The 57,671-nt window shown below is 71.5% G+C and carries 44 protein-coding genes and 2 tRNA genes (2 of these 46 only partly in view); 23 read left to right on the top strand and 23 right to left on the bottom strand.

Annotated features, from left to right (window positions below; translation table 11 throughout):
* Window positions 1-849, bottom strand: partial view of a glycosyltransferase 87 family protein gene (locus tag AB0G04_RS32860; protein ID WP_360990755.1) — the 5' portion only. 390 nt of this gene lie to the left of the window's left edge; only the first 849 of its 1,239 coding nucleotides appear in the window; it begins with the start codon at window positions 847-849; its stop codon lies off the left edge, out of view.
* Between the two features lie 451 nt (window positions 850-1,300).
* On the bottom strand, window positions 1,301-3,007 hold the full coding sequence (locus AB0G04_RS32855) for a BTAD domain-containing putative transcriptional regulator (protein ID WP_360990752.1): 1,707 nt from the start codon (window positions 3,005-3,007) through the stop codon (window positions 1,301-1,303).
* Window positions 3,008-3,174: 167 nt separating this feature from the next.
* Between AB0G04_RS32855 and AB0G04_RS32850 the strand changes: the two genes are divergently transcribed.
* From AB0G04_RS32850 to AB0G04_RS32840, 3 genes are all read left to right on the top strand, one after another.
* Window positions 3,175-3,558: a RidA family protein gene (locus tag AB0G04_RS32850; protein WP_360990750.1), complete on the top strand. Its 384-nt coding sequence runs from the start codon at window positions 3,175-3,177 to the stop codon at window positions 3,556-3,558.
* 135 nt (window positions 3,559-3,693) lie between these two features.
* Entirely contained in the window at window positions 3,694-4,353 is a 660-nt protein-coding gene (locus tag AB0G04_RS32845; RefSeq protein WP_360990747.1) for a HEAT repeat domain-containing protein, read from the top strand.
* On the top strand, window positions 4,340-5,353 hold the full coding sequence (locus tag AB0G04_RS32840; protein WP_360990744.1) for a HEAT repeat domain-containing protein: 1,014 nt from the start codon (window positions 4,340-4,342) through the stop codon (window positions 5,351-5,353). The genes AB0G04_RS32845 and AB0G04_RS32840 overlap by 14 nt, the downstream gene beginning before the upstream one ends.
* A gap of 188 nt (window positions 5,354-5,541) precedes the next feature.
* On the opposite strand, the gene AB0G04_RS32835 is transcribed toward AB0G04_RS32840, so the two are convergent.
* Window positions 5,542-6,798, bottom strand: coding sequence for a multidrug effflux MFS transporter (locus AB0G04_RS32835; protein ID WP_360990814.1), 1,257 nt, complete (start codon window positions 6,796-6,798; stop codon window positions 5,542-5,544).
* A gap of 227 nt (window positions 6,799-7,025) precedes the next feature.
* On the opposite strand from AB0G04_RS32835, the gene AB0G04_RS32830 reads away from it, so the two are divergent.
* From AB0G04_RS32830 to AB0G04_RS32815, 4 genes are all read left to right on the top strand, one after another.
* A complete protein-coding gene (locus AB0G04_RS32830) occupies window positions 7,026-8,264 on the top strand; it encodes a glycosyltransferase family 39 protein (protein WP_360990741.1) in 1,239 nt (412 codons plus the stop codon).
* A gap of 179 nt (window positions 8,265-8,443) precedes the next feature.
* Window positions 8,444-9,757 carry a lipase family protein gene (locus AB0G04_RS32825; protein ID WP_360990738.1) on the top strand — a complete coding sequence of 438 codons (1,314 nt, stop codon included), beginning with the start codon at window positions 8,444-8,446 and terminating at the stop codon, window positions 9,755-9,757.
* Window positions 9,758-9,809: 52 nt separating this feature from the next.
* Window positions 9,810-9,939, top strand: a tRNA-OTHER gene (locus tag AB0G04_RS32820).
* 830 nt (window positions 9,940-10,769) lie between these two features.
* Window positions 10,770-14,642 (top strand): ThuA domain-containing protein, encoded by a 3,873-nt coding sequence (locus tag AB0G04_RS32815; protein ID WP_360990735.1) that lies wholly within the window; start codon window positions 10,770-10,772, stop codon window positions 14,640-14,642.
* A 77-nt stretch (window positions 14,643-14,719) separates the two neighbouring features.
* On the opposite strand, the gene AB0G04_RS32810 is transcribed toward AB0G04_RS32815, so the two are convergent.
* The 5 genes from AB0G04_RS32810 to AB0G04_RS32790 all read right to left on the bottom strand — a co-directional run bounded on the left by AB0G04_RS32810 (window position 14,720) and on the right by AB0G04_RS32790 (window position 22,046).
* Window positions 14,720-16,858 (bottom strand): glycosyl hydrolase, encoded by a 2,139-nt coding sequence (locus tag AB0G04_RS32810; RefSeq protein WP_360990733.1) that lies wholly within the window; start codon window positions 16,856-16,858, stop codon window positions 14,720-14,722.
* Window positions 16,855-17,637 carry an HlyD family secretion protein gene (locus tag AB0G04_RS32805; RefSeq protein ID WP_360990731.1) on the bottom strand — a complete coding sequence of 261 codons (783 nt, stop codon included), beginning with the start codon at window positions 17,635-17,637 and terminating at the stop codon, window positions 16,855-16,857. The genes AB0G04_RS32810 and AB0G04_RS32805 overlap by 4 nt, the downstream gene beginning before the upstream one ends.
* A gap of 64 nt (window positions 17,638-17,701) precedes the next feature.
* Entirely contained in the window at window positions 17,702-19,312 is a 1,611-nt protein-coding gene (locus AB0G04_RS32800; protein WP_360990729.1) for a glycosyltransferase family 2 protein, read from the bottom strand.
* 461 nt (window positions 19,313-19,773) lie between these two features.
* Window positions 19,774-20,661 (bottom strand): SDR family oxidoreductase, encoded by an 888-nt coding sequence (locus AB0G04_RS32795; protein WP_360990727.1) that lies wholly within the window; start codon window positions 20,659-20,661, stop codon window positions 19,774-19,776.
* Complete coding sequence (locus tag AB0G04_RS32790; RefSeq protein ID WP_360990724.1) at window positions 20,658-22,046, bottom strand: FAD-binding oxidoreductase; 1,389 nt, start codon at window positions 22,044-22,046, stop codon at window positions 20,658-20,660. The genes AB0G04_RS32795 and AB0G04_RS32790 overlap by 4 nt, the downstream gene beginning before the upstream one ends.
* A 66-nt stretch (window positions 22,047-22,112) precedes the next feature.
* Here AB0G04_RS32790 and AB0G04_RS32785 point away from each other — a divergent pair, with 66 nt between their 5' ends.
* Window positions 22,113-23,711, top strand: coding sequence for an alpha/beta fold hydrolase (locus tag AB0G04_RS32785; RefSeq protein ID WP_360990721.1), 1,599 nt, complete (start codon window positions 22,113-22,115; stop codon window positions 23,709-23,711).
* A gap of 58 nt (window positions 23,712-23,769) precedes the next feature.
* Window positions 23,770-24,912, top strand: coding sequence for a hypothetical protein (locus tag AB0G04_RS32780; RefSeq protein ID WP_360990719.1), 1,143 nt, complete (start codon window positions 23,770-23,772; stop codon window positions 24,910-24,912).
* A gap of 45 nt (window positions 24,913-24,957) precedes the next feature.
* Here AB0G04_RS32780 and AB0G04_RS32775 read toward each other — a convergent pair whose 3' ends face one another.
* Entirely contained in the window at window positions 24,958-25,953 is a 996-nt protein-coding gene (locus tag AB0G04_RS32775; protein WP_360990717.1) for an endonuclease/exonuclease/phosphatase family protein, read from the bottom strand.
* A gap of 168 nt (window positions 25,954-26,121) precedes the next feature.
* Here AB0G04_RS32775 and AB0G04_RS32770 point away from each other — a divergent pair.
* The 4 genes from AB0G04_RS32770 (at window position 26,122) to AB0G04_RS32755 (ending at window position 30,319) form a co-directional block, all read left to right on the top strand.
* Window positions 26,122-26,253: transfer RNA gene (locus tag AB0G04_RS32770), tRNA-OTHER, on the top strand.
* Between the two features lie 24 nt (window positions 26,254-26,277).
* Window positions 26,278-28,413, top strand: a complete 2,136-nt coding sequence (locus AB0G04_RS32765; protein ID WP_360990714.1) for a hypothetical protein — start codon at window positions 26,278-26,280, stop codon at window positions 28,411-28,413.
* Between the two features lie 93 nt (window positions 28,414-28,506).
* Window positions 28,507-28,716 carry a dodecin gene (locus tag AB0G04_RS32760; protein ID WP_360990711.1) on the top strand — a complete coding sequence of 70 codons (210 nt, stop codon included), beginning with the start codon at window positions 28,507-28,509 and terminating at the stop codon, window positions 28,714-28,716.
* Window positions 28,717-28,777: 61 nt separating this feature from the next.
* Entirely contained in the window at window positions 28,778-30,319 is a 1,542-nt protein-coding gene (locus AB0G04_RS32755) for a class I SAM-dependent methyltransferase (RefSeq protein ID WP_360990708.1), read from the top strand.
* Here the strand turns inward: AB0G04_RS32755 and AB0G04_RS32750 are convergent.
* From AB0G04_RS32750 to AB0G04_RS32725, 6 genes are all read right to left on the bottom strand, one after another.
* Window positions 30,316-31,722, bottom strand: a complete 1,407-nt coding sequence (locus AB0G04_RS32750; RefSeq protein ID WP_360990706.1) for a phenylacetate--CoA ligase family protein — start codon at window positions 31,720-31,722, stop codon at window positions 30,316-30,318. The two genes, AB0G04_RS32755 and AB0G04_RS32750, sit on opposite strands and share 4 nt — an antisense overlap.
* A 113-nt stretch (window positions 31,723-31,835) precedes the next feature.
* Window positions 31,836-34,313, bottom strand: coding sequence for an FtsX-like permease family protein (locus tag AB0G04_RS32745; RefSeq protein ID WP_360990704.1), 2,478 nt, complete (start codon window positions 34,311-34,313; stop codon window positions 31,836-31,838).
* A complete protein-coding gene (locus AB0G04_RS32740; RefSeq protein WP_360990701.1) occupies window positions 34,310-34,987 on the bottom strand; it encodes an ABC transporter ATP-binding protein in 678 nt (225 codons plus the stop codon). Before AB0G04_RS32740 ends, AB0G04_RS32745 begins: the two co-directional genes overlap by 4 nt.
* Entirely contained in the window at window positions 34,987-35,388 is a 402-nt protein-coding gene (locus AB0G04_RS32735) for a hypothetical protein (RefSeq protein WP_360990699.1), read from the bottom strand. The genes AB0G04_RS32740 and AB0G04_RS32735 overlap by 1 nt, the downstream gene beginning before the upstream one ends.
* Before the next feature lie 83 nt (window positions 35,389-35,471).
* Window positions 35,472-36,131 (bottom strand): response regulator transcription factor, encoded by a 660-nt coding sequence (locus AB0G04_RS32730; RefSeq protein WP_360990696.1) that lies wholly within the window; start codon window positions 36,129-36,131, stop codon window positions 35,472-35,474.
* The gene (locus AB0G04_RS32725) at window positions 36,128-37,297 is read right to left on the bottom strand and encodes a sensor histidine kinase (protein WP_360990693.1); all 1,170 of its coding nucleotides are present in this window, start codon (window positions 37,295-37,297) and stop codon (window positions 36,128-36,130) included. Before AB0G04_RS32725 ends, AB0G04_RS32730 begins: the two co-directional genes overlap by 4 nt.
* Window positions 37,298-37,547: 250 nt before the next feature.
* Between AB0G04_RS32725 and AB0G04_RS32720 the strand changes: the two genes are divergently transcribed.
* Window positions 37,548-38,030 (top strand): GNAT family N-acetyltransferase, encoded by a 483-nt coding sequence (locus tag AB0G04_RS32720; protein WP_360990690.1) that lies wholly within the window; start codon window positions 37,548-37,550, stop codon window positions 38,028-38,030.
* Between the two features lie 3 nt (window positions 38,031-38,033).
* Here the strand turns inward: AB0G04_RS32720 and AB0G04_RS32715 are convergent, their stop codons facing one another.
* Window positions 38,034-39,281, bottom strand: coding sequence for a low temperature requirement protein A (locus AB0G04_RS32715; protein ID WP_360990688.1), 1,248 nt, complete (start codon window positions 39,279-39,281; stop codon window positions 38,034-38,036).
* 36 nt (window positions 39,282-39,317) lie between these two features.
* Between AB0G04_RS32715 and AB0G04_RS32710 the strand changes: the two genes are divergently transcribed.
* From AB0G04_RS32710 to AB0G04_RS32700, 3 genes are all read left to right on the top strand, one after another.
* Window positions 39,318-40,193, top strand: a complete 876-nt coding sequence (locus AB0G04_RS32710) for an alpha/beta hydrolase (RefSeq protein ID WP_360990685.1) — start codon at window positions 39,318-39,320, stop codon at window positions 40,191-40,193.
* Entirely contained in the window at window positions 40,190-42,469 is a 2,280-nt protein-coding gene (locus AB0G04_RS32705) for an EAL domain-containing protein (RefSeq protein ID WP_360990682.1), read from the top strand. Before AB0G04_RS32710 ends, AB0G04_RS32705 begins: the two co-directional genes overlap by 4 nt.
* A gap of 141 nt (window positions 42,470-42,610) precedes the next feature.
* Window positions 42,611-43,405, top strand: coding sequence for a sigma 54 modulation/S30EA ribosomal C-terminal domain-containing protein (locus AB0G04_RS32700; protein ID WP_360990679.1), 795 nt, complete (start codon window positions 42,611-42,613; stop codon window positions 43,403-43,405).
* 31 nt (window positions 43,406-43,436) lie between these two features.
* Here AB0G04_RS32700 and AB0G04_RS32695 read toward each other — a convergent pair whose 3' ends face one another.
* Window positions 43,437-44,183, bottom strand: coding sequence for a L,D-transpeptidase family protein (locus AB0G04_RS32695; protein WP_360990676.1), 747 nt, complete (start codon window positions 44,181-44,183; stop codon window positions 43,437-43,439).
* A gap of 122 nt (window positions 44,184-44,305) precedes the next feature.
* Between AB0G04_RS32695 and AB0G04_RS32690 the strand changes: the two genes are divergently transcribed.
* Together AB0G04_RS32690 and AB0G04_RS32685 are read left to right on the top strand one after the other, a co-directional pair.
* A complete protein-coding gene (locus tag AB0G04_RS32690) occupies window positions 44,306-44,713 on the top strand; it encodes an SRPBCC family protein (RefSeq protein ID WP_360990673.1) in 408 nt (135 codons plus the stop codon).
* 7 nt (window positions 44,714-44,720) lie between these two features.
* Entirely contained in the window at window positions 44,721-45,161 is a 441-nt protein-coding gene (locus AB0G04_RS32685) for a hypothetical protein (protein ID WP_360990671.1), read from the top strand.
* A 39-nt stretch (window positions 45,162-45,200) separates the two neighbouring features.
* Here the strand turns inward: AB0G04_RS32685 and AB0G04_RS32680 are convergent, their stop codons facing one another.
* Both AB0G04_RS32680 and AB0G04_RS32675 read right to left on the bottom strand, forming a co-directional pair.
* A complete protein-coding gene (locus tag AB0G04_RS32680; RefSeq protein ID WP_360990668.1) occupies window positions 45,201-47,420 on the bottom strand; it encodes an EAL domain-containing protein in 2,220 nt (739 codons plus the stop codon).
* An 83-nt stretch (window positions 47,421-47,503) separates the two neighbouring features.
* Entirely contained in the window at window positions 47,504-49,789 is a 2,286-nt protein-coding gene (locus AB0G04_RS32675; RefSeq protein ID WP_360990665.1) for an EAL domain-containing protein, read from the bottom strand.
* Between the two features lie 176 nt (window positions 49,790-49,965).
* On the opposite strand from AB0G04_RS32675, the gene AB0G04_RS32670 reads away from it, so the two are divergent.
* The 4 genes from AB0G04_RS32670 (at window position 49,966) to AB0G04_RS32655 (ending at window position 54,317) form a co-directional block, all read left to right on the top strand.
* Window positions 49,966-50,904, top strand: a complete 939-nt coding sequence (locus AB0G04_RS32670) for a DUF1295 domain-containing protein (RefSeq protein ID WP_360990662.1) — start codon at window positions 49,966-49,968, stop codon at window positions 50,902-50,904.
* 113 nt (window positions 50,905-51,017) lie between these two features.
* Window positions 51,018-51,515 carry a SigE family RNA polymerase sigma factor gene (locus tag AB0G04_RS32665; protein ID WP_360990659.1) on the top strand — a complete coding sequence of 166 codons (498 nt, stop codon included), beginning with the start codon at window positions 51,018-51,020 and terminating at the stop codon, window positions 51,513-51,515.
* Window positions 51,512-52,324, top strand: a complete 813-nt coding sequence (locus AB0G04_RS32660) for a hypothetical protein (RefSeq protein ID WP_360990656.1) — start codon at window positions 51,512-51,514, stop codon at window positions 52,322-52,324. The genes AB0G04_RS32665 and AB0G04_RS32660 overlap by 4 nt, the downstream gene beginning before the upstream one ends.
* Before the next feature lie 283 nt (window positions 52,325-52,607).
* A complete protein-coding gene (locus tag AB0G04_RS32655) occupies window positions 52,608-54,317 on the top strand; it encodes a discoidin domain-containing protein (protein WP_360990654.1) in 1,710 nt (569 codons plus the stop codon).
* A 205-nt stretch (window positions 54,318-54,522) separates the two neighbouring features.
* On the opposite strand, the gene AB0G04_RS32650 is transcribed toward AB0G04_RS32655, so the two are convergent.
* The 4 genes in view from AB0G04_RS32650 to AB0G04_RS32635 are tightly spaced (at most 39 nt apart) and all read right to left on the bottom strand, a layout consistent with a single transcriptional unit that may run on beyond the window.
* Window positions 54,523-55,185: a class F sortase gene (locus tag AB0G04_RS32650; RefSeq protein WP_360990651.1), complete on the bottom strand. Its 663-nt coding sequence runs from the start codon at window positions 55,183-55,185 to the stop codon at window positions 54,523-54,525.
* Window positions 55,182-55,976: a hypothetical protein gene (locus AB0G04_RS32645; protein WP_360990649.1), complete on the bottom strand. Its 795-nt coding sequence runs from the start codon at window positions 55,974-55,976 to the stop codon at window positions 55,182-55,184. The genes AB0G04_RS32650 and AB0G04_RS32645 overlap by 4 nt, the downstream gene beginning before the upstream one ends.
* A 2-nt stretch (window positions 55,977-55,978) precedes the next feature.
* The gene (locus AB0G04_RS32640) at window positions 55,979-57,466 is read right to left on the bottom strand and encodes a serine/threonine-protein kinase (RefSeq protein ID WP_360990647.1); all 1,488 of its coding nucleotides are present in this window, start codon (window positions 57,464-57,466) and stop codon (window positions 55,979-55,981) included.
* Window positions 57,467-57,505: 39 nt separating this feature from the next.
* Window positions 57,506-57,671, bottom strand: the 3' portion of a protein-coding gene (locus tag AB0G04_RS32635; RefSeq protein ID WP_360990644.1) for an anti-sigma factor. Its footprint extends 569 nt past the window's final position; the window shows 166 of its 735 coding nt (coding positions 570-735); the start codon falls outside the window, past its right edge; it ends in the stop codon at window positions 57,506-57,508.

Raw genomic sequence — 57,671 nt, 5'->3', positions numbered from 1 at the left:
CGGCGCCGTGACGACGGCGGACACCAGCGCGGCGAGCAGAGCCGAACCGGTGAAGACGAGCGCCGGTCGCCGCCCGTCGCGGGCCAGCAGCATCATCACCAGCACCAGGACGGCCGGCAGGGCGGTCACCTTCATCGCACACGCCACCCCCAGCGCGGCACCGGCCAGACCCGGCCGTGAGCCGCGGGCCAGCAGGGCGGCACTGATCGCCAGCAGACCCAGCACCGGCAGATCGGTCCCGCCGAGCACGAACGGCAACGCCAGCACCGGTGACGCGAAGGCCGCGACCAGTGCCGTCGCCGGCCGGTCGGCTCGCAGGTGGCGCAGCGCCGCGGATCCCAGCACCACCGCGCTCAACCCGAACCAGGTCCGCGGGTTGCCGGCCCATCCGTCGAGACCGAACGCGTGCGGCAGGCCGAAGACGGTCAGCGGCGGGCCGTACGGGTTCAGCGACTCCGGCCCGGTCAACTGCTCCATCGGCAGGTAGGGGCTGCCCGTCTCGAGCAGCAGACGGCCGGCCCGTCTGACCACGGTCAGGGCGCCCATGCCGGTGGCCGGCATGTCCCGCCCACCGGTCACCAGCCATACCAGCGGTGCGACGACCGCCGCGAGGAAGGCGGTCATCGCGGCGGCGGTACGCGCTGCCGGGTGCCGCCACAGCAACGTGACGGCAGCGGCCAGCACGTACCCGCCGACAGCCCACCGCCCCCACGACGCCTGCACCTGCTGACCGGCGAGGACAGCGACACCGGCCGCGAAGACGGCGCTGATCGCGTAGCCGGCGGCCCTCCAGCCGAGCGGACTGTCCTGCCGGATCCGGTCGAGGGTGTTCAGCGGATGCGTGGCCATGAAAGGCGCTCTTGCTGTTCCGGGCATGAAGGGGCCACTCCACCATTCAGAAAGAGGAAATACGGTCGGCTGGAATCAGGCGACGCGTTCACGCCGGGCCGGCATCACGGGCTTTCCCGCGCCGGCCGGAATCGCTTTCACACCAAGGAGGACGCCCGCGTACGCGGGAGGGATTCATCAGCGGACGTGATCGGCGTCACCGGCGTTTGCGGTCGCCTGATCCGGTGGCTCCGGTGGGAGAAGAAGAACATTCGGTAACCGTGCCGTATTCGCGGTGCCCCGGCATCGGCCCGCGGAACACATCCGGAAGGACCGCCGTACGCCCCGGGGATTAAGCCCGTGGGCCGACGTCATGTTCGACCGGGCCACCGGTTCCGCGCGCAAATCACCACCGCAAGAGCCGGACCGTCAGCCGTTACTCAGGACGGTTCCGCCGTGCTTCTGGAATGCGTCAGGTACGGGCTCCGAGCCGGGCCCGGTACGTGCGGGCGCGCGCCGCGTACAGCGGCATCCGCGCATGATGGGCGAGCGCCTCGAGTTCGGTGACGCTCGCCGCGGCCCGGGGCAGCCGGTGGGTCGTCGCCACGTCGCAGATCGTGTCGATGGTGGCCGCGTCGATCCACCGGCACACCTGCGGCGGCAGATCACTGGTCCGGTGGTAGGCGCTGTCCAGCCATCGCATCGCCGCCGGGACGTCACCCTGCCGGGCCGCCAGCAGACCCAGTCCCCGCCCGGTGATCGCCAGCCAGCACGGATCGGCCAGCCGCACGGCCGTGGTCCAGGCACACGACAGCAGCTCACCGGCACTGTCCAGACGATCCTCGCGGATGTCCAGCTCCGCCGACACGGCCTGCACGAACGGCAGGAACGCGGTCCACCGCTGTTCGGCGACGAGCACCTGAGCCCGTTCGGCGCAGGACCGGGCATCCGCCGGATCACCGGCCGCGAGGCCGGCCCGGGCCAGCTGGGTCAGCGACCACACCACCTTGCGCGGCTCGCCGGCCCGGTCCGCCAGCTCGACCGACCTGCGCAGCCGACGCGTGGCCGCGTCGAACCGGCCGCTGTCGACCAGCGCGATCGCCTCCACCCCCAGCGTCGCCGACAGCTTCCCGTCGTCGGTGGCCAGCTCGCGAGCCTGCCGGAGCAACTCGCCGGCGCCGCGCCGCGCTCCCGTCGCGACGAAGGCCAGCTCACGTGCGGCACTTGCTGCCGTGGACCGGTCACCGGTTGCCCGCGCCAGATCGCGGGACCGCCGCAGGGCGGCCACGCCCTCGCGTTCGGTCAGCGCCACCGTGTGCACGACGGTGGCCCCGAACGCCACGTACGCCTCGCCCTGGATGACCGGATCACCCAGGTCGTCGGCGAGTCGCACCGCCAGGCGAAGCCGTTCCAGCCCGTCGGCGGCGGCACCCGCGGCGGTCACCGCCTTACCCGCCTCGATCTCCAGGCGGGCCGTCAGCCGCCGCCCGTCCGGCAGTACGGTCAGCCCACCGGCCGGCGCCCGGACCGCCTGCGCCACCCTGGGCGACGGGTCGACACCGAGTTCCTCGGCGAACAACCGGGCGCAGGCGGTCACCGCCGACCGTGCGCCGGCCCGGTCCCCGGCCCGGGCCAGACTGCTGACCAGCAGAACGTGATGCCGTTCCTCCAGCGGTGCCAGCGCGACGAGCCGCCGGGCCAGCCGCACCGCCTCCGCCGGTCGCTGCGCCCCGAGCTGGGCGCCGATCGCGGCCCGCAGCGCCGCATGCGTCGCCAGGGACACACGTTCCCGCTGGTGGGAGAGCCACAGTTCGAACTCGGGGCAGTCCGGCAGATGTATTCCGGCGAGCAGTTCGCCGTCCCCGGCGGCCTGCCCGGACAACACCTGCCGTACGTCGATCACGGTGCCGGCCGACAGTTCGAGCGTCACCGGATCCCCACCGATCACCGCGTCCGTGCCCAGCCCCCGGCGCAGCTCCGACAGCACCCAGCGCAGAGCCGCCGCGGCGTCGTCGGCACGCGGGAACAGCATGCGGCCGAGGCTCTGCCGGGACGGCGGTTGCTCACCGAGCGCCAGCACGGCGAGCAGCGACCACGCCTTGTGCCCCCGCGGGCGGCCGCGTTGCTCGTGCTGCCGGTGGATGTCCGGGCGCCCGAGGAGCTGAATGATCGCGGCCACCGGACTCCCTTCACGTCTCCTGCCGCGATTGTGAACCCTCGATGCGGTTCGCGCCGCCGCCCATCCGACAGCCGCCACATCAAACGCCTCATCAAACGGCCCGTCACCACTCTTGCGGTACGGCCGGCATCCGGCCGCTGAAGCAAGAAACCGGACAGGAGACCGCGATGCCCGGAGAGGTCATCTCCACCCCCCATGCCCCGTCCTTCCCGTCGTACAGCCAGGCGGTGAAGGCCGGTGACACCGTCTACGTCGCCGGCACGATCGGGGTGGACGTCAAGACCGGTGAGTTCGCCGGCGACACCGTTCAGGAGCAGACCCGTCAGGCGTTGCGCAACTGTGAGGCCATCCTGCTCGCCGCCGGCGCCGCCGGCCTCGGGGACGCCGTCATGGTGCACACCCTGCTGCGACGTCCCGAGGACGCCGACGGTGTCAACGAGGTCTTCGACGAGTTCTTCCCCGGCGTACGACCGCCCCGGTGCGTCAGCCGGCTGGGCGTCGAACGTCCCGGAATCCTCGTGTCGATCGCCATGGTCGCGGTCGTCGGCTGACCGCCCCGGCAGGCCGCCAGGCACGGATCGTCCCCCCGTACGCGGGGTGTTCGCGTCGCTCGTCCCTCCCCGGCTGCTCCGGCTTGACCTTGTCACTGTGACAGGGTCTTCACTGGGGCGCAGGAGGTGGTTCCCATGAGCGAACAAGCTCGTACGACCGGCGCCCTGAGCGCGCCGGCGTCGTCGATCCGGCTGCAGGCGGCACTGTCGGCCGGCACCCATCCGCAGCCCGGCCTGCTCGAGGCGCTGGTGGCCAGGTGCGCCGTCGAGCCGGACTTCTTCGTGCGGGACATGCTCACGTGGGCACTGACGCGGCTTCCGCCGGAGATGACGCTGCCGCGGCTGGTGGCCGAGCTGCGGTCCGAGACGGCGCAGGGCCGTAGTCAGGCGTTGCACACACTGTCCAAGATCGGGGACGCGCGGGCATGGCCGGCCATCACCCGGGCCCTGTTGCGCGACCCCGAGGACGAGGTGGCGCGCACCGCCTGGCGTACGGCAGTCGCGCTGGCGCCGGAAAGTGAACGGGAAGGGCTCGCGGCGGAGCTGGCCATCCAGTTCGGGCGCGGTGACCGAAGCACCCGGCTCAGTCTGAGCCGGGCCCTGGCAGGGCTGGGGGAGTCGGCCGAACCGGCTCTGCGTGCGGCGATGCAAAACGACGACCCGGCGGTACGGGCCCACGCGCACGCCACCGAGGTACTGCTCCGCGACCCGGAAGCGGAGTTCGGCACCGCCGTCGACGAGGCGAAGCGGATCGTCGCGCTGGGGCCGAGGAGGGGCGAGCGTGCTGATCGGTGAGGTGGCACGCCGCTCGGGAGTCAGTAGCCGGATGTTGCGGCACTACGAGTCGCTCGGGCTGGTCCGGCCGACCGGGCGCACCACCGGTGGCTACCGGGAATACACCGAAGGGGACATCCGGCGGATCTTCCACATCGAATGCCTGCGGGCGCTCGGGTTGTCGCTGCGGCAGGTCGGTCGGGCCCTGGAGGATCCGGGCTTCACGCCGTCGGCGCTCGTCGGCGATCTCATCCGATGGACCGAACAGCGTCTGGAACGAGAACAGGAACTGCTCGGGCGGCTGCGCACGGTCGACGCCTCGGCCCCCTCGGGCTGGGGCGACGTACTGCGCATCATCGAGCTCATGCACGGGCTGGGGTCGGCCGACGCCGCCTTCCGGCAGCAGGCCGTACTGTCGTCGGCCGAGGACGTGCGCGTTCCGGCGGAGCTGCTGGCGGGCGCGGTCCTGGCCGAGAGCGACCCCAACGTGGCGGGGGCCCTGCGCTGGGCTCTGGCCCGGGCGGGCGGCGCGGCGGTGGACGGTCTGGCTGCCGGCCTGCGGTCCGGCGACGTCGACACCCGGCGACGGGCGGTTCAGGCGGTCGCCGGGATCGCCGCGGACGAGGCGGTTCCGGTGCTGACCGACGCCCTCGGCGACACCGACCCGGCCGTACGCGGTCATGCTGCTCTGGCCTTGGGTGCGCGCGGGGTGACGGCGGCCGTACCGGTGCTCGTACGCCTCGTGGTCGACGGGCGCAGCGACGTCGAAGCGGCCGAGGTTCTGGGCACGCTGGCGCGGGACCCGGCCGTCGCCGGGGAGATCATGGATGCGCTGAGCGCGGAACTGGCCGAACCGGCGGCCGGGTCGACGGTGCGGATCCGCCTGACCCAGGCCCTCGTCGAGATGCCGGTCGGAGCGGCGGAGGACCTGTTACGGCAGCTGAGCCACGACGACGACCGGACGGTCGCCGTCGTCGCATCGGCCTTCTTGCAGCTGATCAGAGAACGCGAACCCAGCTGATCCCGACACGTAAGAACACCGGTCACCGCCGCCTCGAGATCGCTGCGGGCCACACCCGCAAGAACCCCAGCTGGCTCCACCGCTGTCTCAACGCCGCTGAGACAGCGGTGGGGACCAACTGGGGTTGTGCGGGTTTGGGCGAGCGCTGTCTTGATGGTTGTGAGACAGCGCTCGCGTACAGCTGCATGTCAGTGGACGGCGACGGCGACCGGTGACTCGGACCGGGTGAGCGCCAGCTTGTGCGGCTGCACCACCAGGAAGTAGACCAGGGTCGCGGCCAGCATGCCGCCGAAGACGACGACGGCCATCGCGATCGCGCCGACGCCGAGCACCCCGACCAGCGGGGCGGCCAGGGCACCGACGCCGAACTGGACCGCGCCGAGCAGGGCCGCAGCGGTGCCGGCCGCCTCACCGTGCCGGGACAGTGCCAGCGCCGGGGCGTTCGGCATGGCCAGGCCGACCATGGCGAGCACCAGCCAGAGCGGGATCAGCAGGCCGGCCAGGCCCCCGGTCTCGGTGGCCGCCAGGACGAGGAACACCAGGCCGAAGCCGACACCGGCGAGCAGCGCGCCGCTCATGATCTGCTGGGGCGTCCAGCGGCGGAGCAGGCGTACGTTGAACTGGGTGGCACCGATCAGGCCGACCGCACCGCCCGCGAAGATCAGCGCGAACTGCTGCTCGGACATGCCGTAGTCGTCCTGGAAGACGTAGGACGACCCGCTCACGTAGGCGAACAGGGCCGCCATCGAGAGCCCGGCCACCAGCGTCAGCCCGACGTACACCCGGTCGGTGAGGAGCCGGCCGTAGTCGCGGACCGTGCCGAGCACGCCACCGCTGCGGCGCCGCCCGGCCGGCAGGGTCTCCGGCAGGACCAGCGCGGAGACCGACGCGATCGTGACGCCGATGACGGTCAGCACCACGAAGACGCCGCGCCACGACGTCCAGTTCAGCACCAGGCCGCCGACGGTCGGCGCGAGGATCGGGGCGACGCCGACGACGAGCATCAGCCGGGAGAACAGGCGGGCCGCGGCCAGGTCGGTGAACAGGTCACGCACCATCGCCATCGCGACGACGGCCGCCGCGGCGGCACCCAGGCCCTGCAGCACCCGCAGGACGCCGAGCATCACGACGTCGGTGGCGACGACACAGAACACCGAGGCGAGTACGTGTACGGAGATGCCGGCGAGCAGTGGCCAGCGGCGGCCGAACGCGTCGGACAACGGCCCGACCAGGAGCTGCCCGAACGCCAGACCGACCAGCGTCCCGGTCAGCGTGAGCTGCACGGCGGCGGCGCTTGTGGCCAGGTCGGTGGTGATCGTCGGGAGCGACGGCAGGTACATGTCGATGGTGAGCGGCCCGAGCGCGGTGAGCAGGCCGAGCACAAGGACGATGCGGAAACGGCGCCCGGGCGTCAGTTGCTCGCCGGGCGACAGGGACTGGGGCATGGAGCTGGTCACGGCCACTTCTTCGACAAGTTGTCCCGCGCCCGGCTTCTTCCGATCTCGCCGAAGTGGTAACAGCCGTCACAATGCCGGGCTCATGATGCGATAGCCTCGTGCGGCCCGTTGCTTTCGGTGCGGGACGCCAGTGAGATGGGAGCGCTCCCGGCTTGGGGTGCCCGAGGAGAGAGGACGCCACCATTTCCGACGTCGCATCGACCCGCGCGGATCAGGTGGAGGACGACCGGCCGGCTCCGGAAGCCGCGGGCCGGGCGTCCCGGTTCCGTGCCTCGGCGGTCGCAGCCGCTCCCGCGATCGGCCTCTACCTGCTGCTGCGCCTGTTCAGCCTCGAGGTCATGCACATCCTGGCGTCGCACGCCGCGTTCCGTTCGCCGGGCCGTCAGGTCTACCCGGACGGCTCGATCAACAACCAGTGGCGCAGCTTCACCGGCATCATGGACGCGCTGGTCTCCTGGGACGCGCGCTGGTACACGAAGATCACCGCTCAGGGCCTCGGCGGCCCGGTCGGCGCGGTCGACGAGGACGGCGTGCCGTACGAGCTGCGCCTGATGTTCTTCCCGCTCTACCCGATGCTGGCCCGCCCGCTGACGTACCTGCCGTTCGTCTCGCCGGTGACGGCCTGCCTGATCGTCTCGTTCGTCTCGTCCGTGGCCGCCGCCTGGGGGCTGTACGCGATCGGCCGGCACATCCGCGGGCACAAGGTCGGGATCCTGCTGGTCGCGGTCTGGGCGGTGGCGCCCGCGGCGATGACGCAGAACGGCGCGTTCACCGAGTCGCTGTTCACCGCGCTTGCCGCCTGGGCGCTGTACGCGGTGCTCAAGGAACGCTGGGTGCTCGCCGGTCTGCTGGCCGGCTTGAGCGGTCTGAGCCGGCCCACCGCGGCCGCGTTGATCGGCACCGTCGGGCTGGCCGCCCTGATCGCGGCGTTCTCCCGGCGGGGCGGCTGGCGCCCGTACGCCGCCATGGTCCTCGCCCCGGCCGGGTTGCTCGTCTACCTCGCGTTCGCGTCGAGCCGCCTCGGCAGCGTCGCACGATATTTCGAGATCCACGACCAGACGTTCGGGGCCCGCTGGGACTACGGCCAGAACACCTGGTCGATGGCGACGGACATCCTGATCGGGGTGGACGGCGACAACGCCGAGAAGCCGATCCGGGTGCTGTCGATGGTGTTCATGATCGGGTTCGTCGTGCTGTTCGGGATGCTGCTCGGCCGGGCACCATGGCAACTGACCGTGTTCGCCGGCGTGACGCTCGTCCTCTCGATCTTCTCGCACGCGCACATGTCGATGCTCGGGCGGCACATGCTGCCGGCGTTCCCGCTGCTGCTGATCCCGGCGATCGGCCTGGCGCGGCTCCGTAACCGGGATCTCGGACCGGTGCTCGCCGTGCTGGCGTTGCTCTCCGGGTGGTACGCCGGGTGGCTGCCGTTCATCTCCGGCCAGGCGATCTGAAAGGGTGACCCGGCATCAGGTGACGGCGATCGGCCCCACTGAACTCCGGACAGTGATCGTGTCACCACAGGAGTGAGAATCCGGCCCTCTGGAATGTCTCGGTTCTGCTGGCTACCTTCCGGTAACCGCGGTTGCTCCATCGATATAGATCGATTGGGTCCGGTTCATCGGAGGGCTCCATGTCTGTGCGTACCCGCATCTTCTCCGTACTTCTCGCCCTGACACTCACCGGCGGCGCGGCCGCCGCCGCAACCCCCGCCCACGCCGCGACGTCCCGCGGCGTGACCATTCCGGCGTTCTACACCCCGCCCGCCGACCTGCCCGCCGACGACGGAACCCTGATCCGCCGCGAAACCCTGCCGCTGGCGCTGTCGCTGCCCGGCATCACCGGCCCGCTGCCCGGCCGGGCCACCCGCATCATGTACAAATCGACCGACTCCGGCGGCCGGCCCGTCGCCGTGACCGGTGCCTACGTCGAACCCGCCGCCCGGTGGTGGGGAACCGGGCCACGGCCGCTGGTGGTCCTCGCACCCGGCACGATGGGCCAGGGCGACCAGTGCTCGACCTCGCTGGCCCTGCAACGCGGCCTGGTCCTGGGACTCGGCAACCAGACCACCGTGTCGATCGGCTACGAGGTCCTGGCCATGTACCGGCTGCTCGCCAAGGGGATCGCGGTCGTCACCACCGACTACATCGGACTCGGTACGCCCGACCGGCTGCACACCTACGTCAACCGGGTCGACGGCGGTCACGCAGTTCTCGACGCGGCCCGCGCGGCCCGGGCACTGCCCGGCACCTCACTCACGGCGGCGTCGGCCGTCGGGCTCTACGGATACAGCCAGGGTGGCGGGGCGGTCGCGTCCGCGGCGGAACTGCAATCGTCGTACGCCCCCGATGTTCCTCTGAAAGCAACCTATGCCGGTGCCCCGCCCGCCGACCTGGCCGCCGTCACCGCGGCCATCGACGGCAGTGAACTCGCCGGAGCGCTGGGCTGGTCGGTCAACGGTTTCGTGCAGTCCAGCCCGTCGCTGCGGCCGCTGGTCGACCGCTACCTCAGCGACGCCGGGCGCGCGGCCATGGCCGACCTGTCCACGATGTGCGTCGGCGACGCGATCTTCGGCTACGCCGGAAAGCGCAGCACCGGATGGACGAGGAACGGCGAGAGCATGGCCGCCGTGATCGCCGCCGAACCGGACCTGCGCGCCTACATCGACGCGCAGCTGATCGGCACCCGCAAGCCGTCGGGCGTGGTCCGGGTCGCCACCGGCGTCAACGACGACCTGGTCACCCATGCCCAAGCCCGTACGATGGCCGCCGCCTGGTGCGGTCTCGGCGGTGCCGTCGTCTATGCACCGGTCAGCCTGGCGAAGACGTCCAGCAAACTGCTCAACCACTTCGGACCCCTGTTGGCCGACCAGGGTCCGGCCGTCGACTGGCTCGCCGGCCGGCTCGCCGGCAAACCCGCACCCGCCAACTGCCCGGCCGTGTCGTAGCGTCCGCGAAACTCGATGGCTTCCGGGGCGGCCGGGTGTGATGATCTGAGGCGGGTCGCTAGCTCAACTGGTAGAGCACTCGCCTGGATAGCGCGTCCGCCCTCCGCCTCGTGCGGGTATGGGGGCGCTTCCTTCTCCCTCTGCTAATCGAGAGGTTCGGGGTTCGAGTCCCCGGCGGCCCACGTTTCTGCCTCCGGGGGCGACCCTCGGAGGCCCCACTTTGTGGTGGGCGCCCCGGGCGGTCCGCTGACGGCCCGTAGTTGGTCGACCTCCAAAACTCAGCAGCTCGGGCCACGACGCCGGACGGGTCTGTACCGAGCTGAGCCGAGTGCCGGGCACAGCCGCCCTGCCGACCGCCCTCAGCGGCGGACGCCGGTCCCAGCTCGTCCTCTTCATGCGATCGGCCGGGACGGCACGATGGCTCCTCGATGGGGATCGAGGGGCGGGATGAAGGGGCCCTCGGGGAAGCGCTTCCCGCCTAGCGAGAGATCCGGATGTGGCGATGCCTGAACGGGTGGATATGGCCGGCGCTCGTTGTCGCACCCCCGTCTGCCGACAATGGATCATCGGGGGACCCGCAACGACCAGGACATCTTCGATCGCGTGCCCGTTCGATCACCGCTGCGAGCTCCTCGACCGAGGCGGACTTCGGCAGTCGGATTCTCACGGGTGTCGATGAAACCGTTGTTAGACGATGACGAATCTGTTAACTTTTCCACACCGCCTCAGAGAGCGCTCTCCGAGGATCGAGATCAAAAGAAGTCGACGGCACGCACCCCGCCCACTCGCCGTCTCAACCGCCGCGTCCCCCGACCCACCGCCCGCCCCCATCGCGGCGCCGCGCGAGCCTTCACCGAGGCGCGACGTGTCGACGACCCTCCACCGCCGGGACAGACGTGACACCGCGATGTGTGTCCCCTGGCTTCCCCGCGGAGTCGCATACCGCGGCCACGTTCGAGACGTGATCGGCGTACGTCTCGGCTGCTTCCTCACGAGAGGTACCCATCCGATCATGATTCGCAGAGTGCTGCTGATCGTCACTCTTGTACTGGCCGGGGTGGGCGTCAACGTCGCCCCGGCATTCGCGGCCGACTTCTCGGTGCTGATCTTCAGCAAGACCGCGGGGTTCCGGCATGACGCGATCCCCGCGGGGATCACCGCGATCCAGCAACTGGGCGCGCAGAACAACTTCACGGTCGAGGCGACCGAGGACGCCGCCCAGTTCACTGATACGAACCTGGCCAGGTTCAAGGCGGTCATCTGGCTGTCCACGACCGGCGACGTGCTCAACGCGACCCAGCAGGCCGCGTTCGAACGCTACGTCCGCGCAGGCGGCGGCTATGTCGGCGTGCACGCCGCTTCCGACACCGAGTACGACTGGCCCTGGTACGGCAACGTCGTCGGCGCGTACTTCTCCGGCCATCCGGCGATCCAGCCGGCCATCGTCCGCATCGAGGACACCGCTCACCCGTCCAACGCGGGCATTCCGGTGAACTGGAACCGCACCGACGAGTGGTACAACTACCGCACCAACCCTCGCTCGCAGGTGCACGTCCTCGCGAATCTCAACGAGGCCACCTACACCGGCGGCACCATGAACGGCGACCACCCGATCTCGTGGTGCCGGCCCTACGACGGTGGTCGCTCCTGGTACACCGGCCTCGGCCACACCCAGGAGAGCTACGCCGAGGCTCACTTCCGCACCCACCTGCTCGGCGGGATCAAGTACGCCGCGCAGAACATCGGCAACTGTTCGGTGCAGGCTCCCGGCGGCACGTTCAACCAGGTGAATCTGGCCAAGGGCGTGGCGGAGACCGGTGAGCCGATGGGCCTCACCGTGCTGCCCAACCGAGGTGTGCTGCACACCTCGCGCAACGGCGTCATCCGGTACACCGACGTCAACGGCAACACCAAGGTAGCCCTGACGCTGCCGGTCTACAGCCACGACGAGGAGGGTCTGCAGAGCATCAAGGCCGACCCGAACTTCGCCAGCAACCGCTGGGTGTACGTCTACTACGCGCCACCGCTCAGCACGCCGGGCGGCGACGCTCCGTCCACCGGCACGGCGGCGCAGTTCGCCCCGTTCAACGGCTCCAACAAGCTGGCCCGGCTCACCGTGCGGGACGACAACACGATCGACCCGGCCTCGCTGGTGACGATCCTCGACGTGCCGACCAGCCGAGGGCTGTGCTGCCACGTCGGCGGTGACATCGACTTCGACGCCGCCGGCAACCTGTACCTGTCCACCGGTGACGACACCAACCCGTTCGACTCGGCCGGTTTCGCGCCGATCGACGAGCGGGCCGACCGCAACCCCGCCTACGACGCGCAGCGCACCTCGGCCAACAGCAACGACCTGCGCGGGAAGGTCCTGCGGATCAAGCCGGGTGCGACGGGCGGCTACACCGTCCCGGCCGGCAACATGTTCGCCCCGGGCACGGCGAACACCAGGCCCGAGGTGTACGCCATGGGCTTCCGTAACCCGTTCAAGATGAGCGTCGACAAGGCCACCGGGGTCGTCTACCTCGGTGACTACGGCCCCGACGCCGGCTCGGCCGACCCGCAGCGCGGGCCGGCGGGCACCGTCTCGTTCGAGCGGATCACCCAGCCGGGCTTCTACGGCTGGCCGTACTGCTCCAACTACAACACCCCCTACCAGGAGTTCACGTTCCCCAGCGGGCCGTCGTCCGGTCCGTACGACTGTGCCGGTGGGCCGACGAACAACTCGCGGAACAACACCGGCATCACCAAACTGCCGCCGTCGCAGGCGGCCTGGCTGCCCTACGGCGGGCAGGGGCCCTGGCGGCCCGAGCTGGGTGGGGGCGGGCCCATGGCCGGTCCGGTCTACAACTTCAACGCAGGCCTGGCCTCCGACGTGAAGTTCCCGGCGTCCTACAACGGGAAGGCCTTCCTCGGCGAGTTCACCAGTCGCTGGATCAAGGCGGTCACCCTGAACGCCAACGGCACGGCCGGCGCGATCGAGCCGATCCCGTGGTCCGGAACCGCGATCATGGACATGGAGTTCGGGCCGGACGGCGCCCTGTACGTGCTCGACTACGGCACCACCTGGTTCGGCGGCGACGAGAACTCGGCTCTCTACCGGATCGAGTACAACACCGGCGGCAACCGGGCACCGATCGCGCAGATCGCCGCCACCCCGTCCTCCGGCGCCGCGCCGCTGGCCGTGCAGTTCAGCTCGGCGGGCAGCAACGACCCGGACGGCGACCCGATCACGTACGCCTGGGACTTCACCAGTAACGGCAGCACCGATTCCACGGCGGCCAACCCGACGTTCACCTACCCGGCGAACGGCGAATACACCGCGACGCTGACGGTACGGGACAGCGGCGGCAAGACCTCGACGGCCAGTACGGTCGTCGGGGTCGGCCGGCCATCCATCACCTTGGTCGCACCGGCCGACGGGTCGGTGTACCAGCCCGGTGACCTGGTGCCGTACGAGGTGCGGGTCACCGATCCGAACGCCGCCACCATCGACTGCGGCCGGGTCGTGCTCAACTACATCCTGGGCCACGACAGTCACGGTCACCCGATCACCAGCAAGACCGGCTGCACCGGGTCGATCCAGACCACGGTGGACGGTGAGCACGACGCGAGCGCGAACATCTTCGGGGCGCTCGCCGCCGTGTACACCCCGGTCAGCGGGGTCGCGGTCCAGGACCAGCACGTGCTGCAGCCGCGGAACCGGCAGGCCGAGCACTTCAGCACCATGAACGGCGTCCAGGTCGCCGCCAAGGCCAGCGCCCACGGCGGCAACGCCATCGGTTACATCGAGAACGGCGACTGGATCTCCTTCACGCCGTACAACCTGGCCGGCGTCACCGGCATCAAAGCGCGGGTCGCCTCGGCCGGCGTCGGTGGCACGCTGACTGTGCGGGCCGACTCGCCGACCGGCCCGGTGGCCGGCACGGTGCAGGTCGCCCCGACCGGCGGCTGGGAGACGTGGGCCGACGTCACCGGGACGATCAACCCACCGACCGGTACGCGCCAGCTGTACCTGGTGTTCACCGGCGGCGCGGGATCGCTGTTCGACATCGACGACTTCACGTTCACCTCCGGCGGTACCACGCAACCGCCGTCGGGGAACCTGGCGTTGAACAAGCCGGTAACGGCGTCGAGCACGGAGTCCGGCGCCTTCCCGGCCTCGGCCGCGGTGGACGGTTCGCTGACCACCCGGTGGGCCAGCACCGCCGGCGATCCGCAGTGGATCCAGGTGGACCTCGGCCAGTCGACCTCCATCGACCGGGTCAAGTTGACCTGGGAGGCGGCCTACGGCTCGGGCTACCAGATCCAGACGTCGGCGAACGGGACCACCTGGACCACGGTCCGGACGGTCACCGGCGGCGACGGTGGGGTGGACGACAACACCGCGCTGGCCGCCACGGGTCGCTACGTGCGGATCAACGGTACGGCCCGCGCCACGGCCTGGGGCTACTCGCTGTTCGAGTTCGAGGTCTACGGCGGCGTCGTACAGCCGCCCTCGGGCAACCTGGCGTTGAACAAGCCGGCGACGGCGTCGAGCACCGAGGCGGTCGCCTTCCCGGCCTCCGCCGCGGTGGACGGGTCGCTGACCAGCAGGTGGGCGAGTGCCTTCGCCGACCCGCAGTGGATCCAGGTGGATCTCGGTCAGTCGTACCCGATCAATCGGGTCAAGCTGACCTGGGAGGGGGCGTACGGCTCCGCTTACCAGATCCAGACGTCGGCCAACGGGACGACCTGGACCACGGTCCGGACGGTCACCGGTGGCGACGGTGGGGTGGACGACAACACCGCGCTGGCCGCAACCGGCCGGTATTTGCGGATCAACGGTACGGCTCGCGCCACGGTCTGGGGCTACTCGCTGTTCGAGTTCGAGGTCTACAGCTGATCGGGTGGACCGCGCACGACAGGGCGCGAGGACCTTCGACGGTCCCCGCGCTCTGTCTGTCCCCCCCCGGTCATTTCTTAAGCTCCGGGCGCCCGGATGATTCGCGGAGTGTTCGCGGGACCGAACGCCAGCGACCCCACCGGCGCGGCGGCCTCCGGCTGTGGGGGTCCCAGCACTGCCAGGGCCTCCACCCAGTACCGGACCATCGCCCGGCTGGTGCTCTCCTCCCGGGTGACTCCCGCGTCGAGCCGGCGGCGGGCGGCCTCCGGGTCGGACAGTGCGAGGTCGGCCGCGAAGAGGTCGCCCCAGACCTTGGGCTTGTCGCCCAACTCCTTCTGGCGGGCCGCGGACGGCCCGCGATAGAAGGCGCCTGCGGTCAGTGGCAGCAACTGGATGCCGAGGACCGACTCCGGCTTGGGATCGAACCAGGTCGCATAGTCGATCTTCGCGTCCCAGACGATGCCCGCGGTGGTGTGCGCGTATCCGGCCTCGCGAGTCAGCCCCTCGCCGAGCCAGTACATCCGGGCCGTCGCCGCCTCCAGGGCGTAGTGGGCGATGCCGTACCCGGTCATCTCCGCGTTGCCGCGGACGGTTCCCCAGCGGACCACGGCCTCCCAGGCCGCCACCGCTTCGCTTGACGACTCCTGGTTGTTGCCGTCCGCGAAGGGCGCGAACCCGGAGGCGGCCGAACTGCCCAGGTAGGCGTTGAAGGCCCGGAACGGCGGCAGCCCGCTCGCGGGGCCTATCGCCAGCGAACCGGCGTAGTCGCGGACGATCAGATCGACGACGTCACCGTAGTCGCGGGCGAAGCCGGGGTCGGCCGTCGCCAGCACGGCAGCGGCGCGTACCAGATAGCCGTACTGGAAATGATGGTCGTTGTAGTCCTGTGCGCCGAACTCGGCCGGGACGGCGATCAGCCCACCCCAGGTCCGGTCGTAGCCGAAGTAACGCCCGTCGGACGGTCCCGTGTGGGTCAGCCAGTCGACGAGCTGCGGCCGGAGCAGGTCCAGGGCGGCGGTGCGCTGCCTGTCGGCCCCGGCGGCGGCCGCGACCTCGGCGATCGTGGACAGCCGGCCGAGCTCCTTGAGCCCGAAGTAGCTGCCGCCCTTGCCGGGCGGGTCGGCGAGGTCACGGTCCAGGTCGGCGAGCACGGTTCTGGTCGCCGTCTCGTTCAGCGGCACCTTCGGTACGGCGGTGAGCAAGCCCGGCATCGACGTCCGGACCTGCACCGCGTCGGCCGTGACCAGGGACATCGTGCCCCGTGCGTTCGGGTAGGAGCCGGCCAGCGGCGGCGGTCCGGCGACCAGGCCGGCCTGGTGATGCGGCAGCAGGGCCCACGCTCCGGTTCCGCCGGACGCACGGCGGGCGGTGAGCGTCTGGGTGACCGTCCCGGCTGCGGCGTCGTACGCCGTGGTGGCCGTGGTCCGTACGATCGGATCGCCCGTGCTGGCCTTCTCCCAGCTCGCCTGGTCGGCGCCGGCCGGCACCCGGGCGACGGCGAGTTGCTCTCCCGACCCGGTGACGGTGGTCCCGGTCTGTGTCAGATCCTTGCCGAGCACGTCCCAGCGCCCGCCCGCGATGTCGAGCCGCGCCCGGGTGGCCGAGCTGCCGACGTCGCGGAAGGTGCCGTTGAGGGTGGGCGCCGCCCCGTCGAAGCGCAGCCACACCACGGGGCTGCCCTGCGCGAGAGTGACATCGACCCGGCCGCCACCGGCGAGCCCGACGCGCAGGACGACATGGAAGGCGCCGTAGCCGGCGACGCTCACGGCGCCGGTGGCGGTACCGACGGTGAGGGCGGGCAGGAACGGGGTGATCACGGCGTTCGCGGAGGCGGTGAGCGGCGCGCCGCTGATCTGCAGGCCGCCGGCGGCGGCCTGCACGGCCAGCGGATGGGTCCAGATCGGCTGGGTACGGGGCCCGGTCAGTGCGGAGCTCCACCACTGGTTGGTCGGTACCGCCTGGCCCGCGAGGTCGCCGGCCTGTGCGGGAGCCTTGGTGGGTACGGAACCGGCCGGCAGCGTCCCGGCGATGCTTCCGCTGCCGGTCACCGCGGGAACGGTGAGTGGGGACGCGGCGGCGTCCTCCATGACCGTGCCGGTGTTCGGTGCCGGCGCGGCCGGGGCCCGGTCCGCCGGCGTCGCGTCCGGTGCGGAGGTGCACGCCGTCAGCGCGGTGAGCGCCGCGATCACGGTCAGGGCCGGTGCGCGGCGGCTCATGCGCTGTTCACGGCGGGGGTACCGCCGGTGGCCGTGGTGGTGTCGACGACCACGGCGAACTGCAGCCCCGGCACCAGCGTACGCACGACCGCACGCGCTGCCGGGTCCGGCCGGAGCACGACGGTCAGTTCGTCCTCCGCGCTCGCCTGCCGGCCGGCGTCGACTTTCGGCTCGACCTTCTCCAATGTCGTGGAGATCCGGCCGGGCAGGCCGGGGCCCGTCACGTAGGCGGTCATCCCGAGCCGGAACTCGCGCAGCTTCTCGAGCGGCACGTCGACCGCGAAGGCGACCTTGGCCGGGTCGTACAGGGTGACGATCGGCTCACCGGCGCGGGCGATCTGTCCCGGAGCGACGTTGATCCTGGTGACGATGCCCGCGGCGGGCGCCTGCAGTTTCTGCACCCGTCGCGTGTCCCCGTCGCCCTCCGCGGTCAGGGTGATGGTGGCCAGGACCGCGCCGGCGGTGACGCTGGTCCGCTCGGTGGTCAGCATCTCGGTGACGACGGCGGCATCGGCCGAACCGACGGTGATGGGCTGCGCGGTGAGCACGGCGGTGCCGGCGTCCACCATGTTCTGTTCGGCGAGGCGCTGCCGCACGATGTGGGTGCCGCCCGCCCCGGCCGCCGAGATCAGGATCAGGACCACCAGGCTGGTACGCACGACGCGCAGCGCACTGCGTCCCCGGCGCTTCGGCGGCGGTACAGGCTTCGGTGCGGGCGGCTGGATGACCCTGGTCGAGTCGTTGTCGTAGGTTCTCGCGTTGTCGATCGTGGCGCTCATGGGCGTACCCTCTCGGCGGTGTGGCCCCGGGTCAGGCGGCGGACGGTGGCGGGCGGAACCCGGGTCAGGCGGTCACCGCGACGTGCCGCGGCGGGGTGGCGGAATGTCCGCCGGCGGGTGGGTGGGGGACCTCCGGCGATCCGGCCGTGGGCTTCGCGCCCTGCCGGATCCGGCCGCCGGTGACCGATTCGAGGATCATCCGGCCGAGAATCAGAACGATCATGGAGGCCCAGCCGACGGACAGCCAGGTCGGCCCCGGGTCGGCCATCACGAGCACACCGACCACGATGGCGGTGAGGTTCAGCACCAGCAGCGCGAACAGGGGCATGACCGCCCACAGCGACCGGGTGCCGTCGCCGCCGGCGTTGGTGGCCTTCCACTTCGCCGGCCGGCCGAGGAGCACGCCGCCGAGCGCCCGAAGATGCACCGGCGTCGCGCCGATGCTGGCCACTATCGCCGACAGCTTGAACCCGCCCGACTGCAGCCAGGTGACCAGCAGCACGGCCGCCTGGAACGGCAGGTAGTGGGTCGCCCAGGCGAGTCCGTCGGCGCGGATCGGGCTCAGCGCGAAGAGCAGGTAGAGCGCCGGGAAGAGCATGAAGGTCAGCATCGCCAGGGACAGCAGATAATGCGTACCGCAGAACAGGTACTGCAGTCGCTGGTCGATGGTCAGGCCGATGCCGCGCTTGAACAGCCGCCCGCGCAGCAGCACCTCGAAACCACCGCTCGCCCAGCGCAGCTGCTGCTTCAGGTACGACGGGACGTCCTGCGGGGCCAGCCCGCGGGCCAGCACCTGCGGGACGTAGATGGACTTCCAGCCGCGCTTGTGCAGCTCGATCGACGTCCAAATGTCCTCGGAGTTGCTGCCCGTCCAGATGCCGCCGATGTTGTCCAGCGCGGCCCGCCGGAACATGACGTTCGTACCGACGCAGAAGGCGGCATTGAAGTGGTTCTTGCCCGGGCAGACGAGCTCGTAGAAGATGCGCTGAGCCTCGCCGGAGCCGGTGGCGACCAGATTGACGTTGTTCGTGTAGAACTGCGGGGACTGGACGAATGCCACGTCCGGGTCCTGGAAGTGCGGCAGGATGCTGAGCAGGAAGTTCGGATCCGGTACGTGATCCGCGTCGAAGATCACCACGAACTCGCCATTGGTACGGGCCAGCCCGGCGTTGACGTTGCCGGCCTTGGCATGCGCGCCGCCCGGGCGGCGCAGGTAGTCGATGCCCACCTCGTCCGCGATGGTGCGCAGTTCGTCGCTGTCGCCGTCGTCGAGAAGGAACGTGCGGTGCGGCAGGACCATGTCGCGGGCCGCGAGCATGGTGCGCCGGACCAGCGCCGGCTCCTCGCCGTACGCGGTGATGAAGACGTCGATCGACGGCACGTCGGAGCCGGCCCGCAGCCGGTTGCGCCAGACCGTGGCGTCCACCGCCTCCGGCCGGTCGTCGTGGGCCAGGATGGTCCACCACGTGCCGATCAGGTGCAGGGCGGTCAGGCCCTCGGCGGCAAGCATGGCGAACCAGAGCCAGCCGGGCCCGCGGTACGCCGGGTTGAGCAGGAAGAGCTGATAGAACAGCGTGGCGGCGAGCGCCGCGATGATGGCGACGCGCGTGGAACGCTGCAGCGGCCGCCATGCCAGGCGAGCTGCCCGGACCGGCGCAACCGGCGGTGCCGTCATGGATGCTCCCGAAAGTCCTCGATATCCAGCCCCGTGGATTTGGTGCTGCAGACAAGGGAACAGGAATATCCGCTGACGCGCGACCCACTCGTCCCGAACATTTGTATTCGGCACGGGTTACAGATTCAGAAAATCGTCACCTGTCGTGTTACTTATGATCTTCACTCATTGTTGTAAGACGCTCTGAGCTGGGGTTAATCATATAGGAATGTAAATTCTTGGTGACCGGCAGATCTCTCTGATTTCACTATGATGAGCCGGGCAGTGGGTGAGGTCACAGGAGCCATGGACGGCGTCGGTGCTTTTATCAATGCGGCCGAAACTCCGATGAAACGATGCGGGCGGCTTGACTGCTCGCTTCCCGGTGAGCCGCAGTGGCGAGAGGTCTGCCGGGGTCCACGCGGGGAGCTGAGGTGCCCCGGCAGCGGGCGCCGGGCCGGTGGGACAGGCCCGGCGCGCCGCTATCCGGACTGGCCGGCCGGCACTGCCGGCAGTGTGAACGCTGCCGCGAAGTCGCGGGCGAAGCCGCCGATGCCGCGCGCCGGGCGGCCGGTGATCGCCTGGACATGGCCGGTCGTCCGCTCGAAGCCGCCGGCGCGGATCAGGCCGAAGACCCCGGCCAGGTGCACGGCGAGCCAGTCCGGCAGGCCGGCTCTCTCGAACCGTGGTCTTGCCTGCTCCTCGGTCAGGTCGACGGACCGGACGGTGGTTCCGGTCGCCTCCGTGAGTGCCGCCGCCACGTCCGTGAACGTGATCGGCGCAGGGCCGGTGAGGTCGTACGTCCGCCCCGCGTGGCCGTCGGCCAGGAGCGTGACGGCGGCTGTCTCGGCGACGTCACGGACGTCGATCATCGCCACCTGCCGCCCGGCGGTGGGTGCGTGCAACAGGCCCGTCTGTGCGACACCGCCGGCGACCATCAGCAGGTTCGTCATGAAGAACGCCGGCCGGAGGATTACCGCCGGTACCCGCGAACGGAGCAGGCGCGCCTCGATCTCGCCGTGCCAGCGGAAGGCGGGCAGCGCCGATGCCGGATCGGCGTGCATGGCCGAGAGCTTCACGATCCGCTGGACGCCCGACTCGGCCGCGGCATCGATCACCGTGGTCTCGTGGGCGACCTTACGAGGGCCGTCGGCGGCGCTGAGGTACACGCACTCGACCCCCCGCAGAGCGCGTCGCAGCGAATCAGGGTCGTCGAAGTCGCCTGGGGCGAATCTGACGTCGCCGAGCCGGGCCGCGGCCACTTCCGGGTCGCGGACGAGAACGACGGTCTCCGCGGCGCGGTCCCGCAGTGCGTGGACGACGTGGGTGCCGACGGTACCCGTGGCACCGGTGAGGAGGATGCGGGTCATGCGACTGCCTTTCGGTCGGTGGCCGGAGGGATGTTGTGGCCGAGACGGAAGATGTTGGCCGGGTCCCAATCACGCTTGGCGGCAGCGAGCCGGGCGTAGTTGGCGGCGGTGAACGCGGAACGCGTCCTGGTGTGGTCGGTCAGAAGGGTGAGGAAGGAACCACCGGTCGCGTGCGGGCGCAACCGGCCGGTCAGGCGGTCGAGGGCCGTGTCGGCTGCGGTGCGGTCGGCGGTGAGGTAAGGGGCGACCGCCATGACCGAGAACGGCACATCACGGTGCCCCGCCGGGCCGGCGTCCGCGCCGGGACGCGCCATCACGCCGCCCCAGTGCCGCACCTCGACGAAGGCGAGCGGGGAATCGGCGGCGCCGGCCTCGACGATCGCGTGCAGCACCTCGTCGGGCAACGTCCGGAACAGCTCCACCTCCTGGCGGTTGGCCATCGGCGGCGCATCCGGGCCATTGGTGGCGTCACTGGCCTCCGGAAATGTGCGCATCCCGAACGCCTCGAGCAGTGGCGGGCCCGCGGCCTCGAGCAACGGGGCGAGAACCCGGGGCCCGTCGTCGCCGTGGTGGAACACCCGGACGGCCAGGACACGCCTGCCCCGCAGCGGCTCCGGAATCAGCGGCGACGGGGGAAGGCGGATCAACAACACCGCCGTGTTCATGGCGTCGGGCTCGTCGAGGGCCCACTGACGGTAGGCGGCGAGGACGTCGAACGCGCGTTCCATCGGATACAGGGACATGCCGGAGTACACCCGGGCCACCGGATGCAGGCGGAACTCCAGCGAGGTGACGACGCCGAAGTTCCCGCCGCCGCCGCGCAGCGCCCAGAATAGGTCCGGATGCTGCCGCGCGTTCGCGGTCAGCACCGTCCCGTCGGCGGTGACGACGTCAGCGCTGACCACACTGTCGGCCGCGAAGCCGAAGGTCCGTGACAGCCACGACTGCCCGCCGCCGAGCGTGTACCCGGTCACCCCGACCGTCGAGCAGCGGCCCGCAAGCCCGGCGAGGCCGTACCGGGCGGCGGCGCGGTTCACGTCCGCCCACACCGCTCCCGGGCCGACGCGCGCGACCCGGCGCTGCGGGTCGACTTCCACGCTGTTCAACGCGGTCGTCTTGAGCAGCAGGGCGCCGTCCGCGGAAACGACCGTGCCGTGGCCGGTCGCCTGCACGGCGAACGGCAGAGCATGCTCACGAGCGGCGAGGATCGCCGTTCGTACGTCATCGGCCGTCGCGGCCGTGGCGATGAGAGCCGGTCGCGACTCGATGGTCCGGTTCCAGCCCAGCCGGTGCTCGTCGTAGCCCGCCTCGCCGGGCCGGAACAGGTCCCCGTCGAACCGGCGTCCGGGTCCGGCGTCCTGAAGTGAGAGGTGCTGTTTCGTCATGGGCCGAAGTTATGGCAGGCGTGGCCGGGAACGGATGTGGCCGGGATGTGGCCCTAGGCTGGGTGGGTGATCGTGCGGGTGCTCGGTACGGCCGGCGTCCACGCCGTGGACGGTTCGGTGCCCGGCCTGGAACGCAAGGCGCGCGAGTTGCTGACCATCCTCACCCTGCACGCCCCCGCCGCGGTATCGCTCGACGAGCTGGCCTGCCTGCTCTGGGACGACCCACCACCGTCGGCCGTCAAGACACTGCGAGCCCATCTGTCCCGCATCCGCGCCGCGTTGCAGGCCGTCGAACGCGGCGCCGGCGTCGAGCGGGCCGGACGTGACGCGTACCGCCTGGCCGTCCCACCCGAACGCACCGACGTCGGACAGGTTGCCCTGGCCCGGGCTCGCGCCCGCCGCCTGCTCGCCGACGGCCGTCCCGACGGTGCCGCCGCCGTACTGGCCGAGGCCCGCGCGCTGTGGCGCGCCGACCCGGAGCTTCCGCACACAGCGGCGGCCGCGGCGCTGCGGCGGGGCTGGCACCAGGAGCGGCGGCTTCTCGTGCAGGAGCACCTGGGCAGCCTCGCGGCCGGCGGCGACCCCGGCTCTGCCCTCGGTGAGCTGGAGCAGCTGACCACCGCCGATCCGCTCGACGAGCCGTCGTGGGTGCACTACGTGCGCGCGCTGCACCGGGCCGGCCGGCAGAACGAGGCGCTTCGCGCCGCGGCCGGAGCCCGTGCCGCGCTCGTCGAGGTCGGCCTCGACCCGTCAGCCGCGTTGCGTGAGGCGCAGGCCGAGGTCCTGCGCTCATCGCCCCGGCCGGCCGCTCCGGCCGCGACCGTCACGGTGCCGGTGCGCTATGCCACCGGCGAGGACGGCTCCACCGCCTACACCCGGCTGTCCGAGGGCGGCCGCGATCTCGTCGTGCTCAATCCGGCGCTGCTCACCATCGACGGCCTCCTCGACGGCGCGCACGCCCGGTCGGGGCTGGCGGTCCTCGCCGAGCACGCCTCGGTGGTCTGTCTCGATCGACGCGGGATCGGCCTCTCCGACCCGCTCGACCCGCACCGCGCGCCATTGGACCAGTGGGTCGCCGATGTACGCCGGGTCCTCGATGCTCTCGGCGTCGGCCGGGCCGACCTGTTCGCCAACTTCGACACCGGGCTCGTCGCTCTCGAGTTCGCCGCCCGCCACCCTGATCGGGTGCGCTCGCTGATCCTGGCGCAGTGCTATCCCCGGTACACCCGCAGCGGCGACTATCCGTACGGGCTGGACCCGAGCACGACCGAGACACTGATCCGCGACACCGTCTCACCCGCGGACCCGGCGCAGGGCGTGGACTCCGTCGCCCAGGCGGCGCCCAGCACCGCCGCGGACGAGGAATTCCGGCAGTGGTGGAACCGCCTCGGCCGCCGCGCGGCCGGCCCCGCGGTCGCCACCGCGGTCCGTACGGCCGCCACCACCACCGACGTGCGTCACCACTTGCCCGACGTCACCGCGCCCACCCTGGTGCTGCACCGCCGCAACTGCCTCAATGTCGACATCGGGCATGCGTCCTACCTGGCCGCACACATGCCGGCCGCGCGCCTGCAACCGGCGGCCGGCACCGACGCGCTGTGGTTCACCGACTCACGTGAGCTGCTGCGGCACGCCATCGACTTCCTCGGCGCCCCTGTCGGCTGAGCGGCTTGTCCGGCAGCTTGTAGGTTGACGGCGTGCCGGCGAGCGGATGGGGCAGCCCGTGAAAGAGGCAGCAGAGAACGACGCGACCGTGACCGCCGGCGGCGAGCGGCTGTCGTTGCGCCGGCACAGCCGCCGGGCGTTCGATGCCCTCGTCGTGGAGGGTGTGCTGCCCACGTTCCTGCTGTGGGCGGTGGTGGTGATCGTCCGGTCCGGACCCGTCGACTACCGCTGGTTCCCCGCACTGGCCGGGATCACCGCCGCCTACTGGGCACTGCTCGTGCTGCCCGCGTTCGTGATTCGCCTTGTGACCGCCCGGCGGACGTCGCTGACACTGTCGCGGGACGGGATCGAGGGCCTCTCCCCGTCGGCGGCCCTCGTCCGGTGGCAGGACGTTGCCGGCGTGCGAGCCGTCCGGCGGCTGACCGGTCGCCGCGTGCAGGTCACCAAGCGCGGCGGCGCATCGATGCTGCTCCACGCGCCACGGTCGGGGTGGCTGCCGGATCCGCGGTTCGAACGGGACCTGGCCGCGTTGCGGGAGTGGGCCGTCCGGCACGGCGCCCCGATCGATCCGGGCAAGCCGCACCCCCGCGAACCGCGCCGGCTGTGGTCGCCGATGACCATCGCCGGGCTGGTTCTCGTCGCGCTGCTGGTGGCCGCGGGCCTGCGGACAGTCGATCGTGGAGTGGTCTGGCCGTGGACGCCGATCGCCTCCGGCGTCACCGGCGCCTGCCCGGCGCTGGAAGCCGCCGGGCTGGGGCGCCACTGGCCCGCGGACACCCGCGAGCACGTCCTTGACGAGACCCGGGACTTCGGGAGGCTGCATCTCTCGGAATGCCGGTGGCACAGCCCTTTCGGTACCGACCCCGCACCGTTCGACCTGCTCGTCGTGACCGTCGCGCGGCACGGGCCGGGCCCGGAGTCCAGTGCGGTCGCCAGTGCGGCTCGCAGCCATGACGCCGAGCGCGCCGCGATGTCCGCGCCACGTCCGCTGACCGGAGTGGGCGATGAGGCGGTCGTCATCTCCGACGCCGGCCTGGTTGTGGTGGCGGCCCGCAAGGCCAACGTCACGGTGGTCATGTGGGCGAACCTCGACAGCCATGATCGGGCGCAGAACGCTGCCACGTCGGCGCTCCGAGTCCTCACCACGGCGATGATGGCCGATGTCCGCCTCGATTCCACGGAGCGCCGGGGAGACGGGTGATCGGTAGCTGCCCCCGGACAGGTGGCTCCGGGGGCAGCTGCCGGGTCAGCCGATGGAGACGGTGGCGGTGCCGATGACGATGCGATGGTCGGAGCAGGAGCCGGCGGCGTACGCGGATGTCGCCGGGATGCCGGAGCAGCCCGTCGAGATGCTCAGCGAGTCGCTGTTGTAGGAGCCGGCCAGCCGGTTCTGCCGGGCGAAGATCAGGTCGATCTTGGCGAGTCCGCCACAGGGTGGGGTGGCACCGGGCGTGCCGGTTGCGGACCACTCGCCGTACCCGAGGCAGTTGCCCGCGTCGTTGTCGTCGAGTTCCCGGTAGGCACCGGTGTTACCGCTGTTGCCGGCCACGTTCAGCGTCGGTGAGTACCAGTTGTTGAGGCGCCCGTAGTGCGGCTGGGCGTTGAAGTCGCCGGCGATGACGGCCGTGTCGCCCGCACTGTTGAAGGCTTCCATCTTGCCCAGCACGAAGTCGAGCTGGTTCTCGTTGTACCGCTTGCCGTTCGGTGCCGTGTCGTTGTTCGTGGTGATGTGGGTGGTGCAGAAGTGCATCTTCGGCTGTGCGGTCGGCGCCACGCAGGTCAGGTTGCGCTGCTCCGGCCGGGTGTCCGACGGCAGCGTCCAGCGCTGGGCCCCGTTCAGCGGGAACCGGCTGAAGATGGCGTTGCCGCCCGGCTGGGTGTTGCCCACACCCGGCGCGCAACCTTCCACCGCGTTGTTGCTGGGCGAGAACCGCGCGAAGTTGCTCTCGTCGGCCGGGTAGTTGAGCTCCCGCAGCCGGGCGATCAGCGCGTGGTACTGACCTTCGCAGATCTCGTTGAACGCCACGAAGTCGGCGTCCCGGTTGATGATCGAGCCGGCGGCCGCGTCGATCAGGCCGTCGGTGGTGCTGCCGCCGTGCATGGTCGAGCCGGCGACGTTCCACACCCAGAAGTTGTACGTCGCGTTCACCGCTGCCGCGGCCGGAGCGCCCGGCATGACAGCTCCGCCCACTGCGAGCAGGGCCGTGGCGGCAGCGACCGCGAGACGTTGGTACAAACGCATTCAAGCTCCCCGTTATTCAAGATCGTCGAGGCGCATCATGCCATTGTGGACGGCCGGCGTCAGCCCCGGATGAACCGCGAATACGCTTCGAGGCGGGGATCAGGCGGTGGGCGGGTGGCACGCGAAACTCGATGGCCCGCGAGGGCGGGTGGTGTGATGATCTGGGGCGGGTCGCTAGCTCAACCGGCTGGAGCGCTCGACTTGGTCAGCACGTCCGCTCTCCGTCTCCGGCGGGTATGGGTGTGCTTCCTTCTTCCTTTCTGGATCGAGAGGTTCGGGGTTCGAGTCCCCGGCGGCCCACTCTGACGCGGGACGGGGGAACACGTGCTCGAGAAGATGATCATCCAGAAGACGCTGCGGGTGCCGGCGAGCGCCGGTGCGGCCGGCGACGGCTCTCCGGTGGCCCGGCAGCTTGACGCCGCGCTGCTCGAGGCGGGGTTCTCGGCCTCGCGTGAGCTGCTGGAACATGTCGGTGCCCTGGCGCCCGAGCCGGCCATGGACCTCGCGGCCACCGTCGTGTCGGCGGTCCGCGAGCTGGTCGGCGACCACGTGCGGCACAACGCCTACTTCATCGGCTTCCCGCACGCCGTGCCCGACACCGTCGAGTTCTGGGCGGAGCGGCTGCGGGCGGCCGTCCTCACCGGCGGTGGCGCACCGGCCGGCGTGGGCGGGATCAACCTGCTGGCGCTGCCCGGCTACGGCACCTACCAGCACACCTACGCCGAACTGCTCGCGGCGCACGACGAGCTGATCGCGTCCGCCGGCGACCGGATGACCCTGCTGCGTCTCGGCGGCCCGGTCGAGGTGGAGGCGCAGCGGCTCTACCTGGCGCTGGCCGGTGGCGTGACGCCGCTCGGCGAGGCCGACCTCGCGATCCTCAGCGAGCTGGCCCTGCTGTGCGCGGACGGTGAGCAGCCCGCCGAGATCCCGGTACGGGAGAACCGCGCCGTCCTCAACGGCGTCCGTCTGGTGCTCGCCCGTCCGCTGGTCGCCGTGGACACCACGACCGACGTGCTGCGCCTGGCCTGCCAGGTCTCCGGCGGTGACGTGTCGCTGATGACGCGTACCCGGTTCCGCACGTTCCGGCGCGCCGAGCGGCGGATCCTGCTGCAGGCACTGGACCACGTGGTCGGCGCGAGCCCGGCCAAGCTCGGTGACGTCGCCCGGTACGCGGAGCGGTGGAAGCGGCTCGGCGAACGGCTGCACCCGCACGAGTACCCACAGTGGCCGCATGCCCAGGCGGTGTTCGCGGTCGCCCGCGGCGAGCGCAAGGTGCACAACCTCGCCGGCCGTGCCGAGCAGGCGATGCGGGCCGGTGCCGTCGGCCGGGCCGCGTCGGTGCTGTCGGCCGCACCGGGACAGCTGCTGCGCTCGGCGGACCGGCTGCTGCGGTCGGCCGGCGAGGACGAACTGGCCGTCGTGGTCGACGCGGTCGGCGGCGCGCTCGGTTCGGCGTCCGGCCGGGTCCTTCTCTCGCTGCGCGAGCACGTCGACAACCGGCTGACGCCCGCGAACGTACGGATGTACGCCAGCCGGTCGCGCCGCGCGTGGGTCGGCCGGGACGAGCGGCCGACGCTGCCGGCCGGACTGGTCGCCGAGCTGTCGGCGCTGCTCGACACCGAGATCAGCGCCCGGCTGCCGGCGCCCGAGCGTCCGCTGCTGGTCGACCCGGACGTGCTCGGTGTCGCCCTGCCGCTGTCCGGCAAGGCGGCCGAGGACGGCTTCGCGGTGCTGCCGCGCGGCTCGCGGGCACCGGTCTCCGGTGAGCTGCTGCGGTTCTTCACGTACTGGCGGCAGACCAGCAGCCGGACCGACTACGACCTGTCGGTGCTGCTGCTCGACGAGCGGTTCCACACCGCGGGCCAGGTCTCGTTCACGAACTACCACCACGACGGCGCCGTGCACTCCGGCGACATCACCGAGGCGAAGAACGGTGCCACCGAGTTCATCGACGTGCCGTTGACGGTCGCCGGCCGCTACGTGGTCCCGCAGGTCAACATCTACGCGGGGGAGTCGTTCGACCGGGTCGCCGAGTCGATGTTCGGGTACCAGACCCGCACCCTGAAGCAGCGCGGTGCCCCGTTCGACGCCCGGACCGTGCGGGCCCGCTCGCAGATGCGCGGGAGTGGCCGGGTCGCGCTGCCGATGGTCTTCGCCAACGGTGAACGCGGCTGGGAGGCCGTCTGGCTGCACCTGTACCTGACCGGCCGGCCGTCGTTCAACCAGGTCGAGGGGAACCGGTTCACCACGGCCGACCGGGTGCGGGCCCTGATCGAGCGCCGCTACCTCACGGTGGCCTACCTCGTCGATCTCTGGCGGGCGCGGGCCGAGGTGGCGACGTGGGACGGCCGGCTGCCGGACGAGCCGGTCACGTTCATCGGTCTCGAGGCGCCCGAGGGCCTGCCGCCGGGATCGGACGTGATCTCCCTGGACCGGCTCACCGAGTTGATCCCCGGGTGACACTGGGTACTCCCGGCTGTCGCGCACCGCTGTCTCAGCGACGCTGAGACAGCGGTGCGCAACAGCCAGACGGCAGGGAGAAGGGAGTTCGTCGTGACACACCACGTGTATCGGCTCACCGAGGTGGTCGGCAGCAGTCCGACAAGCGTCGACGACGCCATCCGTACCGCGGTCAAGAAGGCGGCGGAGACGGTACGCAACATCGAGTGGTTCGAGGCGAAGGAGATCCGTGGCCAGGTGGTCGACGGGGAGGTGGCCCACTACCAGGTCCTCGTGAAGCTCGGCTTCCGCGTCGACGACTGACGGCGGAACCCCGGTCCGGGCGCGCGGTATGCTCCATGATCGCCGTCCGGACCGGTACGCCATGGGGGGAAGAGTCATCGACCAGCAGCCGCGTTACGTGCTGTTTCCCGGCCGTCATCACCTGCTGACCCGCTTTCAGGCCGACTATCTGCACCGGCTCGCCGCGGACAGTTCGGCCACGATCGTGTGGGCGGTGACGTCGGCCAACCACGACAACACCCGGCGCAACCCGGTCCCGTACCACCGGCGGGAGGCCGCGATCGAGCGGTTCAGCCTGCTCAGCGGTCTGCGTTCGCTTGTCGTGCCGATCTTCGACACCGCACCGACCGACGCGTTCGCCGACGTCACGCTCAAGAGCATCGCGGTGGCCACCGGCATCGACCTGACCCCGGACGACACCGTGGTCGCCTGTTCCACGCCGGAGGTGGCGAAACTCTACGAGCGGATCGGCTTCCCGATCGCGCAGGTCGAGGCCGACCCCGAGTTGCGTACGACCCCGGAGCGGCCGTGGGACGTGCTGCTGCGGCTGGCCGCCGGCGACGACTCCTGGCGCAAACTCGCCCATCCGGCGACCATCGACGTCTTCGAACGGTACCGGCTGGCCGAGACGGTCCGGACCGTCGTCGAGGACCCGCTGGTCGGCGACGAGGGCGGCCTCACCGCCACCCGCGACTACCGGACGTACGTGGAGGCGTTCGCCGACGCTGCCGAACGCAAGTGGTCGGCCGTGCGGCAGTACGTGCGCCCCGGCCGGATCGTCGACATCGGGTGCGGCGCCGGGTCGCTGCTGGAACTGGCCGACCGTGAGCCGGGCCTGCACGAGAGCGACCTGATCGGCGTCGAGGTCGCCCGGCACCTCTACACCGAGTGCGTGCACAAGAAGGCCCAGGGCGTCTTCCGTAACGCCAACGTGTACTTCTACCAGCGCAACGTCCTCGGTGGCGCGATCTTCACGGACCGGTCGGTGGACACCACGCTGACGTTCGCGCTGACCCACGAAATCTGGTCGTACGGCCGGCAGCGCGAGTCGCTGCTCCAGTTCGCCCGCCGCATCTTCGACCACACCGTGCCCGGCGGCGTCTGGATCAACAGCGACGTCTGCGGGCCCGACGACCGCCGCCGCGAGGTGCTGCTGACGCTGGCCACCGACGACGGCGACAACCCGGAGCACCCGCGGCATGACCTGGCCGGACTCACCTCCGGCGAGGTCAACCGGTACGTCGCGGGCCTGTCGACGCGGGCCCGGCTGGACCAGTTCGCGGCCGACTTCGCGTTCCCGTTCACCTTCGAGCCCGCCGCCGGCGACGGCACCGTGCGCCTGGAACTGGGCGCCGCCATGGACTTCCTGACCCGCAAGGACTACGTCGACAACTGGCTGTCCGAGACCAAGGAACAGTTCTGCGGCCTGTCCTTCGCCGAATGGTCGGATCTGCTGGCCGAGGCCGGTTTCGAGCTCGACGCCGCCTCGGCACCGATCCGCAACGGCTGGGTCATCGACAACCGGATCGCCCCGGTCGCGTCGCTGACCGAACTCGACGGCACCCCACTGGACTGGCCGACCACCCATCTGCTCGTGGTGGCGCGCCGTCCCCGCAACAGCTAGCCGGCGGGGCGCCGGGTGTACCGGTGCTTCACGCCCTTCGGGAAGTACTCCGGGTCGTCGGCGGCCCGGAGCTCCACCCGGGGCAGCTGATGCCCGGCGGGCACGTAGTGGGCGAACTCGCTGTTGAGCCGCAACAGTTCGGCGCGGATCGACTCGGCGGCGAGCCGCTCCCGCTCCGGTGTGGCCACAGCGCCCGGCGCCAGCTCCACCACCACCGACAGCCAGCGGTCCCGGTCGGCGTCCTCGACCGTGCTCAGCACGAACCGCCCCGTCGTCCAGCCGCTCACCGCAGGTTGCTCCAGCCCGACGGTGACGTTCTCCGGGTACACGTTGGCGCCGAAGAACGAGACGGTGAACAGCGAACGCCCGAAGAAGTGGACGAACGGCAGCTCCGGTCCGTCGCCCGGCTCGAAACCGTGCTCGCGGCAGAACGAGACCATCTCCGCGTACGAGAAGAGCCCGCCCTCGTCGGCGATGTGATAGCGCACCAGCGGCACCGTCCCGCCGGCACTGAACACGAGCGTCCCGTCCCCGGCCGTCTCGAACAGGCGCGCCGCCGGGTCGTACTGCACCAGGGTCGGCAGTCGCGAGTCACCGAACAGCCCCGATGCCAGGTCCGGGCGCCCCGCGAGAAAACGGCGGATGCGTACGCTCAACGGCGTCTCGTTGCCGAGCACCCCCGCGTCCGCCGTGCCGTAGAGCGAGGCGACCCCTGACTCCGGGTCGGTGATCCCGGCGCGCGCGGCCATCAGATCACGCCACTGTTCGCTGAACACCTCACCGGCCAGCACCAGTTTCACCCGCAGCGACGGCCAGTCCACACCGCGGGCCACCCCGGCGTCGACGACGTTCTTGACGAACGGCGGATAGCCCAGCAGCACGGTCTGCTCGAACAGTGGCCCGAGCTCCCCGATCACCCGGAGGATCTCGTCGACGTCGTTGCCGGGCGCGGCCACCGTGATCCGATACCCGCCGGCGGCCAGCTGCCGGCAGGCCGCGACGGTGTACATGCCACCGACCCAGTTGCCGAGCGCGAAACAGACCACCGCGAGAGTGCTGCGCTGATCGGCCCGGAACCCGTCCCGGAACACCTGCTCGAACCGTGCCGTGACCGGCCGCTCGTCCTCGACCGTCCGCGGCCACACCGTCGGCCGGCCCGACGACCCGGACGACACCGCGACCATGGCGGCCGCGTCGAGGCGCCCGCCACGGCAGCGCTCCGCCAGCCCGTACCGCTGGTGGTAGTTGCTCTTGGTCATCAACGGGATCCACGACGGATCACCGACCGCCGACGGATCCACGCCGTGCTCCCGCAGAAAGCTCGCGTACGCGGGGACGCTCCCGGCCGCGTCGCGGAACAGGGAGAGGACCGACAACGGTTCCGTGCCGCTGGTCTCGTGCATCCGGTGCTCCCGTTCTCGAAATGGCATTCCCCGCTACCGTCTTACCGGATCAGCGCCGCGATGGGGCCCGCATGGCACGCCGATGGGACAACGCTCCGGGGACCGCCGGGCTGTCAGTCGACGGCCAGCGCCGCGACCGGGCTCACCCGGGCCGCCCGGCGGGCCGGGAGCAGGCCGGTCAGGACGGTGATCGCGGCGATCGCCACCACGATCGCCGCGAGCCGGCCGGCCGGGAAGGTCAGTGGCAGGTCCAGGCGCAGCGACTCCAGCGTGAGCCAGGCCATCGGCACGCCCAGCGCGATGCCGAGGACCGCGCCGATCAGGCCGTACAGGCCGGCCTCCATGCCGACCATCACCCGCAGCCGCGCCCTGGTCAGGCCCAGGGCGCGGGCCAGCCCGAACTCCCGGGTCCGTTCCAGCACCGACAGGCCGGTCGTGGTGCCCACCCCGACCACGGCGATCAGCACGGTCAGCCCGAGCAGCCCGAGTGCCGCCGCGAACAGTGACGAGATCTCGCCGTCGGCCTTGTCGCGTTCGTCGGCGAGAACCGCCACCTCGGCACCGGCGGGGGCGCCGATCCGCCGGAACGCGGCCACGGCCTCGTCGCGGGTCCCGGTGCCGATGTCGGCCAGCACACCGGCCGTCGCGTGGCCGAGCGCCGCCAGATCACCGTCGGTCAGTACCGCGCCGGTACGCAGTGGGCCGTCCCCGGTCAGCACCGCCACCACCTCGGCCCGGACCGTCCCCAGCGTCACCACGTCACCGACCCCGGCGTCGAAGTCCTCGGCGGCGACCGACGACAGGATCACCTTGCCGGGACCGAGGGCGGAGACGTCTCCGCCGGCCACCTCCAGGGTGCGCATCGTCGGCATCGCCGTCAGGTCGATCGCGATGGCGCCGTGCGTGAACCCGCCGGCGGCGGAGCTGAAGTCGGCCATCCGGAACGGTGTGACGTCCCGGAACCGCGGGTCGGCCCGCACACCCGCCACCGCCTGATCGAATCCGGACGGTGATTCGGCGATCATGGCCAGGTCGGCCGGGGTACGGGCGGCCATCGTCCGGTCCGTCCACAGCTGGAGGCTGCTGATCCCGACGACTGTGCCGGCCAGCATCGTCACGCCCAGCGCGACCACCACCGACACCGCGGCGGCGCGTCGTGGCGTGCCGCCGATCCCGCTGACCGCGAGCCGGCCGGTCGCGCCGAGCCTCCGCAGCGGCCATCCGGCCACCGCCAGGACCGGGCGGATCAGCAGCGGCCCGAGCACGATCAGCGCGCCGAAGGCCAGCGCACCCACCCCGACGAGGTAGAGCAGCGCCTCCGAGGAGCCCATCGAACGGGCGGTCAGCCAGCCCATGCCGCCGGTCGCCACCACCAGCAGCAGGCCTCCCACGAGGCGGGGTGTGGCGATCCCGCGTTCGGCGGACAGCGTGCTCGCCGACCGCAGCGCCTGCAACGGGGAGACCCCGGCCGCGGCGAACGCGGGGGCGAGCACGGCGCCGGCGGTCAGCAGCGTCGCACCTGCCACCACCGCGACGGCCGAGAAGACTGAAAGATTAGGACCGGTCAGCGTACGGCCGAACGCGCCCGCGATCGCCGGCGCGGACAGGCCCGCGAACCCGGCGAGCACCACCCCCGCCGTGCCGGTGACCAGGCCGGTCACCGCCCCCTCGACGGCCAGTGCCACCACCAGCTGGCCCCGCTGGGCGCCGATCGCCCGCAGCAGGGCCAGCTGCCGCAGACGCTGGGCGAACACGATCCGGAACGTGGAGGTGGCGACCAGGGCGGCGGCCACCACGGCGATCGCCACGAACATCGCCACCAGGGCGAAGATCTGGTCGAACTGGCGCACGGCGTCGCGTGCCTCCCGTACCCGCATGGCCTCGCCCGTCGTGATGCTGACGTAGGCCTGCGGATCGCGGAGCAGCCGTTCGGACAACCCGTCCATCATCGCCGTGACGTCGGCGCCGTCCGCGGCGATCACCTCCACCCGGGCGAACCCGGCCTCCCCGCTGAGCGCGGCTACCGTCGCCTCCGGCGCCCAGGCCCGTTCGGCGCTGTCCCGCGGCCCGTCGACCACCCCTGTCACGGTCACCGTCACCGGCTTCCCGTCGGGGCCGCCCGGGTGCAGCCGCAGTGTGCCGCCCACGGTCGTGCCGAGCCGGGCCGCGGCCCGCCGGTCCATCGCGATCTGCCGGCCCGAGCCCGGGTAGGTGCCGGACACCAGGCGGATCCGCGACAGCGGGCCGGTGCCCGGGTCGGCGAGAAGTTCCAGGTCGTTGCCGGTCCCGGCGCCGCCGACCGTGAACGAGGCGGTCACCCGGCCGGTCGACTCGCGTACGCCGGCGGTGCGGCGGATCTCGGCGACCTGCTGCGGGCTCAGCGGCTCGCCGCCGCCCGCGTACACCACAAGATCGGCCTGTTCCGGTGTCGCGCTGAACGTGTCCAGCGTGGTCCGGGTGACGATCGAGTACGCCAGCACGGTCCCGGCCACCACGAATGCCGCGACCAGCACCGACAGTCCGGTCAGCAGCAACCGGCCGGGCCGGCGCAGCACCCCGCTGAGCTGGGTGCGCAGCACGCTCGCGTTCACTTGTCGGTGTCCTGGACGATGCGGCCGTCGGCGAGCACGAGCACACGGTCGGCGTACCCGGCGGCGCTGGGATCGTGGGTGACCATGACGACGGTCTGGCCGAGCCGGTGCACCGAGTCGCGCAGGAAGCCGAGCACCTCGGCGCCCGACCTCGAGTCGAGGTTGCCGGTCGGCTCGTCGGCGAAGATCACATCGGGGCGGGTGCTCAGGGCCCGGGCCAGGGCGACCCGCTGCTGCTGGCCGCCGGAGAGTTCGGACGGGCGGTGCCCGAGCCGGTCGCCGATACCGAGCACCCCGACGACGTGCTCGAACAGGTCGGCGTCCACGGCCCGGCCGGCCAGTTCGGCCGGCAGGGTGATGTTCTGCCGGGCGGTGAGCTGCGGCAGCAGGTTGAACGCCTGGAAGACGAACCCGATCCGGTCGCGGCGCACCGCGGTCAGGGCCCGGTCGGACAGGCCGGTCAGCTCGGTGTCGCCGACCGTGATCCGGCCGCTGGTGACGGTGTCCAGCCCGGCGAGGCAGTGCATGAAGGTCGACTTGCCGGACCCGGACGGCCCCATGATGGCGGTGAACCGGCCGCGGGTGAAGGTGGCCGACACCCCGTCCAGGGCCCGGACCGCGCGGTCGCCGGTCCCGTAGACCTTGACCAGTTCGGTGGCGGTGACAGCGGTCATCACAGGACCAGCTTCGGGATGCGCAGGTCGACGCCGCTGTCCTCGCAGTGACCGATGGCCAGCTCGGTGATCTCGTCGAGAGTGCCGGGGTCCGGCCGTTCGGGAGCGCCGGTCGCCTTGACGCGGTTCCAGTGGACGTAGCTGCCCACCTGGGTGCTGATGCCGTCGTTCTCAAACCGGGTGTAGCGGACCTGCCGGATCTGCTGCTCCCACTTCTCGGCCTCGACCGGGTCGGTGGGGGGATTCTGCGCCTTGTCGATCAGCTCCTGAGCGAGCCGGCAGTCGGCGGCCGACGCGGCGGTCGGGCCGAACCGCTTGTCCCACAGGTAGTTCACCCCGAAGGCGACACCGGCCAGGATGATCGCGGTCAGGAGCCCGAAGGTGATGTGTCTGCTGTTCACGGTGACGATTCTTCGGCGTACGGCGGCTCCGGCGCATTGACGCCAGATCTGATTCAACGGCGGCCCGATGTACGACCCAGGTCTTACACGCCCGGTTTGACCAGGCCGATCTCGTAGGCGAACACCACGGCCTGCACCCGGTCACGCAGTTCCAGTTTAGCCAGGATGCGACCGAAATGAGTCTTCACCGTGCCCTCGGCGACGAACAGCCGGCCGGCGATCTCGGTGTTCGACAACCCGGCCGCGACCAGCTCCAGCACCTCGCGCTCCCGGTCGGTCAGCAGAGCCAGCCGTTCGTCGGCGTGCCCCGGCAGGGTCAGCTGCCCGGAGAACCGGTCCAGCAGCGCCCGGGTGATCCGCGGCGCCACGACCGACTCGCCGGCCGCCACCACCCGGATCGCGTCGAGCAGCTGCTCGGGTGGCGCGTTCTTCAGCAGGAACCCGCTCGCCCCGGCCTGCAGGGCCGCGAACGCGTCCTCGTCGGTGTCGAAGGTCGTCAGCACCAGCACCCGCGGGCCGTCCGGCCCGGCACAGATCCGGCGGGTCGCCTCCACCCCGTCCATCACCGGCATCCGGATGTCCATCACCACCACGTCCGCCGGTGTACGGGCCAGCAGCGCGAGCGCCTCGGCGCCGTCCCCGGCCTCACCGGCAACCTCCATGTCGGCCTGCGCGGACAGCACCATCCCGAACCCGGCCCGTACCAGCGCCTGATCGTCGACGAGCACGACCCTGATGCTCATGCGTCCTCCCTGACCGGGATCATGGCACGGACCACCCAGCCGCCGTCCGCGCCGGGTCCGGCGGACAGTTCGCCGCCGTGCACGGCCACCCGTTCCCGCATGCCGAGCAGGCCGTTGCCGCCGCCCACGGTGGGCGCGATCCCGCCCCTGCCGTCGTCGCGGACCTCCAGCACCGCGCGGCCGGGTTCCACGAGCAGCGTCACCGCGACCCGGGTGCCCGGGCCCGCGTGCCGCAGCACGTTCGTCAGCGACTCCTGCGCGATCCGGAAGACGGTCAGCTCCTCGGCCGGCGAGAGCCGCGTGGTGTCGCCCTCGATCCGGGACTCGGCGTCGAGGCCGGCCGCCCGGGCTCGCTCCACCACCGTGCCGAGCTGCCCGAGACCCCGGCGGCGGCGGTCCTCGGCGTCCTCCGCCTCGCCCGCGCCACGCAGCACCGCCACGATCCGGTGCATGTCGTCGAGCGCCTCCCGGCCGGTGCCGGCGACCGTACCCATCGCCTGGCGGGCCCGTTCGGTGTCGGTGTCGAGCACGTAGCGGGCCCCGTCGGCCTGCGCGATCATCACGGCGAGGCTGTGCGCCACCACGTCGTGCAGCTCGCGGGCGATGAACGCCCGCTCGTCGGCGGCCGCCAGCCGGGCCAGGTGGTCGCGTTCCCGTTCCGCGGTGGCGGCCCGCTCGGCCAGCACCAGGCCACGTTCCCGGTTCGTCCGCAGCACGTAGCCGATCAGCCACAGCGCGCTACTGCCGGCCAGGACGATGGCCTGCTCGGCCAGGTACGGGTAGTCGAGTATCGACCCCGGCCAGTCGGTGTCGATCCGGACGACCGCGACGACGATCACGCCGGCCGCCACCACCAGTCCGGACAGGTACACCGCCGTCTGGTCGGGGGAGTGCGTCACCACTGCCAGCATGGCCACGAGCAGTGCGACGTCGTACGCCGCCGGAATCGCCGACGCGAACGCCACCTGCACCGCACCGAGGACGGCGACCGCCGCGAAGACCCGGACCGGGGCGTGACGCCGGGCGATCAGGGCGGCGGCCATGGCCACGCCGATCGCGACGTCCCACCAGGACAGGGCGCGGTACTGCACGGCGACGGTCGCCACCACCGTCGCGATGATCAGATCCCACAGGATGGCCAGCTGCGGGGCCCACCGACCGGACATCCCGCCACCATAGACGCCCCACTCACCGCCGACGCGGTGCCGGCGGCGAGGACCGCGGCGCCGGCGTACCCCGGCGCCGAAGAGCCGGTATCACCCGCGCCGGCGTCGATGCCCGTCCGGTAAAGTGCCGCGCATGAGTATTTTCGCCGCTGATCGCACCCGTCTCGTCTGACCGGTCGCGACACCGTTCGTCGCGTCGCGGCCGGTTGATGCCCACGTTGCTGGTATCAACTCCCCGAGAGGCAGACGCATGCTCATCCGCTCGTTCTCCGAAGCCGACGTGACCGCCGTCATCGACCTGGCCGTCGACGTCTTCGGACCCTTCCACGAACAGTCCTTCCGCCCCGCCGTCGGCGAGACGATCTTCATCAATCAGGACGCCGGCTGGCGTCAGAACTACGCCCGGACGATTCCCGGCCTGCACGCCCCCGGCGACGGCCGCCAGATCGTGGTGGCCGAGGCCGGGGGCGAGATCGCCGGCTTCGTGGCGTGGACCGTCTCCAAGCCCCAGCGCAACGGCGAGCTCACCCACGTCGCGGTCGCGGCGGCCCATCGCGGGTCGGGGCTGGCCACGGCACTGTGCGAGCATGCCTTCGCCGAACTGAGGCGGGCCGGCGCCGAGGTGGTCACGATCGGGACCGGCGGTGACGACTTCCACGCCCCGGCCCGCGGACTGTACGAAAGCCTCGGCTGCACCCCGTTCCCGCTGGTCACCTACTACCGGGAGCTGTGACCGTCACACCTTGGCGACCTTGATCTCGCCGCGCCGGTGCTGGCGGACGCCGACGGCGACGCCGAGGATCACGACGGCGGCGCAGAGTCCGACCAGCATTGGTGGGGCGACATCGAGGGTCGCGATCACGACGACGGCCGGGACGCCGAGGCCCGGCCAGATCAGGGCCGGCCGGTACCGCTGGGACAGCACGGCCTGGATGAGGCCGGCGCTGAGCAGATAGCCGGCCACGCCCGCGCCCAGGATCGCCCGTGCGCCGCCGCCGAGATGACCGTCCGCGCCGTGGGCGATGGCGTGCTCCAGGCCGACCGCCACCGCGGCCAGGCTGATGGCGACCGGCAGGTGGGCGTACACATAAAAGTCGTGGACCCCCTGCCGGGTCCGCTCGCCGCCCTCCTGGACCAGTCGCCGTTTCGCGGCACCGCCGGACAGGTCGAAGTAGGACCACCACAGTGCCGCGGCCAGCAGGAACGCCGCCGCCCCGGTGGCCACCACCCCGGCCGCCCACTTGCCGTCGTGCAAGCCGTGCACGGTCGCCGCGACCGACTCGCCGAGCACCAGGATGACGAACAGCCCGAACCGTTCCGGCAGGTGCTCCATGTGCAGCGGCGGGGCGTCCCGCACCCGGGCCGCCATGGTCGGCCCGAGCAGGTCCACCAGCACACCGACACCCCACAGCACGTACCGGCCGGGCGCCGCGACCATGAGTGACACAAGCCAGAACGCGGCCCCGGCGGCGTGCCCGATCAGGTACGGCCGGATGCCCCGCCGGGTCTCCGGCAGATCCCGCCAGACCCGAAGATAGCCGGCGATCAGTACGAGGCGCAGCGTCACGTAGCCGAGCACGAACCACTTCCCGGCCGCACCGGTGACCTGGTCGGCGGACGCGGCCATCACGATCACGCCGCCCATCCCGATCAGGGTGAGCAGCCGGAAGATCGCGTCGTCGGTGTCGAACCGGTTCGCGTACAGCGTGACGCTCGCCCACGCCCACCAGCCGACCGCGAGCACGGCGGCGAACCGTACCCCGCCGGTGAACGTCTCGTCCTTGATCAGAACGTCCGCGCATCCGGCCACGAACAGCACGAACGCCAGATCGAAGAAGAGTTCCAGCCGGGTCGCCGACCGGTTGGTCTCCTGGTTGACGTCCGGCTCGCGGACGAGCTCACGCCCCTCCCGGTCCTCCTTGTCGAGGCGGGCGCGGTCCTCGGCCGACGGGCCGCCGTTCTCGGTGCTCTGCTCTGTTGCCACGGCCACGCCGTACCCGAAAGATGCGGTCTTCCAACCATGACGGTCGAAGCAGCGTCCTGCGGGTACTGGCAGGTGATGCAGATCCGCGACATCGCCCGCATGAGTCCGGCAGAGTTCCGGGTGGCCATGGCGGCGCCCGGCCCGGCCGACGGGTTCACCAGCCGTCACCCGATCGTCGGAGGCCTGCGGCTGCACGTACGCTCCAGGCCCGGCGGGGACGCGTGGGTGCTGCTGCACGGTCTCGCCGTGTCCCACCGGTATCTCATGCCGACCGCCATGGCACTGCCGGGCGGCGTCCATGTGCCGGACCTGCCCGGTTTCGGCCTGTCCGAGCGCCCGCGCGGGGCCTGGGACGTGCGAGAACATGCCACCGTCGTGGCGGCCTGGATGGACGCCACCGGTCTGACCGGCGCGGCCGTGCTGGGGAACTCGTTCGGCTGCCAGGTCGCTGTCGAGCTCGCCGTCCGCCGGCCCGACCTGGTGTCGGCGCTGGTACTGGTGGGCCCGACGGTCGACCCGGCCGCGCCGAGCTCCGCCGGGCAGGCGTTCCGCTGGCTGCGCGACCTGGCCGGCGAGGATCCGCGCCAGGCCCGCATCATTTCCCGCGACGTCCGCGACGCCGGTCCGCTGCGGGTGGTGCGGACGCTGCGGCACAGCACCCGGCACCCGATGGCCCGGCGACTGCCGCTGGTCACCGTCCCCGTGCTCGTCCTGCGAGGCGAGCACGACCGGATCGCGCCGCCGCGATGGGTGGCCCAGGCCGCCGCCCTGGCCCCGGACGGCCGGGCCGCGACCGTTCCCCGGGCCGCCCACAACGCGGTGACCACCGCCGGGCCGTCGGTCGCCGAGCTAGCGACCGCGTTCACCGGCTCGCTCAGTTCCGCGCCGGATGCGCCGATACGGGGGATGTGAGCGATGAGGTCGCCCGGCGGCGGGCCGTCTCGTCCTGGGTTCTCCTGGGTGCCGGCGTGCCCGTCGCGGTGTTCGTGGCTGCCGCCGAGGCGACGATCGCGACGGCGGCGTACGTCGCGGGAGTCCTTGTCGCGGTGGTCGCGGCGGTAGTCGGCATCCGCGGCAACCTTCCCCGCGGGCACCGGCGGCCGTGGCTGCTGATCCTGGCCGCGCTGGTCGTGTCGTTGGTGGGGGAGTCCACCCGTCTTCTGCTCCGCCTGGTCGAACCGCTCACCCACACCCCGCTCGCCATGCTCCCGACCGTGGTGATGCTGCCCAGTTATCTGCTGATCGGGGCGGGGGTTCTGGACCTGTTGCGGCGCAGCCGGGCGACCGACGACGACCCGGCCCGCGTGGACACCGTGCTGATCTTCGTCGGATCGGCGCTGCTGGTGTGGTCGCTGTGGATCGAGCCGTGGATCGTCGGTCCCGATCCGCGCTGGCAGAGCCTGCTCGCCGCGTTGATGCCGCTGATCGCGGCGCTGCTGTTCGCGTTCGCGATGCCGATGCTGCTGCTGGGCCGGACCGGCGAGCCGGCGCTGTGGTTCTTCGTGACCAGCGGCGTCGCGTTGCTCGGCGCCAACACGCTGCTGGCCACCCGAGGCTGGTTCGCGCCCAGCCCCGGCAGCCTCCCGTTGCACGCCGTTGGCGGCGCCATGCTGATCGCCTACATCGGCATCGCCGCCTGCGTGCTGCACCCGACCGTCATCGTCCTCGGCCAGCCGGTGCAGGGCCGGTCCCGGCTGCTGCACAAGGGCCGTACCGCCATGATCAGTGCCACGCTGTGTGTCCCGACGATTCTCAGTGTGGCTGCCCCTCCGGCGGGCCGGACCTTTTCTCTGGTACGGGCCACGCTCGCCCTGACACTGATCGGCCTCGTGGTCGCGCGCGTGGTCCGGGCCAACAACTCCCGCGCCCGCGCCGAGCAGGAGGCCCGCTGGCGTGCCCAGCACGACTCCCTGACCCGGCTGCCGAACCGGGAGAAACTGGCCGCCACCGTCACCCGCTGGGCGGCCCGTGCCGACGAACAATCCCGGGTCAGCGTGCTGCTGCTCGACCTGGACCGGTTCAAGCTGATCAACGATCACTGGGGTCACGAGACCGGCGACGAGCTGCTGCGGGCCGTCGCTGCCCGGATCACCACGGCGACCCGCACCGACGACCTGGTCTGCCGGGTCGGCGGCGACGAGTTCGCCGTGGCGCTGACCGCCCCCGCCGACGAGCCGGTGGCCGAGCAACTCGCCGAGCGGCTGCGTGCGGTGCTCGCCGAACCGCTCCCGCTGACGGTCGGCGCGGTCGACATCACCGCCTCGATCGGCATCGCCCACGCCGACGACGGCAGTACCGCGGTCGAACTGCTGCGCGACGCCGACACCGCGATGTACCGCGCCAAGGCTTCCGGCCGTAACGGCTGCACCGTCTTCGACCCCCGGCTGCGCGAACAGCTGCAGCGGCGGTTCACCATCGAACGGGCCTTCCGCGGCGCTCTCGATCAGGGCCAGCTCGCCGTGCACTATCAGCCGCTCGTGCACCTGGCGACCGAACGGGTCGACGGGTTCGAGGCCCTGATGCGCTGGACCCATCCCGAACTGGGCGCGGTGTCACCCGTCGAGTTCATCCCGGTCGCCGAGGACACCGACATGATCGTCACGGCCGGGGCGTGGCTGCTCGAGGAGGCCGCCGCCCAGGCGCAGGCCTGGCGGGCCGCGAATCCGGGACGGGGTCCGTTGCATGTGTCGGTCAACTTGGCCGTACGACAGCTCAGGGAACCCGGTCTTGCCGAGTGTGTCGGCGAGGTCCTGACGCGGACCGGGTTGCCGCCCGAGGGACTGTGGCTGGAGGTCACCGAGTCCGGCTTCATGGAGGATCCGGAAACCTGCCTGCGGACCCTGCACGACCTGGAGAGCCTCGGCGTCACACTGTGCCTCGACGACTTCGGTACCGGTTACTCGTCGCTGAGCTATCTCCAGCGTCTGCCGGTGGCCATCGTCAAGATCGACCGGGCGTTCGTAGCCGGGGTCGGCGAGGGCGGGCCGAACGAGTCGATCGTCCGGGCGGTCCTGGCCATGTCACACGCCCTGGGGAATCGGGTGGTCGCCGAAGGAGTGGAGACCGCCACCCAGCGGGACTGGCTCAGATCCAACGGCTGCGACTTCGGGCAGGGCTGGCTGTACGGCAAACCCCTGCCAGCGGCCGCGCAGACCGCCGCCTTCACTCAGCTCGCGTCCACCGGATAGCCGCCCGGCGCACGGTGTCACCCGGAAGAGTAGGGCCGATCGGCTGTTCCCCGGCAGGGCGAACCGTCCATAGGCTCCGAACGGTTGGTCACGAGGCGTGACCGCCCGGCCACCCCGCATTCATCCGGAGGACGAGGGCTCATGCCGGACACCCGTGACGTGACACGCGAACGCCCCGCCGTGCTCGGCCCGATCACCGAAGCCGAGGCGGCGCACACCCGGCTGGTCATCGGTGGAGCCCTCAGCACGGTCGAGCACCCCGCCGACCGGCTCCGGTTGCGCCTGAGCCGGCACGGCGGACTCGAAGCCTGCCCGCCGGTCGTGGTCGCCCAGGTCAACGTGACGGTCCGGGCACGGATGATCCGGGTCCAGGCGGCGGCACCCACCCTCGTCGAAGCGGTCGACCAGGCCGGCGAAGCCCTTCTGCACCGGCTGCAGCGCCTCGACCGGCACCTCACCGCCGAACGCACCGGCGACGTCGGATTCACCGCGGCGGACTGGACCTCGCCGTACCCGCAGAACCCGGTCGGACCGGTCGGGCCACCGACGGAGCAGGGCCGGATCGTACGGATGAAGGACTGTCACCTCGCCGTGCAGAGCCCCGACTCGGCGGCCTTCGCCATGGACCTGCGCGACTACCCGTTCCATTTGTTCGTCGACGACAGCACCGGAGTGGACGCGCTGATACACCGCGGCGGCCCCACCGGCTACCGGCTGCACTTCTCGGCCACGGTGCCCGCGCCCCGCAACTTCACCGTGCCGATCTCGATCCAGCGCTGGCCGGCCGTGCCGATGCCGATCACCCGGGCGGTCGGACTGCTCAACATCGCGCCGGAGCGCCCGTACCTGTTCTTCACCGACCCCCGCACGCGGCGCGGCCGGGTCCTGTACCGCCGTTTCGACGGTCACCTCGGACTCCTCGCGCCGATCTGGTGACCGCGGACCCGCCGCGGTGTGTGCTGAGAAGTCAGGCCTTCCTGATGGCGGAGGAGGGCGCCATCACGATGCGTGGCTTCTTGGCGGGGTCGAGCCAGGTGAGCAGGCGGATCATGTCGGCCCGGCTGACCGATACGCACCCGGCCGTCGAGCCGCTGCCGCTGGCGTGCAGGAAGATCGCGGAGCCGCGGCGGGTGTCGGCCCTCGTGGTCGCGACGTACTGGCGCCGCGCGGCGTCCCACCGTACTCCCGAGGGCTTGTTGAAGTTGATCACCACGGCGTGGGCGTACTGCTTCGGGTAGGCGGCGAGGCGCTCGGCCTGCGAGATGCGCCACGTGCGCTTCGGTGACGCGGACGGCTGGAAGAGGTTGTACGTGGCGGCGTCCCGGTTGTCGCCCGCCCAGTAGTCGTCCGCGTCGACCTTGCGGTACGGCAGCCGGGTTCCCGGATCCGGCCGGACCCCGAAGGCCTGGGTGAGGGTGAACGTCCCGGCCGGTGTCTGCCCCGTGTCCTGGCGGCGGCTCGAGGCCCACTTCCAGCCGCCGTACCCGGTGCGGGCCTTCATGGTGGCGAAGGTCTGCCGCCATCGGCCGTCCGCGCCGCGCTGGAAGGCGCGCAGGGTCGCATGGGTGGACGTCCAGCTCCGGCCGCTCACCACGATCACCTGGCGGGCCTTGCCGACATGGGCGAGCTCGTCCGGCAGCGCGGCGGTGGCCGGCGCGGCCGGGAGCAGGACCACCGTCATCACGAGCGCGAGCAGTACCCCGATCCTTCTCACGGCTGTCGATCCTCGCAGACCCGGCGGCGCGGGGCCAGATGATCGCGAAGGACGAGTGTCGATCCGGGTAGACGCGGCGCGGGGCCGGATGATCGCGGACGGCGCCTGCCAGACTTGACGGCGTGATCCTCGACCGGTTGCGGCTGACCAGAACCACGGCGGTGTGCGGCCCCTGCCCCGTCGACGAGGTGTGGGACCGCTACCTCCGGCCCGGAAGGTGGCCGGAGTGGTCGCCGCAGATCCGCTCGGTGACATACCCCGCCGGGACGCTGCGGCCCGGCACCGGCGGCGTCGTCCACGGCCCCGGCGGGCTGCGGCTCGGCTTCCGCGTTCTCGACGTCGACCCGGCCGGCCCGGTACGCGCCTGGTCCTGGGCCGTCACGGCCGCCGGCGTCCGGCTGGAGCTGCGGCACACCGTCGAGGCGACGCCGTCCGGGACGCGTACCGGGCTGGTCGTACGGGGCCCGGCGCCCGTGGTGCTGCTCTACCTTCCGGTGGCTCGTCTGGCGCTCCGCCGTCTGGTCGGCTAGAGCGGGGATGGCCGGCCGGCGTTACAACTGCCGCTGCGGCAAGAAGCGGTACCGCGACGAGCTGTCAGCCATGGCGGCTGCCGCCGCCGACGAGCAGGAGCACGGCGACGTCGTCTCGGTCTACCGCTGCCCCGGTGGGCTGGCCTGGCATCTGACCGCGCACGGCTTCGTCCCCGAGGCGCTGCGCTCGGTGGGCCGGCGGGTGGCGTACGAGTTCCTCGAACGCGGTGAGATCGACCTCGGCACGTTCCTGACCAGTACCTACGGAGCTCACGACGGCCCGGGTCAGCGGCGCCGGATCCGGGCGGAACGCTGCGTGGAGCAGATGACCGCCCTGCATCTGGTACGGCCGGCCGGGTCGCCGGGACGCTTTGTCGCCGCCGACCGGGCCGGGCTCGCGCGAGTGGTACGGATCGGTATGGACGCCTTCCTCGAGGAGGGGAGGTGATCCGTGTGGTGCAGCGCGGGCGCAGGCGTGCCGGCGGGGTCACGCCGCGCTCGGCTGGGGCTCCTCCGCCGCATCGCTGAGCAGCGTGTCGATGAACGAGGGCGCCACCGGCCGGCCGAACAGGAATCCCTGCCCGTAGTCGCATCCGAGCCGGTGCAGCGTCTCCCACTGGTCGTCGGTCTCGATGCCCTCGGCGACCGTGTGCAGGCGCAGCGCCTGTCCCATGCTGATCACCGCGTCCACGAGGGCCTTGTCGTCGGCGTCGGTGGCGACGCGGGTGATGAAGGTGCGGTCGATCTTGAGTACGTCCACCGGCAGCTGCTTGAGATAGTTCAGCGAGGAATAGCCGGTGCCGAAATCGTCGATGGCCAGGCGCACGCCGAGCCGGCGCAGGGTGCGCAGCTTCTCGACGGCCGCGTCGATGTCCTGCAGGAGCATCGATTCGGTGAGCTCCAGGGTCAGGCAACGGGCGTCGATGCCCGCCTGCTCGATGGCCTCCCGTACGTCGTCGACCAGGTCGGGGTACTGGAACTGGCGCGCGGAGAGATTCACGTTGATCTTGAGGTCCGCGGCGGCCGCGCTCTGCTGCTGCCACCGGGCGAGCTGCTGGCACGCCTCCCGCAGTACCCACCGGCCGAGCGGCACGATGAGGCCGTTCACCTCGGCGTTGTCGATGAAATGCTGGGGACCGAGCAGCCCGCGCTCCGGGTGTTGCCAGCGGACCAGCGCTTCCACACCGATCAGTTGCTGGGTGGGCAGGTCCACCACGGGCTGGTAGTGCACGACGAACTGCTCGCCGGCCAGGCCCTGCTCGATCTCCAGCCGTTGCTGGGCCTCGTTGAGCACATGGGCGTACATCGCGGGCTCGAAAAGGGCATACGCGTTGCGACCCTGCTTCTTGGCGGCGTACATGGCCAGGTCGGCATTGCGCAGCAGTTCCTCGCCCGTCAGGTCGCCGCCGGTGGCGATGCCGATGCTCGCGGTACAGCGCAGGTCACGGCTGGCGAGCCTGATCGGCTGGCGGAGCTCGTGCAGCAGGCGCTCGGCCAGGTCCGCGGCGTCGCGGCCGTCGAGTTCCTGGAGGAGCACGGCGAACTCGTCGCCACCTAGCCGGGCGAGCGTGTCACCGGTGCGTACGTTGTCGCGCAGCCGTGCGGCGATCGTGGTGAGCAACTCGTCGCCGGCGTCGTGCCCGAGATTGTCGTTGACGTGCTTGAAGTCGTCCATGTCGATGAGGATCACGGTGACCTCGGCGTCACGTCGTGTGGTGGCGTGCTGCAGCCGGTCCCGGAACAGTGCCCGGTTCGGCAGGCCGGTGAGGGAGTCGGTGAACGCCTGCCGGCTGAGCTGCTCCTCCAGGGTCTTGCGCGTGCCGATGTCGCGCATGCTGATCACCAGCGCGTGCAGGTCGGGGTCTTCCAGGCAGTTCGTTCCGATGATGTCGACGACCGCCCAGGAGCCGTCCCTGCGGCGCAGACGGGCCTCGGCCTCCGAGGTGGTGGCGGGCGGCGAGCACCGGAGCGCGTTCATCCAGGCGCTCATCCGCAGGAGATCGTCCGGGTGTACGAGTGTGCTCAGGGTGGCGCCGCTGACGGCTGCCGGCGGATAGCCCAGCACACTCCGTGTCGATGGGCTGGCGTACCGCACGTCACCGTCCGCGCCGACGGCGATGACCACCTCGGGGGAGTTCTGGAGCAGCGCCTCGGTGCGCCGTTCCGCCGCGCGGCGGCGGTTGTCGAGCCGGCGGCGGTTGTGGGCCATGATGGCGCTGACCGTCACCACACTGGCCATGACCGACATCATGCCGACGACGATGACCGTGCTCGTGCCGGCGGCGTCGCCGAGCAGAAGCAGGTAGCCGGCCAGCGTCACCGTGCCCAGGCCGATCACGACCGACGCCGGGTACAGGGCCGCCGCCATCACGACGATCATCATCCCGCACGGGAGATACAGCACCACCCCGGCCGGATCCGCCTTGGCGAAAACCAGCAGGACGGGAATCTCCAGCGCCCACCAGCTGATCAGCCAGGCCCGGGTCCGGCGGTTGCGCACCCAGCGGCGCCAGGGCAGCGTTACGGCCAGAGCCTGCGCCACTGCGGCGACCGCGATCGGTACGGCCCACCACCGGCGCTCCGGCGCCCAGTTGAGGGTGACCTGGACAGCACCGAGGACGGTGACGATCCCGGCGATGAGCGCACCGAGCCGGAGCTGCCGGGTCCAGTAATCGGCCTCGGGGTCATCGATACGGGTTACCGGCATGCTCGCACCATCGGCACCGGCGGCAGCGAGTTGAGCAACAGAGCACCCGCCGGTGATGACCGGCACGCCCGGACGGCCGCCGTTCAGCTGCCGGTGCCGGCCGCCACCACGTCGTCGACCGGGGGGCCGGCCAGATGACGGCCGAACCGGTCCGCCGGCATCGGCCGGGCGAAGTGGAATCCCTGCGCCGACCGGTACCCGTACGCCCTCAGCTCGTCGGCCTGCTGCGGCGTCTCCACGCCCTCGGCGACGATCTCCAGATCGGCGGCGCGGGCCAGAGCGAGGACGGCTTCCGGCATCGCGAAGCCGGTACCGCCCCGGCCCAGGAACGCCCGGTCGAGCTTGAGCTGGTCGACCGGCAGTTCCAGGAGCGCGGTCAGCGACGACGGGCCGGCGCCGAAGTCGTCGAGGGCGATGCGTACGCCGAGGTCACGCAGCGCCTGCACCCGTGGTGCGACGGCACTCAGGTCCACGGCCGAGCTGTCGGTGATTTCCAGAGTGAGCCGATGGCCCGGCAGCCCGGTGGCGGCCAGCACCTCGGCCACCCGGGTCACGAAGCTCCGATCGCTCAGCTGGCGGGGCGAGACGTTGACATTGATCCCGGCCGGTGCCCGGCTGTCGAGCTCCGCACACCAGACGGCGAACTGGCGGCATGCCTCCTGCAGGACCCAGCCGCCGAGTTCGACGATCATCCCGGTGCGCTCGGCGACCGGGATGAACGCGGCCGGCGCGATCACACCCCGGGTGGGATGCGACCAGCGGATCAACGCCTCCACCCCGACCGTACGGTCGTCGATGAGCGACACGATCGGCTGGTACTCGAGGAACAGCCGGCGTTCGGCGATCGCCTGCTGCAGCTCCGCACCCATCTCCGCGGAGTCGGCGACCGTGGCCGCCAGCCCCGGGCGGTAACGCTCGACCTTGCTGCCGCCGCCGTGCTTCGCGGCGTACATCGCGATGTCGGCGCGCCGCAGCAGCTCGCCGGCGTCATCGCCGGACCTGCCCTCAGCGACGCCGATGCTGGCGCGTACGAGCAGGTGGTGATCCTCGGCGACGACGGGTTCCACGAGTGCGTCGATGACACGGCGTGTCACCTGCTCCGCCTCGTCCGGCGTGACGTCCCGCAGGAGCACGACGAACTCGTCCCCGCCGAGACGGGCCGCCGTGTCACCGGGGCGCAGGCAGGCACGCAGCCGTTGCGCCACGCCCACCAGCAGTACGTCGCCCGCCGCGTGACCCAGCGTGTCGTTGATGATCTTGAAGTCGTCCAGGTCGATCAGCGCGACGCCGACACCCCGCCCCGGGTCGGCGTCGGCCAGCGCCGTGGTGAGCCGTTCGTTGAACAACGCCCGGTTCGGCAGGCCGGTGAGCGTGTCGTGCGTGGCGCTGTGGTCGAGGCGCGACAGCAGTTCGCTGTTCTCGCGGAGGGCGGTGAGCTGCCGCCACATCACCAGCGCGGTCAGCGCCACCACCGCCAGAGCCGTCGGCGTCGCGTCGACGCCCGACTCGACGGTCACCACGAGCAGCAGGTCGATCGCCGCGACGGCCAGGTAGGGGAGCCGGCTGAACTGCCGCTTCGCCGGCTGCTGGGACGGGGCCCGCCCGGTTCCCGCCCGTAGTTGCCGCTCGGCGGCGGCGGTCACGCACACCATGATGGCGGGAAGGGTGAGCTGCACCATGTCCAGGTGCGGCCGATCCTGCACGAAAACCTGCAGCAGGCTGCTCAGGGCCCCGACGAGCAGGGCGGCCGCGAGAAGGCGCAGCGCCGACCGGGCGACGTACGCCTGCCCGGCCAGCGCCACCTTGATCAACGCGAACACCGTCACCAGCTCGATCAGCAGGGTGACGACCATGGCCAGCATGGTCGCCGGCCGGTATCCGGTGGTCTCCAGCGTCGGCCGGGCGGTGTAGTGCCACAGGAACGCGGCACCCGCGATGAGCACGGTGCCGGCGTCGAGCGCGAGGCGCAGCACGTCACCGCGGCGGGTGGCCCCCATCGGAAGCCGGAGCAGACTCCACAGCAGCAGTGTCATCGTCGCGCCGTACACCGAGACGGTCGCGATGGACATGTGCCTGCCGGACGTGCCGGTACTGATCGTGTCGTACCCGTGGGAGGTGGCGCCCACCCCGGCCAGCACCAGGCACGCCGCCAGGGTCCGCCAGAACCGGCGGGTCGGTGCCGGCTGCAGGGGCATCCGGGCAGCCCGCCAGGCGAGCACGGACGGTACGACCACCGAACCGCACGGGGCGAGCCACAACAGCACCGCGGGACCGTGGGCGGCGGGCAGGTTGACGGCGAACACGACAGCCGCGAAAACGGCGATGCCCAGCGACATCCGTACCGGACGACTCGCCGTCCCGACCCGCACTGCTCCTCCTGCTGTCCGTCACCGTCCCCGGGTACACGATCGGTCATTGCGGCGGCCGGCTGAATGATTGTCATCCAGGGGCCACCGGCCGTTCGTTCGGGATGTGCGCCTACCGACACCCGGGCCCGAGCGGACGGAGACATCGCAGCGGGTCGATGCGCGCCTACCCTCTTCGTATGGCGGCGGACCGCGACACCTACCGGGTCGGCGGGAGCCTGGCGTCGGCCTCGCGGGCGACCGGCTTCACCCTGGTGACACTGGCCTACGTAGCGGCGTTCCTGGCCGCCGCGGCGGTGGTCGCCGCGATGCGGGTCGGGCACCCCCTGACGGTCGCCTTCCTCGCCGATGTGATCGCCACGTTCGTGGTGTTCGCGGCGAGCGTGGCGGTGGCCAACGCGAGCCTGTACGACCCGTACTGGAGCGTCGCCCCGCCGGTGATCGCGGCCGGGTGGGTGCTCTGGAGCACCGGCGGTGACCTCGGTGCGGCGACCGGCCGGCAGTGGGCGGTGCTGCTGCTGATCCTGACCTGGGCGATCCGGCTCACCGCCAACTGGGCGGTGTCGTGGCGCGGATTGAGCCACGAGGACTGGCGGTACGTGCAGTTGCGTGAAGAACGCCCGCCCGGCGTGCCCTGGTGGCTGATCAATCTGGCCGGTATCCAGATGATGCCGACGCTCGTGGTCTTCGCCGGCCTGCTGGCGGTCTGGCCGGCGGTGTCGGTGACCGGCCGGCCGTGGGGCGGCCTGCTGGACATCGCCGCCGTCGTGGTGACCGGCGGTGCCATCCTGCTGGAGGCGCTCGCGGACCGGCAGCTGCACCGGTTCGCCGGCGACCCGGCCAACCGCGGCCGGATCGTCGACGTGGGTCTGTGGCGGTACTCGCGGCACCCGAACTACCTGGGCGAGATCCTGTTCTGGTGGGGATTGTGGCTGTTCGCCCTGGCCGCGGCCCCGGACTGGTGGTGGACCGTGGCCGGCCCGGTCGCCATGGTGCTGCTGTTCGTGTTCGTCAGCGTGCCGATGATGGACCGCCGTTCCGAGGCCCGCCGTCCGGGTTACGCCCGGCACAGGCGCCGCGTCCCCGCGCTGTTGCCCCGCCGGCCCCGCGAACGGTGACCGGCGCCGCGCCACCGGCGTGCCCCCCGCCGGACGAGAATCTCCGGTGCGGATGCAACCCCGGCGGACGTCGTCTCCGTCGTGCCGGGAGAAGCGCACCGGGGAGGACGACCTTGCAGAGGTCCGAGGAGGACGAGTTCCTGACGTTCATACGCGTCCGGATGGAACGCTGGCGGCGGGCGGCATACCTGCTGTGCCACGACTGGCACACCGCCGACGACCTGGTCGGGATCGTCGTGGCCAAGCTCTACGAGCACTGGCGGAGGGTCTCCACGGCGGACAATCCGGATGCGTACGCGCAGCGGGTGCTGACCAGGGCGTGGATCGACGAGCGGCGCCGTCCGTGGCGGCGTGAGCATCCGGCTGACCGGCTGCCCGATCACGGCTGGACGCAGGCCGACCGGATGGGTGACCGGGCGGACCTGATCGGTCTGCTGTCGCGGCTGGGCCGTAAGCAGCGGGCCGTGGTGGTCCTGCGCTTCTACTTCGACCGCTCGGTCGAGGAGACCGCGGAGTTGCTCGGCATCTCCGCCGGAACCGTCAAGAGTCAATCGGCGCGGGCGCTGGAGGCGTTGCGCGCGCTGACGCAGGAAACGGGGAGCCCCCAGTGAACCAGGAGACACTTGACCAGCTCATCGGCGCCGCGCCGCCGTCGACCCTCGACGTGCACGACGTCATCCGCCGCACCCGCCGGCGCCGCAGGGTCCGCCGGGCCCTGGCCGGCGGTTCCGCCGCGACGGCCGTCGTGGCCGCTTTCGCGGTGGGCGCCGCCCTGGTGAACGGCCCGCAGCGAACACCGGTGGGTCCGCCGCCGGTCGCCGCATCCGTGTCGGCGGCTCCGGTCCCGAGCCCGTCGCCGACCGGGTTCGCTCTGGAGACGTCCACCCGAGCCGGCCAGGAACGGGCCCTCGGCTGGCTCCGCACCGCCCTCGAGGAGGCGGCCGCGAGGCACGCCCCGGGCGCGAAGTGGATCTACATGCCGGATGTGCCGGGCGAACCGCGCACGCCGGACGGGCGCCCGATCCTGCTGTACACCGTCGACGACGACACGTTCCGGGGGCGGTCCGGCATCACCCGCGACGGCCGCAAGGGTGGCTTCTACCTCACTCTGCGTCCGATCGACTGCGCTCCCGGCGAGCCGTGCCAGCCCATGTACGAGTGCGAGCGCGGGGTGGCCGACTGCCGGACGAGCCGTACCCCGGCCGGGTTGAAGATGGTCCGCTTCGTCGACCGGCCCGGCGGGAAGTGGCTCTTCTACGACGTCGACGTCGAACTTCCGGGCGGCCGGTACGCGCTGCACCTGAACGCGGTCAACTACTTCGGCGGGGACGGCAGCCCGGCGGTCGCCCCGGCACCGGTCTTCACCCGCGCCGAGCTCGCCGCGATCGCGACCGAGATCGCCGAGCGGGTCGCCGGCTGACAGCGGTCACCGCTCGAGGGGCGCGTGAAAGCGCTTCCCCGGATCGCTGCTTCCGGGTCGGTCCCACGGGGTCCCGCGGCACTGCGGCGAGCGGGGGCGAGGTTCCGGAACTTCCTCGTCGCCCCACCCGTGAGCTGGGTTTTTGCGGAACCGGTGCCGGAACCGGTTCCGTGAACCATTGACACTTTTCGAGGACGAGACAACAGTGGCGGGCAAGAGAGCGGTTTCACGGGTTGTTCCCCACCCGGAAACAGCTTCGACACATCCCGAGGAGTCCCGTCCCATGCTCACTCCTGCCCTGAAACGGCCGCGCTCCGGCCGTACCAGAAGAATCGCCCTGGCCGCGAGCATCGCCGGTCTGATGGCCGGTTTCCTCGCGGTGACCACCGCACCGGCCGCGGCCGCCGAGGTCCTCGTCTCCCAGGGCAAGGCCGCCACCGCCTCGTCCACCGAGGCCGCCGGTGCCTACCTCCCGGCCGAGGCCGTCGACGGCAACACCGGCACCCGCTGGTCCAGCACGTTCGCCGCCACCCAGTGGTTCCAGGTCGACCTCGGTGCCCCCACCGCGGTCAGCCGGATCGCGATCAACTGGGAGGCCGCCTACGCCCGCGGCTTCACCATCCAGTTCTCCACCAACGGCAGCACCTTCACCCAGGCGTACGCCACGACGTCCGGCACCGGCGGGCAGCAGAGCATCGCCGTCTCCGGCACCGCCCGTTACGTGCGGATCAACCTCACCCAGCGTGCCCTCGAGGCCTACGGCTACTCGTTCTGGGAGTTCCAGGTGTACGCCGGTGACACCCCGCCGGCCGGCACCACCCGCCTGCTCTCCTACGGCAAGCCGGCCGCCGCCTCCACCTGGCAGAACGACGTCAACTGCAACCCGTGCAGCCCCGACAAGGCGTTCGACAGCGACCCGGCCAGCCGCTGGGCCACCAGCTCCACCAACGGCTGGGTCGACCCCGGCTGGATCTCCGTCGACCTGGGTGCCACCGCCCAGATCAGCCAGGTGGTCCTGCAGTGGGACCCGGCGTACGCCCGCGCCTACCAGATCCAGGTCTCGCCCGACAACGTGAACTGGACGGCGATCTACAGCACCACCACCGGTGACGGCCTCAAGGACGTCATCAACGCCACCGGTACCGGCCGTTACGTGCGGATGTACGGCACCGCGCGCAGCAGCGCCTACGGCTACTCACTCTGGGAGTTCAGCGTCTACGGCACCGGCGGCAACCCCACCGCTCCGCCCGCGCAGCCCGCCGACCCGACGTTCCCGGCCACCCGCCTGGTCTTCTCGGACGAGTTCAACGGCCCGTCCGGCAGCAAGCCCGACACCACCAAGTGGACGTACGACCCGGGCGTCCCGCAGAACGGCGAGGTCCAGTACTACACCCCCAACAGCGAGAACGCGTCCATGAACGGGTCCGGCTCACTCGTCATCGAGGCGCGGCGGCAGGACTACCAAGGCCGCCAGTACACCTCGCACCGGATGAACACCGGCAACAAGTTCAGCGTCCAGTACGGCCGCATCGAGGCCCGCGTCAAGGTCCCGAAGGGCAACGGCCTGTGGCCCGCGTTCTGGCTGATGGGCGAGGACTTCCTGCAGGGCCGGCCGTGGCCGTACAACGGTGAGATCGACATCATGGAGGTCCTCGGCCGCAACACCAGCGAGGCCTACTCGACGCTGCACGCCCCGGCCTACAACGGCGCCGGCGGGTACGGCCAGAAGTACGCCACGGTCGACCTGTCCCAGGACTACCACGTGTGGGCCGCCGAATGGGACAGCAAGGGCATCCGCTTCTTCCTCGACGGCCGTCAGGTCTTCGACGCCGCCAAGGAGACCGTGGAGAACACCCGTGGCCCGTGGATCTTCGACCACAAGTTCTACCTGATCCTCAACCTGGCCGTCGGCGGCGACTTCCCCGGCCCGATCGACGCCACCACCCCGTTCCCCAGCCAGATGCTCGTCGACTACGTCCGCGTCTACCAGTGAGGCTCCGGCCGCTTCCAGCAGGGCGGCTTCGGCCGCTTCCATCAGCGAGGCTCCGGCCGCTTTGACCAGTGGTCCGAGGCGGAGGCGCCCGGCTCCCCGGCCGGGCGCCTCCGCCCACGACCGCCGGCCGTACCGCAGCCACCGAATCCGCCGCAGATGAGGTGTCCGGGGTACGGCCGGCAACAGTTCGCGCAGCGGCAAGGGCTCAGGCCGGCCCGGCGAAGACCACGACGTTGTCCTCGTAGTGGCCGCTGCGGGGGTCGAAGTCGCCACCGCACGTGATGAGCCGTAGTCCGGCGTGGTCGATCGGGCCGTACACCTTCTCGGCCGGGAAGCGGTTCTTCGGGTAGCGGCCCACCTCGGTGACCCCGAAGACGGCCGTCGAGCCGTCGCGGCGGGCCACCCGGATCTGATCGCCCGGGCGCAGTGCGGACAACCGGGCGAACGTGCCGGCGGTGCCCTTGAGATCCACGTGACCGGCCAGGATCGCCGGGCCCAGTGCGCCGGGTGTGGGTGCCCCGGTGAACCAGCCGACCGTCTTCGCGTCGCCCGGTACCTCCATGGCGCCGTCGGCCCGCAGGCCCAGGCCGGCCACCGGCACGTCGACGTCGAGCGCAGGGATCTCCAGACGGGTCGGCGGCGAGGTGGGCAACAGGTCCCCACGGGTCAGCGAGTCCGCGGAGCCGGCGGCTGGGGGAGCGGCGGCCGCGGCGGAAGAGCCGGGCGCGGTGGCCGAGGGCCCGGCAGGCGCGGTGGCTGGGGGAGCGACAGGCCCGGTGGCCGCGCGGGGACCGCCACAGGCCGCGCAGGCGAGAGCCACCGCTACGGTCACCGCGATCCGGCCGGGCACGGACCACGAGGGGTTCATCGCCGGGACCGGTCCAGGACGAAGGCGCGGCGCCGGCGGAACAGCAGCGCCCCGAGGGCCGCGACCAGGGCCAGCGCACCGAACGTCGGCCACGGCGAGGCCGAGGTCAGGCTGCTGCCGTCCCCGGTCGCCACCCCGCCGACCGGCACCGATCCGGCCGCCGCACCGGCGATCATGCCGCACGTTGCCGGGTGCGTCGCCTCCTGCGGGACGCCGCTCACCCCCGCCGACCTGGCGAGCGTCGACTCACCGAGGGCGCCGAGGTCGTACTCGCCGTTGCCGTTGGCGTCGATGCCGTGCTGGACGACGTGCAGATCCTTCAGGTGCTCGACGGTTCCCGGCGGCAGGTCGGCGGCCTCGATCGTACGGTCGTAGCGCACCGATCCCGACGTGTCGGCCACCGGCATCCGGTCGATCGCGAGCCCGCTGGCCCGCGACACGTCACCCCGGGTGGTCAGCGCCACGAAGATCGCCCCGTACGAGGGCAGCCCTTCCTCGGTGCTGATGTAGCCGTCGGCGTCCCGGTCGGCCGACGGCGGCGGGCAGTGGAAGTCCATCCCGTCGGCCGATCCGTGCAGGTGCTGGACGTGCGCCGCGCCCGGTACCAGCCCGCCGGCGGTCAGCCGGACCCGCAGATCACCGCCGGGAAGCGCGGTCAGCACCACGGTCCCGGACGCGCCGGAGCCGTTGAGTTCCAGCAGCCGCACGTGGACGCTCTCGTCGGCGAACGCCGGCGCCGGTGTGACCGCCAGTGCGAGTGCCGCCACCGCCATGATCCATCGCGTTCTCATGGTCATCTCCTTGAGTTGAACAGTTCGACGAGTTGCTTCTGCAGGCCGGTGTTCGCGGCCCAGTCGGTGTCGGCGACGGCCCACCGCAGCAGGTAGGAGCGGCGGTCGTCGACCGCGACCAGCACCCGCCGCTCGTGCCGTACCGAGTCCGAGCCGGGCCGCCAGGTGTACTCCCAGTCGGCGCCGCCACGACCGAGCAGCAGCAGGCCCATGCTGATGCGCCGGTAGCCGGGCAGGTCGCCGCGCGCCAGTTCGGCCCTCTCCCGGCCCTGCCAGTAGTCGAGCGGCCGGCGCGTCGCGATCGGGGCCACGTTGACGGTGAACGCCCGCCGTCCGGACGGGTCGGTGAAGCACACATCGTTGCCGCTGATCGACCGCTGCCAGCCGGCCGGCAGGGCGAGCGTGAACCCGGTGGCGTCCCGGAACCACACCCAGCCGCCGGGCAGACCGGCCGGCACGTCGGTGGTGGCGGCCACGACCGGCTCCGACACGGCCCGGAGCCCGCAGGGGTCCGCCCGGTACGACATGAGCGCCGCCGGGGGTGCCGGTGATGCCGGCGGCCGGCTCGACGGTTGCACCAGCACGGCCGGACGGGACGAGGTGTCCGCCGCGGCCAGCGCCGCACCGGAGGTGACCGCCAGCACGACTGCGCTGCCGGCCACGGCCAGCCGGGTCCGCACGACGGGGGAGCGCGGGCGCGGCGGAGGTTCGAGGACCGTCCGCAGCCGTGCCTCGGCGTCGGCGACCGCCGGCCGTCGCGCCGGGTTCTTGTCCAGCAGTGCGAGCAGCAGCAGCGACAGCGGCCCGGACAGCATCACCGGGTCCGGCGGCTCACTGATCAGTGCCCGCAGAGCGGCCGCACCGTCCCCGCGCGTGTACGGCGAGCGCCCCTCCACCGCGAAGTACAGCGTCGCGCCGAGCGACCACAGGTCGCCGGGCACCCCGGCCTCGCGCGCGAGCAGCCGCTCCGGAGCGATGTAACTGGGCGACCCGAGCCGCGGATCGGGCCCGTCCGTGCCCCGGATGGTGGCCAGGCCGAAATCGGTCAGCACCACCCGCCCGTCCGGGGTGAGCAGCACGTTGTCCGGTTTGACGTCGCGGTGCAGCACTCCCGCCGCGTGGGCCGACCGCAGCGCCGCGAGCATCCGCAGCCCCAGACGGGCCACCTCGGCCGGCGGCAGCGGGCCGTCCTCGGTGACGACTCGGTGCAGCGAGCGCGACGGCACGTACTCCATCACGATCCACGCGCGCTCCTCGGTGGTGAGCACGTCGTAGACCTTCACCACACCCGGATGGTCGAGGCGGGCGGCGGCACGTGCCTCCCGTACCGGGCTGGCCGGTGTGGTGAGCTCCTTGATCGCGACCGTGCGTTGCAGCAGCGTGTCCTCGGCCCGCCAGACCCGGCCCATGCCACCGGTGCCGATCAGCTCGAGCAGCCGGTAGCGGCCACCCAGTTCCCCGGCCATCCCCGGCCCCCCTGTCGTCGTCACCGGGGATTCGGAGCGGCCGGGGCCGCGGATGGGCGTCGATCAGAGGAGATTCACGAGCGCGTCCAACGGTGCGGTCGGGGTGGCCGAACTTGGCGCCTTCTCGATGGTGATGCCCACGTTGGACATGCCCGGCAGCCCTTCGACGACCTGGACGGCCGCGGCCTGGCCCTCGCCGAGCGCGCCGGCCGACGCCGGTGCTCCGGCC

Origin of the sequence: Actinoplanes sp. NPDC023801, from assembly GCF_040639655.1 — a bacterium.
Lineage (GTDB): Bacteria > Actinomycetota > Actinomycetes > Mycobacteriales > Micromonosporaceae > Actinoplanes.
This window is presented reverse-complemented; position numbering and strand designations above follow the sequence as displayed.

What these genes read in the sequence shown, in the direction of transcription:
- AB0G04_RS32850 (WP_360990750.1), top strand. Translation starts at nt 3,175, where the DNA reads ATGCCCGGAGAGGTCATCTCCACCCCCCATGCCCCGTCCTTCCCGTCG.
- AB0G04_RS32845 (WP_360990747.1), top strand. Translation starts at nt 3,694, where the DNA reads ATGAGCGAACAAGCTCGTACGACCGGCGCCCTGAGCGCGCCGGCGTCG.
- AB0G04_RS32835 (WP_360990814.1), bottom strand. Translation starts at nt 6,798, where the DNA reads ATGCCCCAGTCCCTGTCGCCCGGCGAGCAACTGACGCCCGGGCGCCGT.
- AB0G04_RS32825 (WP_360990738.1), top strand. Translation starts at nt 8,444, where the DNA reads ATGTCTGTGCGTACCCGCATCTTCTCCGTACTTCTCGCCCTGACACTC.
- AB0G04_RS32815 (WP_360990735.1), top strand. Translation starts at nt 10,770, where the DNA reads ATGATTCGCAGAGTGCTGCTGATCGTCACTCTTGTACTGGCCGGGGTG.
- AB0G04_RS32810 (WP_360990733.1), bottom strand. Translation starts at nt 16,858, where the DNA reads ATGAGCCGCCGCGCACCGGCCCTGACCGTGATCGCGGCGCTCACCGCG.
- AB0G04_RS32805 (WP_360990731.1), bottom strand. Translation starts at nt 17,637, where the DNA reads ATGAGCGCCACGATCGACAACGCGAGAACCTACGACAACGACTCGACC.
- AB0G04_RS32800 (WP_360990729.1), bottom strand. Translation starts at nt 19,312, where the DNA reads ATGACGGCACCGCCGGTTGCGCCGGTCCGGGCAGCTCGCCTGGCATGG.
- AB0G04_RS32795 (WP_360990727.1), bottom strand. Translation starts at nt 20,661, where the DNA reads ATGACCCGCATCCTCCTCACCGGTGCCACGGGTACCGTCGGCACCCAC.
- AB0G04_RS32790 (WP_360990724.1), bottom strand. Translation starts at nt 22,046, where the DNA reads ATGACGAAACAGCACCTCTCACTTCAGGACGCCGGACCCGGACGCCGG.
- AB0G04_RS32775 (WP_360990717.1), bottom strand. Translation starts at nt 25,953, where the DNA reads ATGCGTTTGTACCAACGTCTCGCGGTCGCTGCCGCCACGGCCCTGCTC.
- AB0G04_RS32755 (WP_360990708.1), top strand. Translation starts at nt 28,778, where the DNA reads ATGGGGGGAAGAGTCATCGACCAGCAGCCGCGTTACGTGCTGTTTCCC.
- AB0G04_RS32750 (WP_360990706.1), bottom strand. Translation starts at nt 31,722, where the DNA reads ATGCACGAGACCAGCGGCACGGAACCGTTGTCGGTCCTCTCCCTGTTC.
- AB0G04_RS32740 (WP_360990701.1), bottom strand. Translation starts at nt 34,987, where the DNA reads ATGACCGCTGTCACCGCCACCGAACTGGTCAAGGTCTACGGGACCGGC.
- AB0G04_RS32730 (WP_360990696.1), bottom strand. Translation starts at nt 36,131, where the DNA reads ATGAGCATCAGGGTCGTGCTCGTCGACGATCAGGCGCTGGTACGGGCC.
- AB0G04_RS32725 (WP_360990693.1), bottom strand. Translation starts at nt 37,297, where the DNA reads ATGTCCGGTCGGTGGGCCCCGCAGCTGGCCATCCTGTGGGATCTGATC.
- AB0G04_RS32720 (WP_360990690.1), top strand. Translation starts at nt 37,548, where the DNA reads ATGCTCATCCGCTCGTTCTCCGAAGCCGACGTGACCGCCGTCATCGAC.
- AB0G04_RS32710 (WP_360990685.1), top strand. Translation starts at nt 39,318, where the DNA reads ATGACGGTCGAAGCAGCGTCCTGCGGGTACTGGCAGGTGATGCAGATC.
- AB0G04_RS32700 (WP_360990679.1), top strand. Translation starts at nt 42,611, where the DNA reads ATGCCGGACACCCGTGACGTGACACGCGAACGCCCCGCCGTGCTCGGC.
- AB0G04_RS32685 (WP_360990671.1), top strand. Translation starts at nt 44,721, where the DNA reads ATGGCCGGCCGGCGTTACAACTGCCGCTGCGGCAAGAAGCGGTACCGC.
- AB0G04_RS32680 (WP_360990668.1), bottom strand. Translation starts at nt 47,420, where the DNA reads ATGCCGGTAACCCGTATCGATGACCCCGAGGCCGATTACTGGACCCGG.
- AB0G04_RS32670 (WP_360990662.1), top strand. Translation starts at nt 49,966, where the DNA reads ATGGCGGCGGACCGCGACACCTACCGGGTCGGCGGGAGCCTGGCGTCG.
- AB0G04_RS32655 (WP_360990654.1), top strand. Translation starts at nt 52,608, where the DNA reads ATGCTCACTCCTGCCCTGAAACGGCCGCGCTCCGGCCGTACCAGAAGA.
- AB0G04_RS32650 (WP_360990651.1), bottom strand. Translation starts at nt 55,185, where the DNA reads ATGAACCCCTCGTGGTCCGTGCCCGGCCGGATCGCGGTGACCGTAGCG.
- AB0G04_RS32645 (WP_360990649.1), bottom strand. Translation starts at nt 55,976, where the DNA reads ATGAGAACGCGATGGATCATGGCGGTGGCGGCACTCGCACTGGCGGTC.